Source organism: Mesorhizobium sp. WSM4307 (assembly GCF_007003945.1).
GTDB lineage: Bacteria > Pseudomonadota > Alphaproteobacteria > Rhizobiales > Rhizobiaceae > Mesorhizobium.
The window spans coordinates 1-48,604 of record NZ_VFTB01000025.1 but is presented as its reverse complement, the minus strand read 5'-3'; the positions used below and the strand labels follow the sequence as shown (position 1 = coordinate 48,604).

Annotated in this window: 37 protein-coding genes and 3 pseudogenes; 25 read left to right on the top strand and 15 right to left on the bottom strand. The window is 58.2% G+C overall.

From position 1 onward, the window contains the following. Positions 1 to 188: 188 nt before the first annotated feature. From FJV83_RS35775 to FJV83_RS35720, 12 genes and pseudogenes are all read right to left on the bottom strand, one after another. Complete coding sequence (locus FJV83_RS35775) at positions 189 to 2,060, bottom strand: acyltransferase family protein (protein WP_063169260.1); 1,872 nt, start codon at positions 2,058 to 2,060, stop codon at positions 189 to 191. Between the two features lie 83 nt (positions 2,061 to 2,143). Continuing rightward, positions 2,144 to 2,704: a CpaD family pilus assembly lipoprotein gene (locus FJV83_RS35770; protein WP_063169261.1), complete on the bottom strand. Its 561-nt coding sequence runs from the start codon at positions 2,702 to 2,704 to the stop codon at positions 2,144 to 2,146. A 12-nt stretch (positions 2,705 to 2,716) separates the two neighbouring features. Then, complete coding sequence (locus FJV83_RS35765) at positions 2,717 to 4,138, bottom strand: type II and III secretion system protein family protein (protein ID WP_063170365.1); 1,422 nt, start codon at positions 4,136 to 4,138, stop codon at positions 2,717 to 2,719. A gap of 71 nt (positions 4,139 to 4,209) precedes the next feature. After that, entirely contained in the window at positions 4,210 to 4,896 is a 687-nt protein-coding gene (locus tag FJV83_RS35760; protein ID WP_063169262.1) for a response regulator transcription factor, read from the bottom strand. 805 nt (positions 4,897 to 5,701) lie between these two features. Next, positions 5,702 to 5,870 (bottom strand): annotated as a pseudogene (locus FJV83_RS37445) (transposase); the annotation flags it as partial. A 714-nt stretch (positions 5,871 to 6,584) separates the two neighbouring features. Continuing rightward, positions 6,585 to 7,619, bottom strand: a complete 1,035-nt coding sequence (tdh, locus tag FJV83_RS35750) for an L-threonine 3-dehydrogenase (RefSeq protein ID WP_063169264.1) — start codon at positions 7,617 to 7,619, stop codon at positions 6,585 to 6,587. 65 nt (positions 7,620 to 7,684) lie between these two features. After that, on the bottom strand, positions 7,685 to 8,698 hold the full coding sequence (locus FJV83_RS35745) for an adenosine kinase (protein WP_063170366.1): 1,014 nt from the start codon (positions 8,696 to 8,698) through the stop codon (positions 7,685 to 7,687). Between the two features lie 100 nt (positions 8,699 to 8,798). Continuing rightward, complete coding sequence (gene metK, locus FJV83_RS35740) at positions 8,799 to 9,974, bottom strand: methionine adenosyltransferase (protein WP_063169265.1); 1,176 nt, start codon at positions 9,972 to 9,974, stop codon at positions 8,799 to 8,801. A gap of 57 nt (positions 9,975 to 10,031) precedes the next feature. Next, the gene (gene glyA / locus FJV83_RS35735; RefSeq protein WP_063169266.1) at positions 10,032 to 11,369 is read right to left on the bottom strand and encodes a serine hydroxymethyltransferase; all 1,338 of its coding nucleotides are present in this window, start codon (positions 11,367 to 11,369) and stop codon (positions 10,032 to 10,034) included. A 37-nt stretch (positions 11,370 to 11,406) separates the two neighbouring features. Further along, positions 11,407 to 11,751, bottom strand: a complete 345-nt coding sequence (locus tag FJV83_RS35730; protein ID WP_082826567.1) for a helix-turn-helix domain-containing protein — start codon at positions 11,749 to 11,751, stop codon at positions 11,407 to 11,409. A 1,056-nt stretch (positions 11,752 to 12,807) separates the two neighbouring features. Then, positions 12,808 to 14,742 carry an HrpF/NolX family T3SS translocon protein gene (locus FJV83_RS35725; RefSeq protein ID WP_024505366.1) on the bottom strand — a complete coding sequence of 645 codons (1,935 nt, stop codon included), beginning with the start codon at positions 14,740 to 14,742 and terminating at the stop codon, positions 12,808 to 12,810. Positions 14,743 to 15,043: 301 nt separating this feature from the next. After that, a complete protein-coding gene (locus FJV83_RS35720; protein WP_024505367.1) occupies positions 15,044 to 15,742 on the bottom strand; it encodes a secretin N-terminal domain-containing protein in 699 nt (232 codons plus the stop codon). A 187-nt stretch (positions 15,743 to 15,929) separates the two neighbouring features. Here FJV83_RS35720 and FJV83_RS35715 point away from each other — a divergent pair, with 187 nt between their 5' ends. The 12 genes from FJV83_RS35715 to FJV83_RS35660 all read left to right on the top strand — a co-directional run bounded on the left by FJV83_RS35715 (position 15,930) and on the right by FJV83_RS35660 (position 25,480). After that, on the top strand, positions 15,930 to 16,439 hold the full coding sequence (locus FJV83_RS35715) for a nodulation protein NolB (RefSeq protein WP_024505368.1): 510 nt from the start codon (positions 15,930 to 15,932) through the stop codon (positions 16,437 to 16,439). 9 nt (positions 16,440 to 16,448) lie between these two features. Next, positions 16,449 to 17,312 (top strand): type III secretion inner membrane ring lipoprotein SctJ, encoded by an 864-nt coding sequence (gene sctJ / locus FJV83_RS35710; RefSeq protein ID WP_024505369.1) that lies wholly within the window; start codon positions 16,449 to 16,451, stop codon positions 17,310 to 17,312. Then, positions 17,305 to 17,943, top strand: a complete 639-nt coding sequence (locus tag FJV83_RS35705) for a nodulation protein NolU (protein ID WP_306462320.1) — start codon at positions 17,305 to 17,307, stop codon at positions 17,941 to 17,943. The genes sctJ and FJV83_RS35705 overlap by 8 nt, the downstream gene beginning before the upstream one ends. Next, positions 17,940 to 18,563 (top strand): type III secretion system stator protein SctL, encoded by a 624-nt coding sequence (gene sctL, locus FJV83_RS35700; protein ID WP_024505371.1) that lies wholly within the window; start codon positions 17,940 to 17,942, stop codon positions 18,561 to 18,563. Before FJV83_RS35705 ends, sctL begins: the two co-directional genes overlap by 4 nt. Further along, on the top strand, positions 18,560 to 19,918 hold the full coding sequence (gene sctN / locus FJV83_RS35695; protein ID WP_063169268.1) for a type III secretion system ATPase SctN: 1,359 nt from the start codon (positions 18,560 to 18,562) through the stop codon (positions 19,916 to 19,918). Before sctL ends, sctN begins: the two co-directional genes overlap by 4 nt. After that, positions 19,894 to 20,406, top strand: a complete 513-nt coding sequence (locus tag FJV83_RS35690; protein ID WP_063169269.1) for a hypothetical protein — start codon at positions 19,894 to 19,896, stop codon at positions 20,404 to 20,406. Before sctN ends, FJV83_RS35690 begins: the two co-directional genes overlap by 25 nt. 89 nt (positions 20,407 to 20,495) lie before the next feature. Next, positions 20,496 to 21,524, top strand: a complete 1,029-nt coding sequence (gene sctQ / locus FJV83_RS35685) for a type III secretion system cytoplasmic ring protein SctQ (protein ID WP_095769044.1) — start codon at positions 20,496 to 20,498, stop codon at positions 21,522 to 21,524. After that, positions 21,517 to 22,182, top strand: coding sequence for a type III secretion system export apparatus subunit SctR (sctR, locus tag FJV83_RS35680; protein WP_029354851.1), 666 nt, complete (start codon positions 21,517 to 21,519; stop codon positions 22,180 to 22,182). Before sctQ ends, sctR begins: the two co-directional genes overlap by 8 nt. Positions 22,183 to 22,184: 2 nt before the next feature. Next, positions 22,185 to 22,460, top strand: coding sequence for an EscS/YscS/HrcS family type III secretion system export apparatus protein (locus FJV83_RS35675; RefSeq protein WP_024505375.1), 276 nt, complete (start codon positions 22,185 to 22,187; stop codon positions 22,458 to 22,460). Positions 22,461 to 22,468: 8 nt separating this feature from the next. Continuing rightward, positions 22,469 to 23,287 carry a type III secretion system export apparatus subunit SctT gene (gene sctT, locus FJV83_RS35670; RefSeq protein ID WP_063169270.1) on the top strand — a complete coding sequence of 273 codons (819 nt, stop codon included), beginning with the start codon at positions 22,469 to 22,471 and terminating at the stop codon, positions 23,285 to 23,287. Beyond that, a complete protein-coding gene (locus FJV83_RS35665) occupies positions 23,284 to 24,321 on the top strand; it encodes an EscU/YscU/HrcU family type III secretion system export apparatus switch protein (RefSeq protein ID WP_024505377.1) in 1,038 nt (345 codons plus the stop codon). Before sctT ends, FJV83_RS35665 begins: the two co-directional genes overlap by 4 nt. Before the next feature lie 355 nt (positions 24,322 to 24,676). After that, positions 24,677 to 25,480 carry a hypothetical protein gene (locus FJV83_RS35660; RefSeq protein WP_024505378.1) on the top strand — a complete coding sequence of 268 codons (804 nt, stop codon included), beginning with the start codon at positions 24,677 to 24,679 and terminating at the stop codon, positions 25,478 to 25,480. A 525-nt stretch (positions 25,481 to 26,005) separates the two neighbouring features. Here the strand turns inward: FJV83_RS35660 and FJV83_RS35655 are convergent. Beyond that, the gene (locus FJV83_RS35655) at positions 26,006 to 28,120 is read right to left on the bottom strand and encodes a hypothetical protein (RefSeq protein ID WP_224570035.1); all 2,115 of its coding nucleotides are present in this window, start codon (positions 28,118 to 28,120) and stop codon (positions 26,006 to 26,008) included. 1,348 nt (positions 28,121 to 29,468) lie between these two features. Between FJV83_RS35655 and FJV83_RS35650 the strand changes: the two genes are divergently transcribed. From FJV83_RS35650 to FJV83_RS35625, 6 genes are all read left to right on the top strand, one after another. Next, positions 29,469 to 29,798 (top strand): hypothetical protein, encoded by a 330-nt coding sequence (locus tag FJV83_RS35650; protein WP_081714433.1) that lies wholly within the window; start codon positions 29,469 to 29,471, stop codon positions 29,796 to 29,798. A gap of 71 nt (positions 29,799 to 29,869) precedes the next feature. Beyond that, positions 29,870 to 30,112 carry a nodulation protein NopA gene (locus FJV83_RS37440; RefSeq protein ID WP_224570034.1) on the top strand — a complete coding sequence of 81 codons (243 nt, stop codon included), beginning with the start codon at positions 29,870 to 29,872 and terminating at the stop codon, positions 30,110 to 30,112. 117 nt (positions 30,113 to 30,229) lie between these two features. Further along, positions 30,230 to 31,120: a hypothetical protein gene (locus FJV83_RS35640; RefSeq protein WP_024505382.1), complete on the top strand. Its 891-nt coding sequence runs from the start codon at positions 30,230 to 30,232 to the stop codon at positions 31,118 to 31,120. 232 nt (positions 31,121 to 31,352) lie between these two features. Next, a complete protein-coding gene (sctV, locus tag FJV83_RS35635; protein WP_063169272.1) occupies positions 31,353 to 33,416 on the top strand; it encodes a type III secretion system export apparatus subunit SctV in 2,064 nt (687 codons plus the stop codon). Between the two features lie 53 nt (positions 33,417 to 33,469). Next, positions 33,470 to 34,012: a tetratricopeptide repeat protein gene (locus FJV83_RS35630; protein ID WP_082826568.1), complete on the top strand. Its 543-nt coding sequence runs from the start codon at positions 33,470 to 33,472 to the stop codon at positions 34,010 to 34,012. An 894-nt stretch (positions 34,013 to 34,906) separates the two neighbouring features. Next, positions 34,907 to 35,377, top strand: a complete 471-nt coding sequence (locus FJV83_RS35625) for a MucR family transcriptional regulator (protein ID WP_024505385.1) — start codon at positions 34,907 to 34,909, stop codon at positions 35,375 to 35,377. 228 nt (positions 35,378 to 35,605) lie between these two features. Here the strand turns inward: FJV83_RS35625 and FJV83_RS35620 are convergent, their stop codons facing one another. Continuing rightward, a complete protein-coding gene (locus tag FJV83_RS35620; protein WP_008874821.1) occupies positions 35,606 to 35,818 on the bottom strand; it encodes a cold-shock protein in 213 nt (70 codons plus the stop codon). A gap of 1,543 nt (positions 35,819 to 37,361) precedes the next feature. Next, on the bottom strand, positions 37,362 to 38,483 hold the full coding sequence (locus FJV83_RS35615; protein WP_063169274.1) for a DUF418 domain-containing protein: 1,122 nt from the start codon (positions 38,481 to 38,483) through the stop codon (positions 37,362 to 37,364). A 751-nt stretch (positions 38,484 to 39,234) separates the two neighbouring features. Here FJV83_RS35615 and FJV83_RS35610 point away from each other — a divergent pair. The 7 genes and pseudogenes from FJV83_RS35610 to FJV83_RS35580 form a co-directional block, all read left to right on the top strand. Beyond that, the gene (locus tag FJV83_RS35610) at positions 39,235 to 39,693 is read left to right on the top strand and encodes a response regulator transcription factor (RefSeq protein WP_224570033.1); all 459 of its coding nucleotides are present in this window, start codon (positions 39,235 to 39,237) and stop codon (positions 39,691 to 39,693) included. Between the two features lie 244 nt (positions 39,694 to 39,937). Further along, positions 39,938 to 40,370 (top strand): annotated as a pseudogene (locus FJV83_RS35605) (helix-turn-helix domain-containing protein); the annotation flags it as partial. Between the two features lie 619 nt (positions 40,371 to 40,989). Beyond that, entirely contained in the window at positions 40,990 to 41,649 is a 660-nt protein-coding gene (locus FJV83_RS35600; RefSeq protein WP_024505389.1) for a response regulator transcription factor, read from the top strand. Continuing rightward, positions 41,646 to 42,974, top strand: coding sequence for a HAMP domain-containing sensor histidine kinase (locus tag FJV83_RS35595; protein WP_063169275.1), 1,329 nt, complete (start codon positions 41,646 to 41,648; stop codon positions 42,972 to 42,974). The genes FJV83_RS35600 and FJV83_RS35595 overlap by 4 nt, the downstream gene beginning before the upstream one ends. A gap of 1,950 nt (positions 42,975 to 44,924) precedes the next feature. After that, positions 44,925 to 46,229: pseudogene (locus FJV83_RS35590) on the top strand (pitrilysin family protein); the annotation flags it as partial. Positions 46,230 to 46,238: 9 nt separating this feature from the next. Beyond that, entirely contained in the window at positions 46,239 to 47,504 is a 1,266-nt protein-coding gene (locus FJV83_RS35585; RefSeq protein WP_128311092.1) for a pitrilysin family protein, read from the top strand. Positions 47,505 to 47,937: 433 nt separating this feature from the next. After that, a partial coding sequence (locus FJV83_RS35580) for an aldehyde dehydrogenase family protein (RefSeq protein ID WP_246691959.1) occupies positions 47,938 to 48,604 on the top strand: 667 nt, incomplete at its 3' end.

Here is a 48,604-nt window from a genome sequence, read left to right as displayed (position 1 = left end):
TCCACATGGCAGCCTAAAGTCAAAAACGCCTATCAGTCGCCTCGCCCTGATCGAGGACAACCTGTTGAAGCTCCACACCTAGGTCACTATCGGGGGGCCTTAAACCTGAACAGCTCCATCGTCGCGGCTGCTGCGGAAGCAGGAGCTATCACTGGGACCCGTACTGGTGCTTGTCAGCCGCTGAGCCGCTACTTCGTCTTAGGAAGAGCATTGTCCTTGCCAAAAGCCGGCCAGTATTTCGAGATTGCCAGTGTGGCGCCGGCTGAAGAGAAATGACCATAGTCGAAATATAAAAACTCTCCTCTATCGAAATAGGCGCAGCGTCCTGCGCTGCACAGGAATTTCAGCGGATCGATGAATGTGGCGCCTTTGGTAAATGAGCGCACACGTTCGTTGACGTCGGGGTCCATCGCGATCGGCCAGGACGTATCGTCCAGATTTTGGCGCTTGGCGAAGAACGCAATTTTCCGGACGTCAGTTGGGAACTGCGGAGACTGGCCGATGACAAACACGCGCACGCCCAGGGCACGAAGCGTAGCGATTGTTTGCTGAAGACCGTCGAAACCTCTGACCTCATAGTCACTCCATCTACCGCTGAGGATAACCGTCTTGATGTCCGCTTCCAAGATGACGTCCAAGGCCTTGCGATTGAACCGGACACAATCAAGACGATCGTACGGGTAGTAATAGAGTATCGGCGCGCAGCTGGCGTACGTATATTCAACGATGTTCGCCTGCAATCGATTTATGTTAGCACCCAAGCCGGAAACATAGTGCGCGGCGAAGGAGTCGCCCCACAAAAAAACCGTTGTTGGAAAACCGCTGGTGCGCGTGCAATCCTCCATATTCCAGCTTTCGATCCGGCTGGTGCCCTCGTTGAAACAGATGCCATTCCTCCAGTCCCCGACGGAAATGCGCCGCTGGACATAGTCCGGAAACCGTTGCGGAAAGCCGTTGCCGAGCGCCCCCGCCGCTCCGCCGGCACAAAGGACAACGATCGCGAGCGCTGAAAAGGCGAAGATAGGCCCCGGGGAGGTGAAGGCCCTCTTCTGTCGAAACGGCTGCTCTACAAACTTCCAGGAGAATGCAGCCAATGCGAGGCTTGCCACCAACATCGCACCGGTCATCAACGGATCGAGTTTTTGGAACGAAAGATAGTGCGCGAACGCATTGAGAGGCCAGTGAACAAGATACAACGAATACGAGATGAGCCCAATCCAGACCAGCGGCCTGACTTCGAGCATGCGGGTGGCGACCGTCGAGGGGGTATTTTGGCCAACATAGATCAGAAGGGCCGTTCCGATGCATGGATACAAGGCGTTGTAGCCTGGGAACGGATCACTCGCCGAAATCGCGAAGAACCCGATGGCGAGAAGGCCAAATCCGGCCACCCCCACCGACTCCATCAGGAGTCGGTTGCCCAGCGGCGAGGGGCATTTGAGCATGAGCAGGGCGCCCAACATGAGTTCCCAGATTCGGGTCGGCAGCAGATAGAATCCGGCGGTGGGTGCCAGCGATGTCGCCATCACCGCCACTACGAAGCTGCAGAGAATTATCGGAAGAAGTGTCGTCAGCCAGCGCTTCCCGATGTAGCGATAGATTAGGAACATCAGGATTGGTGCGAAGATGTAGTACTGCTCCGCTACGGAAAGCGGCCAAGTGTGCAACAGTGGTAGAAGCGCGGCATCGATAGAGAAGTAACTTGACGTTTTCCAGAAGAAAACGTTCGACCAGAAGGTCGAGGTAGCTATGATGCTAAGACTGAATCCGCGCAGATCCGGTGGCAGAAGAATGAACAATGCCGCAATGCAGGTGAGAAGCATCACAAAGACGAGCGCCGGCAGAATGCGCCGGGCACGGCGCCAGTAGAAGTTGACGATGGAAAATTGGCCGCGTTCAAGGTCATCCAGGAGGCTTCCGCTGGTTAGGTAGCCGGAGATGACGAAGAAGATATCGACCCCGCTAAAGCCACCCGGGATCGCCGAAATTCCGAAATGAAAGAGTACGACCGGAAGTACAGCAACGGCCCTAAGGCCCTCGATATAGCGCCTATATTGCATCCAGCGGTTCCTTTTATTTTAGATCAGGACGCGATTGGAAGCTTTCAATCTCCGGTAGGAGTGCTGCCGAGATAAGGGCGGTATCAGCCACCTTTATCCGTCCCGAATGTTCTGTAAGTTGCAACTGGTACAGAAGCACGATCGCCATCGCCGGCCTTGACGGCCTGATTGTCGAGCAGATCGCGCGGATCGTTGACCATCACGGCCAGGTTATGTCCTGTCGAACAACCAAGCGGCTGTTTGAAGGATTCTTCATTGGGTAAGGCACCATATGAGGGACAGACCGGCGGACGGGCGTGATAGACAATCGCCTCAATTCGCACTGAGCCGGCGTCGTGTTGATCGCGCAATTGAATGTTGTCTTCTTCGATTGCCAACTGCCTGGCCTGATGGGCTACCCCTGCGCTGAGCTGGGGCGAACCGCTGATGAGGAGGTGGATGGCATCGAACCGGCCGCGACTGGCCTTGTCTAGGAAAACACGCAAACGCTGCCGTTCGGAAGCGCGCAGGCTTTGCAACGTCAGGACGGTGGTCTCCTCTCGGACAAGCATTGGTGCCGATGGTTCGACATCAACTGGCGTAGTGCTTGTGCAGCCACTTACGCTTGGTGCCAGAGCGACAAAGAGGATTATAAAACGCAACATCTTTGGATGACACTATTCGATGATGAAGCCGAGACCGCCCTGGGCGCTTGGCGCGCCCGCACGGATAGCAGCGCGGTCTCGCGGGGGACTTGTCACGGAATTCGTCGGAGCGCCCCCTCCGTTCAAAGCCGGTGCCGCCCGCTCGGTCGGTGCGCTCATCTGGTTTGGGTTGGAGCCTGGTCTTACAATGTAAGGCGTAACTAGAATGACCAGTTCTGACTCCTCTTTTTGAAACGAGGTCGAGCGAAAAAGCGGTCCCAGGATCGCCAGTTCTCCGAGCCAGGGAAAGGCCCTGACATCATTGTTGACGTTCCGCCTGATTAGACCGCCGATTGCGAAGCTCTGGCCGCTGGCGAGTTCGACGACCGTATCGGCTCGGCGCGTGGAAACTGCCGGCACGGAAATTCCGTTGATTTGCACGGCACCTTGCGTCGACAGTTCACTGACTTCGGGCGTTACGTGAATGTTGATTTGATTGTTGCTGAGAACTGTCGGCACAAATTCCAGACTGACGCCGAAGTGACGGAATTCAACCGATACCTGCCTGTTTTCCTGCAGGACAGGAATGGGAAATTCGCCGCCCGCGAGAAAGCTGGCCTTTTCACCCGACATAGCGGTGAGGTTCGGCTCAGCCAGGACGGAAGCTATATGCTCCTTGGCGAGCGCGTCGAGAACCGCGCTGACGTTGACGGCACCGTTGTCGAATCCGATTTCTGCTGTACCGCCACCCTGGGTTGAACCAGACCCAGCGCTTGCAGCGCTTCCGCTTAGAACGCCCACTTTGAAATTGCCGATTTGACCGAAGGCGGACAAGTTGACGCCGAGTGACTTCATGGCGCTGCGTGAGACTTCGGCTACGCGCACGCTGAGGTTAACTTGCAGGGATCCAGCGACCTTGATGTTGTTGACGACTTGCGCTCCGTCGCCCAGATATTGCTCAGTGACTCTTTTTGCGGTGTCGGCGACCTCTGCGTCGGGCGCCGTCCCGCTAAGGATTGCGCCGCGCGGCGTATAGTTGACGCGGATGGGATAGTCGCCGACCTGCTCCCGCAACATGGCGCGTAAATCCCCGATCGGTTGCGTGACAACGATACGCAATTCGGCGAGAGGCTCGCCATTGCCATCCAAGGCGAATAGGCTGGTCCGCCCCGATTTCTTGCCAAAGACGAAGATTGTTTTGCTCGATGGCGCCTGAAAATCCGCGATCGTGGGGTCAGCAACAAAGATGGTCGTGGCTGGCCCGGGCAGATGAACGGTCTCCCCGAGCGAAGAGGAAAGGGTCAGCGTGGCGTTGATGCTATTCGAAGCCGCATGCGGCGGGCCTTTGTCCTGCTTGTTTTGCGCCGCGACACCAAGTGGGAAAGTCACAATAAGCGCGCAGAGGAGATGGCCCAGGTAACGGGGCACTGCAGGTCTTGTAACCTTGTTGGCGATCGCCCGCCAATTGAGCGCAGCGCAAGGATGTTGAAGGATCAGCAAAATAGATCTTCTTTCGATTCGACAAACTATGCGGACGAGGCGTCAGTCAATTCTAGGATGTAACCAATGCCTCGGATGGTCTTGATCCGTGGCGTTGCACCTGATCTGGTCAGATGTCCCCGTAAACGATAAATTCCGACTTCAAGCGCGTTGGCAGACACGTCGTCGTTGAATGAATAGAGGTGATCTTCCAATTGCGCACGGGGCACGATGCGGCCTGCCCGGTTAAGCAGGTGCTCTAGAACACAGAGTTCGCGACGTGCGATCATCATTGGGTGCCCATCAACGAAAACCTGGCGGGCGACCGGATCAAAGTCGAGATTGCCAAATACGAGCCTCAGGTCGGTCATCTGTGTCGCCCGGCGCAGAATGGCTCTCATTCTGGCAATAAGCTCATCGGTAGAGATGGGTTTGAGCAGAAAGTCGTCCGCACCACCGTTGAAGATCGCAATTCGCTTATCGAGATCGTTAAGGCTGCTCATAATGACGGCAGGAACTGAATGCCCGTGGGTCCTCAACTGCCTCAGCCAACCCAAGCCATCGCCATCTGGCAGAGCCAATTCCAGCAGGAGAATTTCATAGCTGGCGCAAGAAAATGCACTCGAAGCCAGTTCCAGAGTACCAACGACATCAACGACGAAGCCGCCATCCCCGAGCGCAAGTCGCATGGCGCGCGCAAGATCCGCATGATGATCCACGAGCAGCGTTCGCATTTCATCTCCTCTCGAAGAGGGACGGCCCATCGAACGCGTCACCGGCGGCCATCTGATCGGAGCACACGGCGCGCAACTCGTCGCAGCTCTCGGAACTGGTCCGAGTCGGAGGGACATGCAAGTCGCTCGGTGGCAATAGGCGCGGGTGAGGACCAACTGACGGGCTCAAATACGCCGGTCGGCGAACCCACGAGGCCAGCAACCCGCGTGCGATTTCTCGTTGCATCATCTCTCCTACGTGCAGCCCCTGCGCTCGCAAGGCAGCGTCGCGGCTCAGAGCCCGATTCCCACAGAGGGTAGGGTTAGCTTTCGAGAAACTGATTGAACAAATCGATTATTTGGATCGAATGCATCCACGGTATGGATGCAGCGCACCATCTTCAACGACTGCGGCGTCCTGATGCACTGTTGTGTCTGTCGTGCTCTGCTTTTTTCGCTGTCCTTCAAGGCTGGCGAGCCTGGTGGAACCTGCGCGTCATTGGCTTGGTAGCTTGAATGCTCAACAACGGAGCGCCCTGCGCAAAGCCGCTCTCATTTCCAAAAAGCCTTGCAATCTGGTTGGAGCACTTCGCGCTCGACACCAAAATAGGCGAGGAAAACTGACGTCTGACAGGGATGTACATGCAACAGCCGATTTGCGGCACCAGCAAACGACCGCGTTCAGGCTGAAGATCGACGACCAACGGCTCCTCGATTTCCGCACTTTTACAAGCTCTTCCTGTGCGGGCGGATGCCGGCAAACAGCAGCACAGGGTCAGCGAAACCGGGAGCGGGCCTGCTTGATCGCCATGATCACATTGCCGCTGTCGCGCGTGCGGAGCGGAATGCAATCGGTCCAGCCGGCGGCAATCCGGTCAGCACCATCGTCTGCACGAAGCTCCCTGACGAAGACGTGCCCGAATGCGCTCAACAAAGCCGGGCGGCGGATCTTTCCAATCGCCGAAGGTGCGGGCTGGCACCGAGCGGCGAACTGCGAACTCATTCCTGCCCGGCGGCGCTGGCCGCCGCGAGCGTCGATGCGGACCCAGCCGCTCCGAATCCTCCCACAACACGATGAGCGCGTCGCGGACATCGCTGCCGTAACAGCGGCTGCGGCTCTTGCCCGCAGACGGCCTCTGCTCACGACGGTTCATAAGACGGATCGCGCGCTTGCGAATAATAGCCGGTTACCGCCTCGAACTCATCCAGAATGCGCCGCTTGTCAACGCCGCAATAAAGCTCCACGATCGCCGCTTCACCGTGTCGCCATGCTGAGCCGCGCCATCCTTCCCCCGAACCGGAATGGCACGACCTGTCCATCCCCTTTGGAACAGGACACTATTGGTAACATTTTGCTTGAGGCAATGCGGCTCGTTGCCTTCCTTTTCGCTGACCGGAAGGGTACCGGAAGTCGTCTATCGCATCTTACCCGCTGAAAGCGGCAACACCTCGACCTCAATCGCAGATCATAGGAAATAGACGATCGCGTCGGGGCCTCAGCATCGGTTCACCGGGTTTCCGTCATCGACTGAAGCGAATTGCCCCATCGACCGTCACCGGGTGGGCCGCGATACGTCGCCGTATATGATTAGCGAGCGCACGTAGCGGAGCCATAGCTCTCCACCCAGCCATGTTCCCCTAGTTGGAAAATGTCCGGCGGACCAGAGGTGCTGTCGTCAGCTTTTCCTGAATAGCGGCCAAGGCAATCCCTACCAGTCCATCACCACCTTGCCGGAACTGCCGCTCTTCATCGCATCGAAACCGATCTGAAAATCGTCGATGCCGATGCGGTGGGTGATCAGGCCGGAGACATCCAGCGGACCCTGCACAAGCGCGATCATCTTGTACCAGGTTTCGAACATCTCGCGGCCGTAGATGCCTTTGAGATGCAGCATCTTGAAGATGACCTTGTTCCAGTCGATCTCGAAGCCGGTCGGCGCGATGCCCAGAATGGCGATCTTGCCGCCATTGTTCATGGTGTCGATCATGTCGCGGAAAGCGGGGGCGGCGCCTGACATTTCGAGGCCGACGTCGAACCCCTCGGTCATGCCGAGCACCGGCATGACGTCGCGCAGCTTCTCCTTCGAGGCGTCGACGACATGCTGGACGCCGAGTTTCTTGGCTAGCGCCAGCCGCACCGGGTTGATGTCAGTGATGACCACTTTGCGCGCGCCGACGCATTGGGCGACGAGCGCGCCCATGATGCCGATCGGCCCGGCGCCAGTCACCAGCACGTCCTCGCCGACCAGATCGAAGGACAATGCGGTGTGGACGGCATTGCCCAAGGGATCGAAGATCGCGGCAATCTCATCGGGCACATCGTCGGGGATCGGCACGACATTGTGCTGCGGGATCGCCAGATACTCGCCGAAGGCGCCTGGACGGTTGACGCCGACGCCGAGCGTGTTGCGGCACAGATGCCCTCGCCCGGCGCGACAGTTGCGGCAATGGCCGCAGACGATGTGGCCTTCGCCCGATACACGCTGGCCGACCTTGTATTCGGTGACCGCTGCGCCGAAATCGGCAACGGTGCCGACGAATTCATGGCCCGTCACCATCGGCACCGGCACCGTCTTCTGCGCCCACTGGTCCCAATTGTAGATGTGCACGTCGGTGCCGCAGATCGCCGTCTTCTTGATCTTGATCAGCACGTCGTTGGGGCCGATTTCCGGCACCGGCACCTCTTCCATCCAGATGCCCGGTTCGGCCTTGGCCTTCACAAGCGCCTTCATCATGTTCGACATCAGGATTTCCCTATTCCGTGATTGCGCTTCTGGCGAGATAGCCTGCACAACGGGAAGGTAGGCCACTAACTCGTTTGAACGTCCGGAATGGTCAGCCCCGCCTGCTCAGCCTCGCGGCGCAAATTCTGACGGGGCCTGGGGCCGATCTGCTGGATCACCAATCCGGCTGCCAGTGAGCCAAGGTCGCCGCAAGTCTGCAGGTCGCGGCCTTGCGTGTAGCCATGCAGGAAGCCGGCGGCATAGAGATCGCCGGCGCCCGTCGTGTCGACCAGTTCCTTGATGGCGGTCGCCTTGATCACCACGGTCTCGTCGCCGCGCACGATCACCGAGCCTTTTTCCGAGCGGGTGACGGCGGCGATCCGGCAATCCTTGCGGATCTGGGCCAGCGCCTCGTCGAACGACGATGTCTGGTAGAGCGACTTGATCTCGTGGCTGTTGGCAAAGACGATGTCGACCGTGCCCGAGCGCACCAGGTCGAGGAATTCGTCGCGGTAGCGGTCGACGCAGAACGAATCCGACAGCGTCATCGACACTTCTCGGCCTGCCGCGTGCGCCAGCTTCGCCGTCTGGCGGATTGCCTCCTTGGCGCGCGGCGGGTCCCACAGATAGCCTTCGAAATAGGTGACCTTGGCGCCGGACGCCTTGTCGGCTTCGACATCCTCAGGGCCAAGCTCGACGCAGGCGCCGAGATAGGTGTTCATCGAGCGCTCGCCGTCGGGCGTGACGAAGATCATCGAGCGCGCCGTCGGCGGCTCACCCTTGAGCGGCGTGGTGCCGAAGGCGACGCCCTGCGCATGGATGTCGTGGGCGTAGATTTCGCCCAGCGCATCGTTGGAGACCTTGCCGAAGAAGGCCGCGCGGCCGCCAAAGCTGGCGACGCCGGCCGCCGTGTTGCCGGCGCTGCCGCCGGACGCTTCGATCGCCGGGCCCATGCGGCTGTAGAGCAGTTCGGCGCGTTGTGTGTCGATGAGGTTCATCGCGCCCTTGATGATGCCGTTGGTCTCGAGGAATTCCTCGTCGCACTGGGCGATGATGTCGACAATGGCATTGCCGATGCAAAGCACGTCATAATCCGGCATCAAAATCTCCGCCAAAACCCGAGCCGGCTTCTTGCCACGCCGGCCGGGCGTGGTCTCGCGAGTTGAAATGGGTTGCCGCATGCGCTTGATCCAGCCGCCCTCACGCAGCTGCCGGTCCGGCTTCACGCAGCAAATCGTCAGCTTTGTCCGTCTTCTCCCAAGTGAACTCAGGCTCTTCACGCCCGAAGTGTCCGTATGTCGCCGTCTTGCGGTATATCGGCCGTAAGAGATCAAGCATCTTGATGATGCCTTTCGGTCGGAGATTGAAAACCTCGAGAACAAGGCGCTCGATCCTTTTTTCCTCGATCCTTGCGGTTCCGAAGGTATTGACCATGACAGAAACCGGACTGGCCACGCCGATCGCGTAGGCAAGCTGAACCTCGCAGACCTCCGCAAGGCCGCTGGCAACGATGTTCTTCGCGACATACCGGGCGGCATAGGCCGCCGAGCGGTCAACCTTGGATGGGTCCTTGCCCGAAAAGGCACCGCCGCCGTGACGCCCGGTCCCACCGTAGGAATCGACGATGATCTTCCGTCCTGTGAGGCCGCAGTCGCCGGCAGGCCCACCGACCACGAACCGCCCTGTTGGGTTGACCAGAAATCTGATCCCCGAAGTATCCAGGTGGGCCGGCAGGACCGGTTTTATGATCTCCTCAATGACGCCTTCGCGGACCGTGGCTTGTGAGACCGCTTCGTCATGCTGCGTTGACAGGACTATGGTATCCAGCGCCACCGGGCGGAGCCCTTCGTAGCGTACCGACACTTGAGATTTCACGTCCGGACGCAGCCAGCCAAGCTGTCCCGCTTTCCGGACCTCGGCCTGTCTTTTCGTCAAATGGTGAGCGAGTTGGATCGGCAGGGGCATCAATGTATCCGTCTCGTTGCATGCGAATCCAAACATGATGCCCTGATCCCCTGCCCCTTGCCCGAGATCCTGCCCTCGTCCTTCATCAACGCCCTGGCTTATGTCGGGCGACTGCTCGGTGAGGGCCAGAACGACGGCGCAACGTCGACCATCAAAGCCAATCGCATCATCGTCGTAGCCAATATCGAGTATCGTATCGCGGGCGACTTGGCTGTAATCGATGTGGGCATGGCTGGTGATCTCGCCAGCCACAACGACCATCCCCGTCTTCACCAACACTTCACAGGCGACGCGCGCCTTCGGATCGGTGCGCAGGACCGCATCGAGAATGGCATCGGAGATGTTGTCTGCCATCTTATCGGGGTGTCCCGCGCCGACGGATTCGGAAGAGAACACGAACTGCCTGGTCATAAAAATGCCCTCGCTTCAAGTGCTGGAGTTAGTGAGGAGTTTCTGGATTGGGGTGGCTTATCGGTCGGGGATGCCGGGAACATCGAACGCAGTGCAGAAGTCGGCAACGTCTCTTCGTACGCTCGCATGAACTTCCTGGTCATCGGGCTGGCGGCAGACCGAGTCGATGAAAGCGGCGATCTGCACCATCTCCGTTTCGCGCATGCCCATGGACGTCACCGCTGGTGTCCCTAAGCGGATGCCGCTTGTCAGCGCCGGATGCCGCCGGTCGCCCGGGACCATATTGAAATTCGCAATGATGCCTGCACGCGATAAGCGCTCCGCATAGGCTTTGCCTGACAGCGACCGGTCCCGAAGATCAAGGATCAGCATGTGATTGTCAGTGCCCCCGGTGACGAGTTCATAACCTCGCTCCAGAAGTGCCTGGGCCAGAGCCTTGGCGTTGTGGACGATCTGCTGACCGTAGACACGAAAGGACGAGTTCGCTGCTTCCTGCAAAGCGACGGCAAGCGCGGCGATAGTATTCATATGCGGTCCGCCTTGCAGAAGAGGGAACACGGCGCGGTCTATACGTTTGGCCAGATTGTGTTTGCTCTTCGGATGATGGAGGGGCTGATAACGGTCTTCATTCCTTGATAAAATGAAGCCACCCCGGGGACCGCGGATCGACTTGTGAGAGGTGCTGGTGACCACATCGCAATGGGACACGGGGTTCGGATGCACTCCTGCGACAACCAGGCCGCAGATGTGGGCGATGTCAGCCACCAGATACGAGTTCACCTCCGAAGCAATTTCGGCCATTGCCGCGTAGTCAAAAATACGCGGATAAGCAGTTCCGCCGACCCAAATTAGCTTCGGGCGTTCCCGCTTGGCGGTCTCGCGCAAGTGGTCATAGTCAATTTGCTGTGTCTTTTCGTGCAGCCTGTACGGGACGCGCTGATAATCGCTGCCGGAAAAATTGACGGACCAACCGTGAGTCAGATGGCCGCCTTCGGGTAAAGGCAAGCCCATGACTTTGTCACGGGGGCTCAAAAGCGCGCGATAGACAGCCTGGTTGGCTGGCGAGCCTGAATAAGGCTGGACGTTGGCATGTTCACTGCCAAATAGCGCTTTCAGGCGCTCGATCGCGAGGGTCTCAAGCTCATCGACGATCTCGTTTCCGGCGTAGTAGCGCGCACCGGGGTATCCCTCGGCATACTTGTTGGTGAAAATCGACCCGGTCGCTTCCAACACCGCCGAGGAGGCAAAGTTCTCGGAGGCGATCAGTTTGAGAGTTGTCCGCTCCTGACGCTCCTGTCTTAGAAGCAGTTCGTGAACGCGGGAGTCGACGGCGGCTAAGTGAGGCCGCCCGTAAGTGTCGGGCTGCGCGATGGCGCCGCCGGCGGAGTTATCCATGGTAGTCGCGCTCCATTTGGACTGATCTATTTCACGATCAAGCAGGCGGTCCCTTCAACCGCGCGTCTTGTATTGCTTCCAGGCGTTGTAGGTCTCTTTTATGATGGCCATCATCGTGGGGCAGGAGATCGACCACCAATTGAGCCAGCTCGCCATCCTTGCCTCCTGCTTGCATATGGTACGAAGACTGCGGACGTTGTTCGTTGCAGCAAAGAAAGTTGGCTCTGACCAGCCGCCGAACGTGGCGTCGAACCTGCTCGCGAGGCAGACCGGTAATATCGGCCAGCTCGCCGACGGTTAGATCCGCATGCGCGCAAAGGCCCAGGATTCGAAGGCGATCAAGATGCGCTGCCGTCCTTAGGCGATTTACCAGTGTCAACATTGGTTAGCATCAACCCGGACGGGATGCAGCAAGCCGCTAGCCCTTCTATCCCCATCAATCCGCATGAGACCTCTCTCGTCATTTGCTGTAAATCCGCTGGTATGGATGCTAATGGAAGATAGATCACAGTCCTTTCTACGACTAAGACGCCAGATATTGGGGCTAATGTACCACCTGACAGGAGACTACACTCACGAACATTATGTGAATTTTTTTTAACGTTGCTGAGAATCAAGGGGGAGGTTTGGCGAATGTCTCGCCGTCGACTGTCGAATCCTGCCCGACGGGATTATAGGGTGCGTAGCCTGCTTGTCCTTTCCACATGACCAGCGACGATGGGGCGAAGGCGGCAGACATAGCTCTGGAGCATGCTGCGGTATCTTTGGCCTGAAGCCGAGGAAGGCGGACCGTGGCTTCCGCGCCGCTGCCGGGAGCCCGCGAACAGGCCAAGTGGATCAGCCGGGTGTTGCCGTCATAGAGCGTGAGACCCAAAGCTGGCCAGCCGCGCCCTGAGGCTGACGCACCGCTCAGCGTCCACCTTGCTCTCGAAGCCCATCGGCATAGCGCCGATAACGACTTGACCGCGTGCGTGTCGACGAGCGATCGGTGAGCGCAAGGATCGAGGGTGCAGTGCAGGATAATGCTGTTTTAAATCAGCGCTGTTTTCAGCCGACTGCCTTGAGCGTGGCACGAGGATATAGGCCCAAGGCAGGAGATCATCGTCTGCTGTTCGGGAGGCCGCCCTGGGCGCGCGACAGCCGTTCCTTCGGCTGCGCCGCTCCGCCACCATCCGCGCCGTGCCTTCCGGAGACCATTCCCGCTACCGGCCGGCGCCCGTGAAAACCTCGACCCGGCGCACCGGCTCGAGATGGCTGGGCTCAGCGTAACTCTGAAGTCGTCATATACCGAAGTCTTCACAGACTTCGGACATCCCCCTCACAGTCCGATCCAGATGGCGTCAGGAACACCGCTTGCGTTGATGCGGATGAACCCCTGCTTGTGCCACAATGACCCTTATGTCAGCGCGCGAGCCAAAGCTTCCGCGCAAGGCGACGGCTAGGATAAGGCAATGCCGACGAAGGGCACATTGCTTGCCACACTCTGGAATGATGGCATGCTCGGAAGGCCTAGGCTTTGCTCAGGGCCGCCTGCAAGGCGCGCTTTGAGGTTATTCACATAGCCTTCTGCGTAGTCCTGCGCCGTCGAGACCGAAAGATCAATGCCTGCCGCCAAGGCCTCTTCCATCAGGTGCTTTACGAGCCCATTTCGAATGGCCAGCTTGACCTCGGGGCCTGCGATAAGGCCGATCGCCTGCGCGGCCATATTGAGGCCAGCTTCCTCCAGCGCTCGCTTCATATCGCCTCCGTTAATGGCCGTACGCAGGAGATTGGCTGCTTGCGACTCAGCCTCGAGAACCATCGAGGCAAGATCGGCTACTTGTCCGAGGCCCGGAATGAAGCTGAGCAGTCCCACCGCCGTTGCCGCCAAGTCGAGCACTTTCGTCTCGATTTTGAGCACGGAGTCGACGACGTGCATGACGGCCCCGCCGTTCTTTTTGGCTGACTTAATGTCAGGCTGGTCCATCAGGCCCATCTTCATGTCCGCGACGGCATTCTGCTCTTCTGCGGTTTGGGCGCCGTGGGTGATTGGCTGCTGAACGTTGCGGTTCGCAGACGACATGTTTGTGCAAAAATGGGCAAAGTCTTTTTTGCTGATATTGCCGGAATCAACCGTATGCCCGCCGCCAAAGTCGAAGAATTTATGATGGGTCTTATAGCCCGTGATCGAATTGTTCAGGAGGCCAAACAAAAGAGGATCTGAAAGGAGCTGAGAGGCTGCTTCCCGCACTTTCGGATCAAGGCTCTTGTCGTCTTTCATTTTCGCCAGTTTGTCGCGAGTCAGAACACCGCTTCCAAAGAACGTGTCCTGATGGTCCTTGATCATCTCGACCGTATTCAGCTCAGTTTGCGTGAGGCTCATCGACGATGAGGCGACTTGCAGGAAATCCTCTTTGTGCATCTTCCCTTTCGAGCCACCGCACAACTGGTTCCAAGCATCGGGGTGATCGAGGAAATATTGCGCCGCCGCAATGACCTGGGGCGGAAATTTGCCGTTTTTCGATTCGCCGCCGACCATTTTCTTGAACTCATCCAGACTCAGGTCCTTGGACAGATTTTCGGAGTACCGGTAAAACTCCCGCAAGGCATCGCTCAAGGTCATGACCGAAGGCTGCAAACCTCCGCTGCCGTCGGATGGTATGTAGTTCTGCTCGTAGCTTCGCGCTTGGGCTTCCTGAAATGCAGCAACTTGTGGGTGGTGGTTTGAAAATCCGGCCAAGTCCTTGGCGTTGATCTTGCCTCCACAGCGGCCGTCGCCCTGCGAGCCAATCGCATAAAAAAGTCCCGAATCCTGCTGCAGTCCCTGGATCGCCGCTTTCAGATCCGGTGGCGTAGAGGGATCATTGGCTTTGTCGGTCAACGACTTCCAAGTAAGCGGGCATTGGTCCTTGTGACGGTTGAGTACCGCAACAATCTGCAACTCAGCCGTGGTCAGCGACCCACCGTTCCACGTGATTCCGGGGCTCGGCCTGGGAGCCGGCTCGATCTTCGGAGTGACGCCGAGCAGATGTTGGGCTTCAGTCGCCTTGGAGCGTTGCGATTGGTCCTCCTTGAGAGCCGCCCTCATATTTGGCGGCAGCAGATCCAGTGGGTGTTGCTCCAAGCCATTCAATGTCAAGACATCCGGTGCCAGATGGCCCAAAGGGTCCTGCCGCAATTTATCCATTGTCGAATCAAGATTCGACGCTGGCAGATCCCCTTGCGCGAAAGAGCCGGGCTTGTCTGCCAGCACACAAGTGGACAGCATCGCTTCGAAGCACGATGCACTTTGCTGATGCTGGGTCGCAAAATGGGAAACTTTCAGGCCCGGCCAACCCCTTGCGGACTGTAGCGAATTTGAGCGGTAGAAAGTTGAAAGATTACTGGCCGACATTATGCATCCTCAGACGTGACGTTGAAATCCCCACAAGAGACCCCGACAGAAGATCCCTTGCGTTTCACAAAATTCGACAATTCCAAGCGTCGGCAGGTCACGAATGCGCCTGCCCTGCCTTCAATTGCTGTGTTCCGGGCCGGCTCCAAGGTTCGGTCCAACACAATGGCCGGAGTCACCGCGAGAGCTGCCGGGACTCATCATGAGCGGATTAGCTTTCGAGAAACTGACGAGTTTGCGAAGAGTTCACAAAGGGGTAGCCGCAGTCATGTTCTTCAGAGCTGCGGGAAATCCTCAATGTTCATTTCTTGCCCAGCTCAGGCTTCCCGCCAACGCTATCCTGTTGTGGGATGTCAGAAGAATAAGAAGCATCCGGTCGTCCGTCGCGAACGACCGTAGTGGAGGAGCCGCGAAACAAGATCAGCACTGATTCCTTTGGCGTTGCCGCTATGTGAGTCTGCGCCTGCGCCTGCGCCACCAAGCCGTTAAAGGTCTGCTCCACGAGTGCGACGAAGCGCGGTGGACCGGAAACGAAGACGAGGCCATTGCCTGGCACGGGTTTGACCACATAGCGCTCGTCGGAGATATCAAGCTTGTCGAGAGCCCCCTTGAACGCATCGAAGCGAATCGACGTCATCAAAAGCATTCGAGTTTGCGATTCTTGTGCAGCAGACACATAGAGCACAAGGCCGTCATAGTACCATTGTAGACCGTAAAGGTTCGTCAAGCGGTCGAGGAACGCGCGCGGTGGCAAATCAGGCATACGTCCGCGAATTCGCCCCTTCACCGCAGGACTGATGTTGACCCTGATATTCAGGTTGTTGCCGAATTCCTGCAACGCTGCAGCGAGCTCCTGATCCAGAACCGTGTATCTATAGGGTGTCGCCGGAAGGGACAGCGGGACTGCATGCGCCGGGTGAATCCCGGTGGACAGAAAAAACCCGGCACAAAGAAGTCTCAAAACATGCAGGGTGACGGGTTGGATAAGCGTTCTCGGCATGTCGCACTGATAAACCAAACGCTGAAATCATCACAAGTGACTAAATTGCCGAAGAGATTTTAGATTGTCGAAATGACGCCGCCGTTAGTCAGCTTGTTGTCAGCTTGCCCCCCTAGGAGTGTTGCGCCGACACCGGGTGATGAATGGGCGGGGCTCGCCCGGTCAGAGAGAGCAACCGAGTCCTTACATGATGATGCCTGTCACGTCGATCTCTGCCACTCTAACGGCTGGCCTCCCCAGGGTCGGATCACCGTCGATTGTCGAGCAGGCCCAGTTTGAGCGCGCCTTAGGGCATGCAGCCGACTCGCTGAAAAACGATGCCGCCGCGGGGCCAGCGAGTGCGGCGCCAGTTGCTGCGGCGATGGATGTTCAGCGCGCGGCTGCGCCGACGAGCGGCATGGGCGATCGCGTGTTGCAGACGATTTCCTCCCTATATCCACACAACACTGTTTCCTTCCCCGCGCTCGACCATGACATAGCCCTTTCGAAGGGCGCTCTACCGGGACCGGCGCAGAAGCTTCCCGTTCCAGGTGAGGCGGGAACCGGAATCTCGGGCATTCCCCAACAAGGGCAAGACTTCGAAACGATGATGGCTGGTCTTCGGGATGTTTACAACGGCGTCACCCAGGTGGCGCTTATCTCCAAAGGCGTCAGCGGCGTCACATCATCCGTGAATAAACTTTTGAAGGAAGGCTGAACCGCGCGCATGATTGGCTTGGCCGAGGGCGAAATCATGCGTGGCCTGTCAGGGTGGCGGTCGGTTAGACTTGTCATGCTGCCAGTTCTCGTCGCCCTCACTGCTTGCAAAGCCGACCTCTACACGCAATTGCAAGAGCGTGAGGCAAATGAAATGCTCGCACTTCTTGAAGACAACGGGGTCGCCGCGATCCGGGTGGTCGCCAAGGATGGAACCAGCACGATCCAGGTTGACGAAAAGCTGCTCGCCTTCTCAATCAACCTTCTGAACGCCAAGGGGCTGCCGCGCCAATCCTTCAAGAACCTCGGTGAGATATTCCAAGGATCAGGCCTGATTGCCTCGCCGACCGAAGAGCGTGCCCGTTACGTGTATGCCCTGAGCGAAGAGTTGTCGCGGACGATCAGCGATATCGATGGCGTTTTTTCTGTACGTGTTCACGTCGTGCTGCCGCATAACGACCTTGTGCGAGCCGGTGCCACGCCATCCTCGGCCTCGGTGTTTATCAGGCACGACGCAAAAACAAATGTCGCGGCTCTGCTGCCAAAGATAAAGATGCTTGTAGCCGACAGCATCGAAGGCCTGTCCTACGATAAGGTGGAAGTGGTTTTGGTGCCGGTAGAACGTTCCGCACACGAGCAACGGCCCGATCCGACTGCTGTTTTGCCACAAGCATCACTACCTCTTCCTGCGCCACTTCTGGCGACCGTAACAGGTTTTGCCGCAGCCGTATTCGCCGTGGCCTGTTATCTCTTGATCGGCGTTGTTACGCGTCGGCGCAAGCAATCAACCGGCGTTTCCAAGGTCGAGGGGCGCCGGGATGCTTCTGCTGTCGAGGCCATTCGCAAAAGAATGCCTGCAATTGGACGTGGGTGACATCTCATTGCCAATGCCTATACAGACCGCCCGACCTGATGGTCCGCACTTTCCGGGCGCGAGCGAGCTTGCGGCTTCGGCCCATCCAACCCGTCTTGCGGCGCGTCTTGATCCAGCGTTATCGGCCGAAACGTTAGTGAAGTTGCAGAAGTGTTCCAGACTGCATCCAAGGCTGGCAGAATTGCTGGGCAACGATGACGTGGATCTGAACCACATCGGCTGCAGGCCGGACCTTCTACGCGGGCATGATCCATATCGAGCGACCCTTCTTGCTGGTAGTATCTGGCATGCCCGTTCGCTGGTCGCGTTTGTCTCTCAGCCTGAGCTTGCCATCCTTGTTAAACGCATCGGCGTGGATGCACACGCATTCGGAATCCGACACCTGCTGCATGCTGTTGACAAAAGACTGATCTCGGACCCAGAAAAACTCGCTCAGCAAATCGAATACGATGGACACGCATGTCTTGGAGCTTGGCTCCAGGACAGTTCAGCGACCGAGCGTAACCGCGTGCTTCTTCGATTGCCCGAGGGGACTGCCGCGGAGACTCCAGCACATGAGCATTGGACCGCCGCCGGCCAATTGCTTTCACTTGTAGTAGCTCATTTTGAGACAGAGACCCCGGTGAAATGACAGTCGAACTTTCCGAGGGGCCAATAGCGCCGCAGATGCGTCCAGTCGGACCACTGATACCCGCGAGCGAGCTCGAAACCTGGCACAGCGCCGCGCAAGCCCTTGCCGCGGCAGAACGGCATCGGCAGCGCGTTCGAAACTGGGCACGCGCGGTTTACCAGCGGGCGTGGGCGCGCGGCCACATGGAGGGCTCGAATGCAGGCACCGAGGAGATGGCAGGGTTGATTGCGGAGACAATCTCCGAAATCGCGCGACGAAAGGCGGCTCTGGAGCAGGAATTGCCGCAGCTCGTGATGGAAATATTGAGCGATCTTATCGGCGCTTTCGATCCGGGCGAGCTATTGGTGAGGGCTGTTCGTCACGCCATAGAGTGTCAATACAGCGGCGCCGACGTTTGCCTTCATGTTTCTCCCATGCAAGTCGACATGCTTGCACGAGAGTTTGCTCGATGCGACGGCCAGGATGGTCGACCAAGGGTGCGGATCGAGCCCGACCCGACATTGTCGCCGCAACGCTGCGTGCTGTGGAGCGAGTACGGCAATGTTGACCTTGGACTTGACGCCCAGATGCGCGCGCTGCGCCTTGGTTTCGGGACGCTCTGTGAGAAAGGCGAGCTATGAGAAAGCCCGTCCCAGAACATAACGCTGACGCCCACACTCGAGCTCTCGTTCCAGCAATCTCGTCTTTGAGGGCTGCGGCCAAGCGAATTGACACGCGTGCGGTGCGCGGTCGGATCACGCGGGCTATCGGCACACTGGTTCATGCCGTCTTGCCAGACACTCGTATTGGGGAACTTTGCCTCCTAGAGGACCCGCGAACCGGGCTGTCGCTCGAGGCCGAGGTGATCGGCCTGTCGGGTGATGGTGTATTGCTGACACCGATCGGGGACTTGGTGGGCCTATCCAGCCGCGCAGAGGTCGTGGCCACTGGCCGAATGCGTGAGGTGCCCGTCGGCGGCGATTTGCTCGGTCGCGTGATCGACAGTCGTTGCCGCCCATTGGACGGCAAAGGCGAAATCAAGACCGTCGAAACTCGGCCCCTGCATGGCAGAGCCCCCAATCCGATGACGAGGCGCATGATTGAGCGGCCATTCCCGCTTGGGGTCCGTGTCCTCGATGGTCTGCTGACGTGCGGCGAGGGCCAGCGGATCGGGATTTATGGCGAGCCAGGTGGTGGCAAGTCGACGCTGTTGTCACAGATCGTAAAGGGTGCCGCCGCTGACGTCGTCATAGTGGCGCTCATAGGCGAACGTGGACGGGAAGTTCGTGAATTCATCGAAAGGAATCTTGGTGAAGAGGGCCTTCTCCGTACGGTCGTCGTGGTTGAAACATCCGACCGCTCGGCGGTAGAGCGTGCGCAATGCGCTCCAATGGCGACTGCGCTCGCGGAATATTTCCGCGATCAAGGCCTACGCGTTGCTCTCATGCTGGATTCGCTGACGCGCTTCTGCCGCGCTATGCGCGAAATAGGCCTTGCTGCGGGTGAGCCGCCGACGCGACGGGGCTTTCCTCCTTCCGTTTTTGGCATGCTGCCAGGCCTGCTCGAGCGCGCCGGCATGGGTGAGCGGGGCTCAATCACGGCCTTCTATACGGTGCTTGTAGAGGGTGATGGCACGGGTGATCCAATCGCCGAGGAATCGCGTGGTATTCTCGATGGCCATGTCATCCTCTCACGCGCTATTGCGGCGCGATCGCATTTCCCCGCTATTGATGTGCTGCAGAGTCGCAGCCGCGTCATGGATGCAGTCGTTTCGGGGACACATCGCAAGGCAGCATCCATTTTCCGCGAGCTCCTGTCGCGCTATGCCGAGACCGAGTTCTTGATCAATGTTGGCGAATACAAGCCAGGTGGAGATCCCCTGACTGACCGGGCTGTCGCGTCAATCGACGAACTGAGGGAGTTTCTGCGCCAGAGCGAAGATGACGCGTCAGATTTCGAGGAGACGGTCGCATGGATGTCGCGTCTGACCGCGTAAACTGGATTCAGTCTTCGAGTATACGGCTTCTGAAGGAAATGCAAGAGCGTCGTGCCCTTGGCGAGCTGTCCAAGAAGGAAGCCCAGCGCGATGTGGCCGCCTCAGCCGTACAAAATGCCTCTAGGGAGCTTGCAATGATACAGCAACATTGTTCAAGAAAAGAAGCAGCGCTCTATCAGCATCTGATGTCACTCGACAACTTGTCTAGCGCAGCGCTCGACCGTCACCGCCTTCACACTGAACAACTTGCCGCTGAGATCAATTCCAGACGGCAGATGCTTGATGATACCCAAATCGCTCAAGAGGAGGCTGAGATGGCGGCGTCCAGGACGAGGGAGCTATGGGTCATATGTTCGGCGGCAAGGGACAAATGGCAACAAATCGAGGACGACGTGCGGCGCGCCGTCGAGACTCATTCGGAGGCCGCAGCCGAGATCGAGGCCGACGATGAGATACTGCTGAAATATGCGAGGGGGTCGCTTGCCTAAATGCCGCGCAACCGGATCCGACGGTCGCAAGAGGTCGTCCGAATGACACGACCGTGCAGTCTTTGATAGGCGCTGCGGTCACACCCGCCATGTTCGAACCAGTTCTGAAACTGTCCCACACGGTTGTCTCGTGGCTCAATGATACAGCAGCGCCGCGCACGCCGTTTCAAAGCCGGATCAACGAGGTGCCGCTATCGGTGCGAACGGCAGGGCTTGTCTGGCAGCAGGAACCTGCTGCCATTCCGATGCTTGACTGCGTCTGGAGAGTGGGAGCCGAAACGGTCATCTTGTCACTGTCGCGCCCGCTCGTAGAGGAGTTCATCACGACAGTGCAGAACGGCTTGGCCTTCCCTTCCGAGCCAACTGCTTCGCTAATTCTCGAACTCGCTCTGGAGCCGCTTGTCACTCGACTGGAGGAGACGACGCGTCTGAACGTGCAACTCGTGCGGGTATGCGAAGCCACGATGCTGGCTCCTCATCTTGAACTCGACATCATTTTCGGCGCGGTCAAGGGCAAGGGCCGTCTATTCCTGTTCACGCCACTTGACGGCTTAGTACCGCCTGCGTTTCGCGCGCTAGGCGAACTGCTTGCCCAGTTGCCGCGGCAGCTGGGCGGGCTGCCTCCAGAGCTCCCGCTCATTGTTGCAGGAGAGGTCGGCACGCTTCGCCTTCCTGCGGCGCTTCTTCGAAGCGCATGTGTCGGTGATGCATTGTTGCCCGATATTGCGCCGTTCGGCCGCGGCCAGATCACCCTAGCTGTCGGCCAGTTGTGCGCCGAGGCGGATCTTGACGGCGATGAATTAATCTTGCGGGGGCCTTTCCGCCCGCGACCGTGTCCTTTGGAGAGTGCGCATATGACACAACCCGGATCGCAACTGGAGCTTACTAAGGATCTCGACGATGTCGAGATCGTGCTTGTCTTTGAATGCGGCCGCTGGCCTATTTCTCTTGGGGAATTAAGAAGTGCCGGCGAAGGGCATATTTTTGAACTTGGATGGCCGATCGACGGCCCGGTCGACATAGTGGCCAATGGTCAGCGTATCGGGCGTGGCGACATTGTCCGCATCGGAGAAGAGCTGGGCATCAGGCTCCGTGGCGGGTTTGCATGCAATGAGTGAAGCTCAGCCGACAATCCTGGCGCTTCTTGCGGTTACCGCCGGACTCGGTCTGCTGGTTTTAGCAGTTGCCACGACAACGGCCTTTGTAAAGGTATCAATTGTTCTTTTCCTCGTCCGCAATGCGCTCGGGACCCAGACCATACCACCCAATGTGGTGCTGTACGCCGCGGCGATGATCCTCACTATGTTCGTTAGTGCGCCCGTTGCTGAGCAGACCTATGACCGCATGTCGGATCCCAAGCTCCACTATCAGACATTCGACGACTGGGTAAGCGCCGCTAAAGCCGGAAGTGAGCCCTTGCGCGAGCATCTCAAGAAATTCACAAATGAAGAGCAGCGGCGATTTTTCCTATCTTCGACAGAAAAGGTCTGGCCAGAGGAAATGCACGCTGCAGCCACGCCTGATGACTTTGCAATACTTGTACCATCTTTCTTGCTATCAGAATTGAAGCGCGGATTTGAGATAGGATTTCTACTTTATCTGCCTTTTATTGTTATAGATCTGATAGTGACAACTATCTTGATGGCAATGGGTATGTCGATGGTCTCACCAACTGTTATATCTGTTCCGTTCAAGATCTTCTTGTTTGTTGCCATTGATGGTTGGTCAAAATTGATGCATGGGCTTGTGCTGAGTTATACGTTACCGGGAGGCTGATCATCACTGAATCCAGCATCATTACTCTTATGAGCCAATCACTGGTGGTTTTCATGATCTGGATTCTACCGCCGCTCATTGCATCAGTGGTTGTCGGCCTCGTCATCGGCATCCTCCAGGCGGCGACGCAGATCCAGGATGAAAGCTTGCCGCTCACCGTGAAGCTTCTGGTCGTTGTCGCGGTGATTGGGCTGTTTGCTCCTGTGCTAAGCGCCCCGCTCATAGAGCTAGCCGATCAGATCTTCACCGAGTTTCCCGCAATGACACTTAGCTACTAGTCCGCCCCATGGACGCGCCATCGGCCGATATTCAAATTCTGATCCAGACGGCTTTCGAACTCGTCGTTGCGGCAGGTCTTGGGGCAGCCCGCGCGATGGGCATCATGCTGATCTTTCCCGTATTCACACGCTCGCAGATCAGTGGGCTGATCCGGGGCTGTTTGGCTGTTGGCTTCGCACTACCATGCCTGGCACACGTCAGCGGCGGATTGCCGGCGCTGGATCCTGATACGCGCCTGATCCAGCTAACCCTGCTCGGATTCAAGGAAGTTTTTGTCGGTGTACTCCTTGGCACTTTTCTTGGCATTCCGCTTTGGGGCCTTCAGGCTGCCGGGGAGCTTATCGACAACCAACGCGGCATCAGCAGCCCGACCGCTTCGGCCGATCCCGCGACGAACAGTCAGGCTTCCGCGATGGGCGTTTTTCTGGGGATCACTGCGATTGCCATATTCGTCGGATCAGGAGGCCTGGAAACTTTGATCAGTGTCCTGTACCGCAGCTACTTGATCTGGCCGGTGTATCAGTTTCACCCGACACTGAGCGGGCCAGGAGCAATGGAGTTGTTGGGGCTTCTCGACAGCATAATGCGCACGGCATTATTGGTTTCGGGGCCTGTCGTGTTCTTCCTGATACTGATTGATATATCGATGATGCTGCTGCGTCGCTTTGCCCCGCAATTTAAGGCGAGCCAACTGTCTCCGGCAATCAAGAACATTGTCTTTCCAGTTCTCATGGTCACCTACGCTGCCTATCTGGTGGAGAGCATGAAACTGGAGGTCACACGTGCCAACGGCGTGCTGGAGTGGTTCGACAAATTGCTGCCATGAGCGACACAAGTGAAGAGAAGACACACGCCGCCAGCCCGAAGAAGTTAAGTGAAGCGCGCAAAAAAGGACAGCTGCCACGTAGCTCCGATTTCGTCCGCGCGGTCGGGACTTGCGCTGGGCTCGGCTACCTTTGGCTAAGAGGCAGCGTGATCGAGGACAAATGCCGGGAAGCGCTCCTATTAGCCACCAAGTTGCAGAGCCTACCTTTCGATACCGCGGTGCCGCAGGCATTGGTTGTGCTCGTCCAACTCACAGTCGCGGCTGTTGGCCCGCTGCTTGGAACCCTTGTCGCCGCGGTGATTTTGGCCAGCCTGCTAGCCAATGGTGGATTTGTCTTCTCTCTGGAGCCGATGAAGCTCAGCTTTAAGAAAATTGACCCCTTTGAAGGGCTGAAGCGCTTGGGGTCTGCTCGTTCCATGGTCGAAGTCTGCAAGACCATGTTCAAGGTATTGGTTCTCAGCGCAACCTTTTCCATTGTCCTTCTCGGGATGTGGAAGACAATGGTCCCTCTGCCGATCTGCGGCATGGGCTGTGTTGGCCTCATCTTTATGGAGACAAAATTGCTGATGGGAATTGGCGCCGGCGCACTGCTGGTCGGCGGACTGATCGATCTTCTGCTCCAGCGCGCGTTGTATCTGCGCGAAATGCGCATGACCAATACCGAAGTGACGCGCGAGTCGAAGGATCAGCAAGGAGCGCCAGAGTTGAAAGGTGAACAGCGTCGCATCCGCGAGGAGGCGGCCGACGAGCCTGCGCTTGGCGTGCATCGCGCCACGCTGGTCTTAACAGGAAGGGCGGTCCTGATCGGTCTGCGTTACGTTCGCGGTGAAACCGGGGTGCCGTTCTTAGTTTGCCGTGCCGAAGGTGAGCGCGTTTCACATGTGTTGAGCGAGGCGCGGGCACTACGCCTGACGATCGTCCATGACCATGTCTTAGCGCGTCAGCTGATAGGCACTACAAAACTCGGCCACGCGGTTCCTATGCAATATTTCCAGCCTGTCGCGAAAGCATTCTTTGCCGCAGGCTTGGCCTAGTCATGGAAGTCCACGACTGCCCAGTTCAAAACTGACCTGGCTCCATGCTAGTGGCAAATGTCGGCTGGCCATCCGTGCCCCAGTGTCTCTGTCAGGCCAACCGCGCAACCGCGGGCCTGGGGCAATCACTCCCCTCGGATCTGCCACCCAGCAACTACGGCAAGTCCTCCGGGCATGACCTTGCAGCCTCTGCTGGCCGGTGCGTGGCGCAGTCCGAGGTTTTGAGGCCGGCAGTGCGGATTTGATTGGTGCAGCCGTTGGAATGCCCTCGTCAGCTAGTCGTCAACTAAGCGCCCTATGTTGAACAGCCGTGCTAACTTGAGCTCGGTTGCGAAACATAGGAGTACGAATCGTCATGTATGGTCGAATTGGTGGCTCATCCGATAGTTACCGCGCGCATAATGCCGGCGAGCAATCGGATGCAGGAAGCGAAGGGTTCGCGGACACATTTGCCCGAATGCACTTATCCGGATCGGAAGGTAGCGGCGCCTCATCATCGGCGGCTCCCCAAGCATACTCCCTCAATTCCCGACCTCCTGTGGTGGAGATCAACAGGACTTCCTTCAGGAGACAGGTGAGGCAATTTCATGGTGATGAAATCACGCACATCGCCGACAATCCTCAAGAGTATTCGGAGTTCGTATCGTCACGAGCCAGGCGCACCGCGGACGTTGCTCAGCAATATGGCATCCGTCGAGATACGGAGCACGCGCGATATTTCAGTTACCAATTGGGAGACCGGAGTGCCGGACTGCTGAGAATGGAAGGCGGATTCAGCATGAACGAGTTCGAATCGGAAAGTTGGCGGGAACAATTTCCTGGTCGAACTGAGGTCACTTCCATAGTGGATCTTCAAGTCGCCCATCCGCTCGTCGAAAATGCGGGCGATATTCTGCTGGAGCATCAACTTCGGATAGACGGCGACCGACCGTTGCTGAATTGGCGTGCGGCTAATCCGGAAGCACAAGCGCGCGCGCAGACGATGGGGTTTGTTGAAGTGGATCATGGCGACCTGGTGCTTGACCCTACGCAGCATCCCGACAAATGGACGAAGAACAGTGCCGGTGAGTGGCAGCGTGCAGGCAAACCTCCACTCTATCTCCACAAAACCGAGGATAGCGACAGCAGCGATAGCGGGTCCGACGACGATTTCATGTGATTTGTCGACCCGCCGCCGAGCCTTGCAACTGGTGACGGTTGCAAGGCTGTTGGCAGTGAATGCTAATTGTCCGGCGACAGCCCCGCCTTAGCGCCAGCGCCGCCGAGCAATCCAGCCCATCTCCCAGACAATAAACTGCGGATGCGCATCGTGGGTGCTTGCGAGCGGATTGTATTCGGGCCGGAACTCCGCCTCTTGGAACCGAGCTCTCCCGAATCCAATTTTCTCCACCACACCGTTGGGTCGTTGCGATGCGCCGATCCCGATCGGATCGGCTATGCCTGCTCCGCGCTCGCAGGAAGACCTTCCGCCTCGATCTTGGCGGCGCGATCTCGGCGATAAGTTGGATGGGAGGCAAGATACGCCGCCACGTCAACAGCCGGTAACGCGACATCGCAAATCGGCCCTGACGGTAGCCGATCGACTCCAATCGCCGGACCGCAACTCGCGCAGCGGCATTCGCGGTTTGGCCAGGAGAAATGCTCGCTGACTCACAGCGTGGCCGGCCGCATTCTGAGTGCCCTGTCATGCAGCCTGCGCCGACGGGAGCTCGGCACGCGAATGGCGTGGTTGGCGGCCAAGCCCTGAGGTCAACAAGGACTTACAGAAAGCGGGGGTGAGTTTGCCGCGATGAATTATGACCTTCTCGCGACCGGACCTAGCATCGGCTTCCTCTCGCTCTCGATTGTAGCCGCGCTGTTCGTTGGATTTAACGTGGCAAGCGGTGAATTCGGAATCAGCCAGCCCTTCCAAGTTTCTGGCCATGACGGGGCGACTCGTGTGGATGTGCACCCACATCGGGCTCGGCATCGCACCATTGACCAGCATCTTGGGCTGCAGCTTCATCTCAAACAGCTTTCCTGGCTCGCCACGCAGCGCGACCGGTGCCTCCGGCGGCATCAATTCGTCGGCATTGCACAAATGTTCCAGGTATTTTTGCGCCGGAAATGCGTAGGTCTTCATGCAATCAGTCGTAATGCCGGCTTTTCCTTCATTCAATGCGTTGGCCTGTCCCAGCACCATGTTCAGCAACCCTTTGAGCTGGTCTGTGCGTTCGTGCACTTTGGGTAGCTGGGTGGAGGTGAGTAGCAGGCGTACATTACGCCCCTGCAACCCGGCGAGACAGGTTTGCATCTCAATGGCCTGGGCTCGCAGGTACTGGGCCACATCGTCCACGACCTTACCGGCCTCCTCAGGCTTCATCTGGCGCACTTGGGAGACGACGCTTTGCTGACCGGCCAGATCGAACTGCAAAAGTTCGTCCAATCGTTTGAGCCGCTCCGTCAATACCTCCATTGACAACGCGGCGCCCCCGATTGTCGAGCCTGCCCCCGACGAACTCGCAGCCACCTCTTGCGCTCTCACCTGTGTACTCGCAACTTGATCCGAGCGCGCGAGAACCTTGGCTGCTGGCACTGTGCCGGCGTTCGCAGCGACTGGTGTTGATGGCTGCCCGGCGGCAGAAGTCCCGGCGCGAGCTGCCGACTTATGCTTTGACTTCCCTTTCCTTCGCGCTGTAGTGCCTTCTGACACTGCAGCCGTACCAGCAGTGTCAGCCGGTATCGCAGCGCCTGCCCTGGCCGGCATCGCAGCGCCCGCCTGGGCCTGTGGCGCCATGATGGCTGACGGCGGAGACTGCAGGTTCAACAAGTGCATGGCATCGTGCGCAGTGATCCATGCATCGTCCACGATCCGTTCGAACAGTTTCAATGGGAGGCCGGCATCTGGGTAGGTATGGCTTAGCTTGGTATGCACCTCGTGCAACGCCAATCCAAAATCCGAAAGCCGCTCCATGATTTTTTCTACAACCGCGCAATCATGAGCGTTGAGTGTTTTGCCATCATCCATTATGCCCTTCGCCAAAGAGAGGGCGCGAAGAGCTTCTTGAGCGGCGCTTGCCATCAGCTGCACCACTCCATTTCGACCGACGAGGAGTTCCTTCAAATCTGGCTCGAACCTGCTCGCCCGCAGTTCAATCTTGGCCCGCGCAAGACCGATCCGCTCACGGACCAGCCAGATCCTGACACTCAGTACCGAGCCGGCACGCAGCCGCAGTGCGCACCGCTCGGCTTCCCGCATCACGGGCGTTCCACTGGATAGGCTAGCGGTGGCAGCGCAGGCGGATCGCTGCCGTTCGGAGCGCCATGCCTTTTTTTCCCACCACTTAATTGCCGCCGTATGGTGGTTCTCCACATTTAAAATCAACAGCTCCTGCCGGTCCGCCTGGGAGTAGGAGTAGAGTTTATCGACCATACCTGCCGCTTTCTTGGTCTTTTTGTCCAATTTCGTGATCGTCGACAGGCCAAGTTTGTCTACTTCATTCGCGGCGTCGCACACGATCTGGCAACATCTACGCACCTTGTCGTCTGGCATAATTGTCTGCGCCTCAGCCGCAGGCAGGCTAGCGCGGTACTCCAGAATTGCTGAGGCTGCATCGACGACCCCACTGATCAGCTCCACCGCCTCCTCGGGGACGTCGGTTTTCCTGGCCGCAGCCTCGCAATCAGTCAGTTGTTGAACAAGACTGTTCATTCTGAGCTGTGTCGGACTGATATCTTTATTTGACGATGAGCTGGTGCCTTCCACCTGCGCGGTTGATAGTTGGCTACCGACCGGCGCCATGGCTTCGCCCTCAGACATGGAGGGAGAACCGCGCCGCCTTGCGGCTGCGCCACGTGGCGCTACGGTTCCGCGTGGTGGCGCAGCGGCTCCACGTGGCGGTGTGTTCAGGATTTGATCTTCGCCAATCGAGGCGCCTGGCAGACTTTCGCGGGCATCGCCTGGACCGCGCGCAACTGGAAGGGAGGAGGGCCTCCTATCGGCGTCCCCAGAGCGCATCTGCTCCACAACGGAATCGAATGACTGTCCACCTTCTCCCGCAGCAAGACTTGATTGCGAAAGGGAACTGCTCGCCCGCCCCGCGCGGCTGGCTCCAGTTTCAGCCTGCGATTTCCGTGGTCGGCCAATGCCCTTCATATTGCGTCTCCGTAGTAGGCGAGAATGTGCTGCTATTGTGCTGGCGGCTGACGAGACCAGCGGCATCTTTCGGTTAACGTCACGGTCAGCCAGACCCGCGACGGCGTAATGTTCCCGCCAAAGTGCTTCTCAGTAGCAGGCCAAGATTGGCCCGAGCTCACAGGACTTTCGCAACGTTGCCATCGATGTCCTGAGATTATCAGCGCTTCAGTCCGCCGATTTCCAGGAACAGCGAATGAAATCAGACCAACTCGGCTAGCTCCCCTTCCTAGACACGTGCCTGACGATTTTATTGATGCGTCACTCCTCTCGTTCGCCACCGACAAAGTCACACATTTGCTTCAGAGAAGCGTGTGCGTTGCGTATCACGCGGACCATTTCGATCTATAGTTACAAAAAGTGTCGAGACGGGACCTTTGGATCCGAAGGTCAGGCACGGCCGGCCTAGATAGACCGCTTGGCTGACGATTAGCTGACGATGGGAGTTCTCACGAACAGGGCAAGAAAATCCGACCGCTTCAAGCTTTCGATATGGTGAGAAGAGGATCCGCACCGGCCTCCCAAAGCCGGCAGACCATCCCATGTTCGTACGGTCGCCGACCTTCTCGAAGCCAATGAGCTCACCGCGCCGGGCCGTGATGTGCAGGCGAGAGAATGGTGATGCAAAGACCGAGTTCCTGCTCGTTGCGTGCGCCCGTGGAGCCAGCAAGAATACGGTCATTGCGGTCATGCAGCACGTGGACCGTGTCTCCTGTTCGACACCACAGCATCGAGGATGCAAACGAGCTGCTGCGGCTGCCATTCGGTCGCGGCATGCGTGGACGGCGGGATTGGCCGAACAGCCGAGATCGTGGTCGACTGTTCGATGCGAGAGCAACATCCTGCAGAGCATACGTTTTTGCGCTGGCCGGTTTTTGTCAAAAGCCGTCAGGTTCTCGAAAGCTCCCGCCCTTAGCTTGATCGAGGCTAACCTTTAACACGTCGCCGCCAATGGCAAATGCCGGAGTACCTGATGATAGCAGCAATTGGGAGTGGAGTTGGCAACCTCGGGACTTCCTTGATCCGAAAGGGCCATGGGGATTCGAAATCCGAGCATTCTGGTGATGGCAAGCCGGCTGATGGCAATGATGGCAAGCCAGCTGGTGGGAATGATGGCAAGGCAGCTGGCGGGAACGATCGGGCGGATAACCGGACCGTTTCAAATGATCAACTTCAAGACAACTCACAGTCTGCAGCACAAAGTGAAGCCTTCCAAAGTATCCTGCGATCGTTCGCGTTCCAATTCGCGAACGATGCGATGGCTGAGGCCGATGAAGCTTTGGATGACACAGAAGATGCCTGACGCGGGAAATCCGGCGTGAGGTCATACAGGCCGTTATTGACGGCACAACTCCAACAGAAAAAGGAATGATCATGGCTGCAGTTGATAATAATAAAAAATCAGGCAATACCAATACCAGTAGCGCCGGCAATACCGATAAAACTAACAGTGGCACTCCCGGCAATACAAGCGGAGCTGATGCTACTGCTTTTCAGGCGCAAGTGCAGGAACTAACCAATGTTAGCTTGGAGGCGACGAAAAGGAGTGTCCAGTTGCGCACTCTAACGACCAATCTCCAGACCATCAAGAAGGCCGCCGACGAACGCGTTTCGTAATGTCGGAAGCGGGTTTTAGACTGCCCCCTAGCGCGTCTCCTTATTGACGCGACGTAGTCCCGAAATGAGCCGCATGGCAATTGCCATGCGGCTTCTATCCTGTTTGAGAGATGCTCTGTGGATGACGCCGTTTCCCTCCGTTTCGAAGTGCGTTCGGGGCACTATTGCGGTCTGACCGGCAAGACGGATCTTCAAAAGTGTTTAATCGGCAGCGGCTTCGATGCCGATTTGGTCTTTGTCGAGCAGGGACTGGCACCGCATCACCTTCGTGTAACTCTTCTTGGCAAGTCGATCGAACTGGAGGCGCTTGCACCCGGACTCAGTATCGAGGGCAACCGGAATATCGCCGCAGGCCAGTCCGTTGTTGTGCCCCTTCCTGTCGTCCTGCTCGTAGGCGAGATGTCCATTGCTTTGTCCGTGCAGGATGCAGAGCCGCCTGGTTCGACCGGCATACCGCGCCTACCGATCGGTGTGCTCGCCATGGTCATAATCAGCTCACTCGGGATCGGCGCGCTTTCAGGCACGATCTCCTATCTTGGCAATGCAAGTGGATCGAGCCCCAATTCACTTCGGGCTGAAGTCGCGTCCAGAACGATCAGTCACCGCGCTGACAATGAACTTACGGAGGCAGCGGCCCAAGAGCTGCAGGAGGAAGTCGATCGAGCGGGTCTTCTCGACGTCAAGATTGGGTCGGCAAAGGGTGTTGTGACCGCCGAAGGCACCGTCACGTCTGAATCGGTCATCAGTTGGCAGAAGCTTCAGCAATCGTTCGATCGTCGCACCAAGGGTACTCTAACACTGGTGAACGGAGTGCTCATCAAAGAGGAGAAGGCGCCATCCGCAATCGCGGTCGAAGCTGTGTGGCATGGGGTCCAACCATATATTGTCATCGACAGCGAGAAGTATTTTGTCGGCGCCATTTTGGCTGATGGATGGGTGGTCGAACGTATTGAGGACAGCCGTGTGCTGCTGAGCAGGAATGGCCGCATTGCTGCTCTCCAATATTGAAAGCTCGCAGGCCCCATCAAGCAGCACTCTATGGCCAGCCAAACATCCTGTCGCGCTCGGTGCTGACAAGCTGGCTGCGTTGGAAACATTTGCTGCCCAGCCATTTCGCGCCTGCTTGTGGCTCTCATGCAGGGTCACGCGCTGGCCAAGGCTGAGGCGCCTTCGGAGTTCGAAAGCCACGTTTCATGGCGTAACAGCAGAGTAAGTCTCAACCGATTGCAAAGGTGTCTCGATGGCCAACGTCCTGCGTGACTTCATCAAGCGTGCGCCGGCCAGCCCGGATTTAATGGTTGCGTTGATGCTGCTTCTGGCTGTCGCGATGATGGTCATGCCTATCCCGGTCGTGGTGGTCGACGCCCTGATAGGATTCAATATGGGGTTGGCCATACTGCTGATGATGGTTGCCCTGTATGTCAGTACTCCACTTGATTTTTCCTCTTTGCCCGGCGTTATTTTGATTTCCACTGTATTCCGTCTCGCGCTCACGGTCGCAACGACGCGACTGATCCTGGCCGAGGGGGAGGCCGGCAGCATTATTCATACTTTTGGCGATTTCGTCATTTCAGGCAATATCGTGGTGGGTTTCGTCATATTTCTGGTCGTCACCATGGTGCAATTCATGGTCCTCGCGAAGGGTGCCGAACGGGTGGCAGAAGTGGCGGCGCGTTTCACGCTGGATGCTCTGCCGGGCAAGCAAATGGCGGTCGACGCAGAGCTACGCAACGGCCACATCGATGCCAACGAATCCCGCCGGCGGCGCGCCGAATTGGAGAAGGAAAGCCAACTCTATGGCGCGATGGACGGCGCGATGAAATTTGTGAAGGGCGATTCCATCGCCGGGCTGGTGGTTATCTGCATCAACATGCTGGGTGGAATTTCGATCGGCCTGCTCTCCAAGGGCATGTCCTTCGGCGAGGTACTGCATCACTACACTCTGCTGACGATAGGCGATGCATTGATATCGCAGATTCCGGCCCTTCTGCTCTCCATTACTGCGGCGACCATCGTCACCCGTGTGACTGGGACGGCGAGGATCAACCTCGGTACAGAAATGGTCAGTCAGCTCACGGCCAGCACTCGAGCCTTGCGACTGGCGGCCGGCGTCCTGGTTGTAATGGGGTTCGTTCCTGGGTTTCCCCTCCCCGTCTTTCTGATGCTGGCCGCAGTGTTCGCTGCGGTAAGCATTGTCAAGGCTGATGTGCTGGGCGCCGGCACTGCCGATGCGAAAGGTGGAACTGCAGCGGAGCCTAAGCAAGCCGCGCCTGCGAAGGAATTCCCGATCGCATTTTTTCTAGCGCCAGATCTTATGCAGGCGGTCGATCAAGCCGAATTGCAAAAACATATTGGGCGCGTTTCGCTCCTGGTCACAGCCGATCTGGGCATTATCGTTCCTCGCATCCCTGTCTTGGTTGACGAGCAGCTGCCTGAATCGCAATTCCGAATTGATGTCGAGGGCGTGCCAGTCGAACAGGACGCCTTAGATCCAAACCAGATGGCGCTCCGAGCCGATGTAGCGCACGTCGACTCGAGCGGTGTCCCCCTTAGACGTGAGCCGAAAACGGACAGACTCCCGGTTGAACATACCCCTGCAAAGGCCCTTACGGGCGCCGGCACGGAGCATAGGGCTCCCGGCGAACTCCTCGCCTTGCGCGTCCATGCAGCGTTGACCCGCTACGCACCGCGATTGGTGGGCATCCAAGAGACCCGACATTTCCTGGGCCGAATGGAGCAGGAATATTCTGAGCTTGTGAAAGAGGTGCTACGCACGACGCCGATTCCTCGGATTGCCGATGTTCTGCGCCGCCTCCTGGAGGAAGGTATCCCAATCCGCCACACCCGTCTCGTGTTGGAGGCATTGGCCGAATGGAGCGAGCGTGAGCAGAACGTTGCCCTGCTGACGGAATATGTCCGTTCTGGTTTGAAGCGACAGATCTGCCACCGCCATGCCAACACGGAGGGCATCGTGTCCGCCCTGGTCGTCGAGCGCGAGAGCGAGGATGTGATGCGTGGCGCGGTTCGAGATTCGGATGCAGGCCCCTATCTCGCACTGGAGGATCGGCAAAGCGAAGCGATGCTATCACAGATACGTCAGGTCCTTTCGAACGCAGAACCGGGTCAAACCCGCCCTATTCTGTTGACGTCGATGGATGTCCGACGTTTCGTCCGCGGCTTTCTGACGCGAAACGGGGTTGATCTCGCCGTGCTGTCTTATCAAGACCTCGCCTCCGACTTTACAATTCGCCCCGCAGGATCCGTCACACTCCCGCACGGATCGAACAGCGGATTGTTAGAGTAGTCCCACCTTTCCTAACTGAACGCCACGCGCCTCCCCGATAACTGAGAGATAACATGAATAGTAATACAGTTTCTCCATCGCCTATGTTTCTGCGCCGGAACTCACTTCTTTTTGCCGTACTCGCCATTCTGCCTTTGGGCGGTTGCGCCAGCTGGCAAAAGCCGGCTCTTTCCGTGCAGGAGACATCTTCCCCCGAGTTGCTCAGCGCCGATCAAATCGATCCGGCTATGCGCGAACGCATTTTGCGCGAAGTTGGTCAGGATGTTCAAGAGCGGGCTTTGCGGGATGAGGTGAAGCAGCACCCGGACAATGTTGATGCGGCGATACGACTTACAAATGCCTTGGTGGGCCAGAAGCGCCCGCACGAAGCGGTTGAGGTGCTCGACAGCGTCTTGGTTGCAGCCCCAGGAAACGTACGTGCATTGAATGCGAAGGGCGTGATTTTGGACATTGAGGGGCGGCATGACGCGGCACAGGCCCTGTATCGGCGAGCTCTCGAAAACGAGCCAGGCAATCAGATGGTGCAGCATAACTTCAATCTGTCGCTTGCCTTTAACGGCAAGTCCGAACAACCAAGGTTAGCACGATCGCAATAGGTGGGCACAGTGCATGCGCAGCCTGTTCCCCGGCTCGAACACGCGCTCGGCTCCCATCATAGATGGCCCCCTGAAGAGAGCCATATCTATGCAAAACAGTTGCTCCAGATCTGGCCGGCAGAGATCGGCAGGAGAGCCGGATGACATCACGCGGCCACCCGCAAGGCCACCCGCCTCGCTTCGTTGCCAGAGCGCCCTCTCCCTCGCCGGTCACCGTCTCGCAATGCGGCGACCTGGCTTAAGGCGGTCGACCGAGCGCCCGATGCAGTAGCCATGAATACGTAACGCAGCGATGGACCCGCCGGATCGTGTCGCGCTTGTGCTGGCCGTCCCTGCCATTACAGCACGGTGATTGTAGCTGGATCATATTCTAGAGGCATCGATGGTGTGGATGCCTTCGATCCAAACAATCGATTTGTTGAATTCGTCCGCCTGAGGAAATTAGCTGCGGCGATCCGACTTCCGACGCCTGCAGGCGCAAAACCAACAGCGTGAGCGCTGCGGGTCCGGAGGCAGGCTGCAAAGTGCAATCACCAGCGCTGATAAGCGGCAAGTGAAGAATGTATCGCTCGGGCAACTCCTGTGTTGTGCACGGTTGCCCCGCGAGGTGAACTGTAGCAGCTTGGCAGCTCAGCGTTCACGAAAGGAGAAAAGATTTGGGGCCAAGCAAAGACCGGCTTTTTTGATTGTCTTGCTGTATCGCTATGGTGGGGCGGGCGCGACCGCTCCCATAATTCAATACGCTGCCTTTAGCGATGGACGATGACGGGATGCGTCGCCGAGACTTCAATGGTGGAGGAGCAGCGCACCCGTCGATCCATTTGCTTTCAGCGGCAACCGCCACTATGAAGCGACACTTCGCCCAACTGTGTTTCAAGCTGCCCGGAGAAGTTTATGACAGAAGAACCCCACAAGACCGACATCCTCATCGAGCTCACTGCCGATGTTGTATCAGCCTACGTCTCCAACAACCCCGTCCCGGCGGGGGAGCTTCCTGCCCTGATCGCCCAAGTGCACGGGGCTCTAAACGGCACGGCTGGACTCATACCGGCAGAAGAGCCTGTGCCTGTAAAAAAACCTGCTGTCCCGATCAAAAAGTCGATCGAACCGGACTACATCATTAGCCTTGAAGACGGCAAGAAATTCAAATCGCTAAAGCGCCATCTGGCGACGCACTATGGTCTGACCCCAGACGAATATCGCGCCAAATGGGGTCTGCCGTCGGATTATCCCATGGTGGCGCCGAATTACGCCGCTGCGCGCTCCGCCTTGGCCAAGACCATGGGACTCGGCCGCAAACCGAAAGAGCCGGAAGCCCCAGCCACGGCGCCGGCGAAACGGACCCGCAAGAAGGTCGCAGCCTAAATCCGTATCAACAGTCGTTCGGACGCGCAGCAGCCGTTGGCCCAATCTGCGCGGAATCAAAGGGCGGGGATGAGCCCCGCCTTTCCCGTCCAAGAGCCTCATTTCCAGAGTAATTCATGATGGCTCCAGCAATCCCTGCCGCGGCATTAACTTGCATGCTCCGGCCCGGGTTTCGAGCCGTCAATGCGTTCCGGCGATGACGAACCTTGCCAAGGCTTTCCCGGACCGTTAGCCAGCCTTGCTGAGGCTGCCTGCAGAGGACTTTCCCGTGCGGCGATCCTGTTCCACCTCGTAGTTGATCTTCTGGCCCTCATTAAGGGTCGACAGGCCCGCTCGTTCAACAGCGGAAATGTGGACAAAGACATCCTGACCGCCGTTGTCAGGCTGAATAAAACCAAAACCCTTCGTGCTGTTGAACCACTTCACCGTTCCAGTCGCCATATCCATTCCTTTGTAATAAGTCGCAACTTAGGCAGGCCATTCACGCCAGCCTGATTTGTACACGAGACTTTAGGCGCATCAAAATCGGAAAATTGCAAGGCCCACTCGATCGCCTGATCTCCAGCAGCAACTGCAACATATGCGAGGCGCGTGCCAGACGAGGCGTATGCCAGACGTTTCGTCGTGCGCTGTCGCTCGAACGTTGACAGAAACAATGACACACCTTGCAAACTCGGCACATCTTGTGGACGTGCTCGGGTCGCTTCTCGACTGCGATACCCGCTCCTGACCGGGTATCGTCGGCCAAAATGAGAGTTTTTGTCATGTGCCGCCAGACCGAAAGATCAGGCGCGCAGCGACCTGCACATTCAAACCGGAACCCGCGAACCTCGATTAGCTTCTGCCTGCTCCGAAGGGCGGTAGCCTGCTCTGAGGCGGGCCACTGTCGGGTTGAAAACCAACTGTCGGGTTCGGAACCCCAGATTGTCGGCAAGGTACGCGCCGCCCACTGGTTGGCCAAAGGGGCACTGGCTCCTGATCCTGCCGCCATGCTCGCCCGATCTCAACCCGATCAAGACAGGTCTGCTCAAAACTCAAGGCGCGGCTGCGGAAGAAGGCGGCCAAAACTTTCGACGCTCTCTGCGGAACTCTCGGCGATATCTGCCAGCTGTAGGAGCCAAATCAAAAACCATTAATTGCGACAGGTGATTTTATGACATTCATTGCGAAGAGGCCAGAATGAACAGCGGAAGAGAGTAGCAGCTCTCTGGTCGCGGCGAGGTGGATCGTCGACACGATCGGCACCTGGCCCGTGCGGGGATCGCACCGCAGCCAGCACCAGAGCCAGACCTTGACCGCTTGCCTTGCTCAGGCGCCACAACAACGAGTGGCTGGAAGCAGATCCACGTGAACTCAGCGATATCGATCAGACGATGCTTACCCTCATGAAAGCCGATCCCGACGCTGTCCAGCGCCGCGAAATCCTGACCAGCATATGGCGCATCGGATGCCACCGCCTGCACACTCACCATCGACATGCCGGAACTCGGAACCAAAGGCCGCAAGCCTCGCCGGCCTCGGCAAAATGGAGCGGCCGCGCCTTCATCCGGGGCGGCCGGGCCAATGTTCGCCAGGCCCTCTACATGCCCGGCCCTTCGCCCTGCGCTTCAACCCCGACCTCAAGGCAAAATACCAGGCGCTAAAGGCGGCAGGCAAACCCGCAAAGGTCATCATCTTGTTGCGAAAGCTCCTCATCCTAGCAAACGCTCTCCTCAAGGCGCAGCGAAAATGGCCCCTAAAACCCTTGACCGAAACGGATACCTTAGCCTTTCAGGTGAGGCGGGCCGAGATAGACCAACCGCGGGTTTAACTTCGCGAGTTTAAGCTGATTATGCCGATGCAACTCTAGCGCCTGCGCGACCGTTTTAGCTTCCATCAACAAGGCGGCAGGCTGGGAGGAAGTACCCTCCCCTGCCGCGAACAAGCTTTGGACAAAGCCCCACCTTGTCCGTAATGTGATCGGGAGGCCGGGGCGCGGCGGTGCTCAGCGGATGTGACGCGCGAGATCTGCGACCCTACCCATCAGCACTTCCATCGGTCCTCGCTGGAAGATGCGCAGCCAAAGCACCGCAAAAGTGCTGATAACCACAACGAAGCCAAAGAGCGTGGACAGGCTCTCGTCTTTGAAAATGTTTATCTTCATAAGATAGGCTATTCCCGCAATGTGCAGCACATAGGCCGTCAAAGACATCGAGCCGACTGCGATTATTGGCCAGACCAGCTTTCGCAGACGCGGGAGCGCATCCACAGCGAGCATGCAAGCCGCCAAGATGATCATTGCGCAACCGGTGCTGCCCACGATCGAAAGCGTCGTTTCGCTATGAGGTGCGGCTATCCATGACGACTTGACTATAAATGACGACTTGGAAGGCTCAAAAGCGCCGTCAACGTCAGACCACCACAAGGAGGTTTCAGTCAAAGCGCGGGAACTCAGCGCGAGCAAGGATCCCCCATGGCCCAACACGGCCAGCGCGACCCCCGCCAGACCAAGGCGCCAATGCGCTGCTAGCGTATTAAGATTAAGGCGCGCGATGGCCATGCCAGCGATGAGGAAAGGAACCCAGGTCACCGCGGGATAGTAGCCGTTGACCATGAGGTTGAAGACCGGGTCGAGGAGGTTGGGGGCAACCGACAGAAGGGAGGAACGGACTTGCGGGAGAACTAATGCCGTAGCGGCAGCGATCAAGCCCAGCTGATATGCGCTGAGCCGATGGAGCGGCAATACCAACAAGAAGCAAATTCCGTAGTATTCTAGGATGACTTCGACCTGGGTACCGAGGCAGCCCAGGATTGAGCCAAGCGCGAGCAAAACAAGGGCACGAATTGCGACTCTGGCGATGGCCTGTCTACCGGCTATCCCCGACTTCGGCGCCTTGCGACCTGTAATCAGGAGGATTGAAAAACCGGCCAATACGGCAAACAGGGCCGACGGCCGCCCATGGGTTAGTTCCATCAGAAACCCGACTAGTCCTCCTTCGCCGGGGTCGGGACCGAGATGGGCGGCATACATCCCGAAGACAGCCAGGCCCCGAGCGAGGTCGATGCCGACCAGCCGATCTACTACCGACCCATTCCTAGCGTCGGCAACCGGTGCCTTCATTACCATGGTAGATTCCCTTGTTGGGTGTGTGGATCGCGGGAGCCGCGATAGGAGAGCCGGTCGGCTGCTGCCGTCGCCTCGTGAAAGGGTTCAAAACATCGCGCCATCTGGCGCATCGAGCCGGCGACAGAGCTGTTCAGCCATTAGCCTGGGGTAAGAACAACAGATCGGCTCACAAAGCCTGTGTCACGGACCTGAAAAGTGGTGTCGCGGAACCGTCGTTTTTTGCATGATGGCTAAGCCGAGAGATCCACTGCACCGACGAGAGACTCAGCGACGTTAGATATCCGATCAGTACGCCGCGGCTCCGCCGGTGACGATCACCCCGGGTGTCAAGGCCAGGGCGTAAACCTGCCATAATCTGTGGTAGTGCGCCCGCGACCAATCCGTTCGACAAAGCTCGGCGCATGGTCGAGCCAATCATATTCTTCCATGTGGCTGTTGCCTGAAAAACCGAAGACGCCGTTCGCTGGTCCAGCTCCAGACCTCGGCCTGCGTCGGTCATTAGAACCGGCGCGCCTGTTTCCCAAATCAATTTGCTGATGCAGCCGCCGGGGGTCACATTGAGCAAAAGTGCCGAGTTCAGGACGGGTTTCATAGGGGCTCTTCGTTTGGCTTTGTTAACGACCCCTTTCTTGCAAGTTGTAGCTGACAGCAGCCTGAAAGCTCCCCAAATAATTCGCTGCCGCCGGTTCAGCCTATTGTCAGCTTCGACCAATAAGATGGGAGCCTTGCCCTCATACCGGAGCTCGGCAGCATGATGCGAATACTGCTCACTGAAGACGATAAGGACCTTGGAAGTGCTATGCACGATCATTTGGTGGCTGGTGGCCACGCGGTCGACTGGGCCAAGAACCTGTCCGAAGCGCGCGATTATGCAGCTGTGGTCGGCTACGACCTTATTTTGCTCGACGTTCACCTGCCGGACGGCAATGGGATCGACTATCTGCGGGAGCTGATCAAGGAACTTGAATCGGCACCGGTCATCATTCTGACAGCCTGCGATCGGATTTCGCATCGCATCGAGGGCTTCAACGCTGGAGCCGACGACTATTTGGTCAAGCCGTTCGATCTGGGGGAACTCTCAGCGCGTATCCATGCAGTGGCACGTCGCCATGGGCATTTTCCGGAGCCGCAATTTTCGGTTGGGACGCTTTCCATACAGGCAGCCGAGCGACGCCTCTTCCGCGACGGGCAGGAGGTCTACCTGACTTGACGCGGATGGGCGGTGCTCGACTACCGTCTGCCCCAGCCCTGCACGGTCGTTTCAAAAGGGAAGATCGTGGACGCGCTTTTCGGCAGACGGCGCTGATTCATACTCTAAAAGAAAATTCGGCTTCCAGTTGCCTTGGCCATGACTTTCCTTCCCGAGAGATGGGTGACAGTTCATTCCGGATAGATGGGTTACACTTTCGGCCCTTTGCAAGGAGAGCAAGGTGCCTTGGAAGGAGTGTAACGTCATGGAAGAGCGGCTGAAGTTCGTCGCCCGGCTGCTGGACGCGAGAAGATGGCGGTGCTTTGCCGGGAGTTCGATATCTCGCGCAAGACCGGCTACAAGATCCTCACGCGCTACAACGACAGCGGCCTGGAGGGCTGACGGACCGATCGCGGCGGCCCTATCGCCACGCCAATCAGCTTCCGTTTCAAATCGAGAAGCTGATTGTGCGCCTCAAGCAAGACAAGCCGACATGGGGTGCGCCGAAGATACGCGAGCGGCTGGCCCGGCTGTATCCGGATGTGCACCGGCCCGCGATCTCGGCCGTGCATGCCGTGCTCGACCGCCACGGCATGGTCGAGCGCCGCAAGCGCAGGCGCAACAGGGCGACGGGGACACCACTTTCAAACGGCTGTCGCCCTAACGATCTTTGGTGTGCCGACTACAAGGGCGAGTTCGGCAGAGAACACGGCCGGGACAGGGGATCACAAACACTTGACCGTTCCAGACCCTGGCAGTGGCGCATCGATTGACCGTTGGCTCTGTTCGTGGGCACCGAAAATAGGGCCTTCTTGGTCCTCGGCAGAGAATATGGCCCGGACGGGGGATAACAAACACTTGACCGTTCCAGACTCTGGCAGTGGCGCATCGATTGACCGTCGACTCTGTTCGCGAGCGCCGAAAATACGGACGACCCCTATGGTCAAAGTGCACTTCTGACCTGCTAGGCACTGTTCGATAACTGGAGGCACCCGCTACGGTGCCCTCGTATTTAAGACACCTGTCAGTTTCAAGCCTGGACATTGACGCGTGGCGCGGCTGCCATTCGTTGACCGCCACGTCGAATTGCCCGCCAACCAGTGTACAGCCGCCGGTGGTCACATTGAGCAAAAGTGCCGAGATCAGGAGGGGTTTCATAAGGCCTCTTCGTTTGGCTTTGTTAACGACCCCTTTCTTGCAATTGTAGCTGACAGCAGCCTGAAAGCCCCCAGATATTCGCTGGCGCCGGTTCAGCCTACTGTCAGCTTCGATCAATAAGGCAGGAGCCTTGCCCTCATACCGGAGCTCGGCAGCCTGATGCGAATACTGCTCATTGAAGACGACGACGACCTTAGAAGTGCTGTGCACGATCATTTGGTGGCTGGTGGCCACGCGGTCGACTGGGCCGAGGGCCTGTCCGGAGCGCGCGGTCATGCAGCTGTGGCCGGCTACGACGTTATTTTGCTCGACGTTCACCTGCCGGACGGCAATGGCATCGACTATCTGCGGGAGCTGATCAAGGGGCTTGATACAACGCCGGTCATCATTCTGACAGCCCGCGATCGGATTTCGCATCGCATCGAGGGGCTCAACGCTGGCGCCGACGACTATTTGGTCAAGCCGTTCGATCTGGGGGAACTCTCGGCACGCATCCGTGCAGTGGCACGTCGCCAAGGGCATTTTCCGGAGCCGCAATTTTCGGTTGGGACGCTTTCCATACAGGCAGCCGAGCGACGCCTCTTCCGCGACGGGCAGGAGGTCCACCTGTCTGGACGCGAATGGGCGGTGCTCGACTGCCTTCTACGCCGGCCCGGTTCGGTCGTTTCAAAGGGGAGGATCGAGCACGCGCTTTATTCATTCAATTCGGAGTTCGAGAGCAACACAGTGGAGGTTTATGTCAGCCGGCTCCGCAAGAAGATCGGCGGGGATAGAATAGCAACCGTGCGTGGCTCCGGATACAGGCTCGTGGTCACATGACGAACTCGAACAGCATGACGAGAAAGCTGATATCGTGGTTAGGCGGGGCAACGCTCCTGGTTTGGATCGCCGCCCCAACCATTGCTGCGTTCATTTTTTGCAATAATGTAAACGAAAGTTCGGATGACTTGCTCCAGGGGAGCGCAGAGTACAGAGAACCAGAGCTGATCAAGGTCTTGAATGGAAAACACGTTGATCAATACAATAACCACTTGCCAACTTATGAAAAGTACTGGACCTATCGTGAGCAGGTTATTAATAAGTACGGGGTAGTGCTTATTTCTGAACCGGAAGAGGGTCAGCAGCCCTTCCCTGATGCTCCCCTGAGTAACGGCTTTTGGCGAAACGCTGATTACCGCGTCTACACAGAGGAGATCCAAGACGGCGTGTATCATCAGTTGGCCGAACCGCTTGATGGCCGCCGTACCACAATCGCGAAGGGCGCACTTTTTGTCTTCCTTCCGACACTCGTGCTCCTGCCCTTTAGCTTAGCTGTTTGGTGGATCGTGATCCGGCGCTCGCTGCGGCCAATCGAGGTACTGCGACAGCAGATCGGATCGCGCGACGGCGGCAATCTGTCACCAATGGACTTGGGCGATTTCCCGGCAGAGTTGGCTCCAATCGCGGCATCCGTCAATCGGCTTCTCGATCGTCTGCGGGCGGCTCTCGAGGCCGAACGCGAGTTCGCCGCAAACAGTGCGCATGAACTGCGCACGCCGATCGCAGGTTCAATCGCTCAGATGCAGAGATTAGTGGCCGAGCTTCCCAATGGGTCGGCCAAAATGCGTGCGCGCGGCATCGAGCAAGCGCTGTCGAGCCTTGGCCGCCTTGTCGAAAAAGTGCTTCAGCTCGCTCAAGCCGAATCGGGGGTTGGCATGGCGGATCACGCGATCGATCTTGTCCGATCGGTTCGGCTGGAAATCGATGACCTGAGGAAAAAGCCGCAATATGCCGGACGCCTGCATCTTAACGTCGACGGCTGCCCCACTTTGATGCGCAAAGTGGATGTCGATGCGTTTGGGATCCTCCTTCGTAACCTGATCGAGAATGCGCTGATACATGGACTGCCCACTGTTCCGACAACAGTTTCCGTCCAAACTGATGGAACCATCGCTATTGCAAACGCCGGACCGGTGGTGCCCCTCCCCGACCTCGAAGGGCTTACAAAGCGATTTAGTCGTGGTGCTACTCCTGCTGCGGGCTCAGGCCTTGGTCTACATATCGCTAACATGGTTATCCAGCGGATCGGTGGCAGTCTAGAGCTTGCGTCGCCCGCCCGCGGTCGCAATGATGGTTTCGAGGCGATCATACGAATTCCTCAATGACACCGGTGAATTCGACGACAGTTGGACACAGGGCGGATTGCTGGCAAGGCTGCTGACAGGGCGAACTGTACGGCAGTATGTATACGGCGTAGAAATCGTACTTCACACAACGCATTTCGGCCGCGGCAATCAATGCCGCTATCATCGTCTGAGCAGTTCGATCGAAGCGACACGACATGATCGGCAAAATCGAAGGCTCCGCCTCACCGCTCGCTCGATTTCGCCCGGGGAGAAAAAAGGCCATCCGAGAAAGTGCAAGCCGCCGCGCAAAGGCGACGTGTCCAATTGTCTGGGTGCCCCTGTGCGCCGGCCCGATCGGGTTGGCGCAGGTCCAGTAAGGACCCGGACCAACCATTCCATTTAGACGACCGGCAGGTTTTAATCGGCGTCCGGATCGCCGTCCCAAAATGCCCCAAGTATACGGCTAGAAAGGCTGCCAACGATCGAGCTTTGGTCGGAGGCGTGCTTGTCAGCGTCTTGGGTGCTTGACCGGCCTTTGCAATGGCCATCGCCATCGCAAGTATCGTGCGTGGCCAGTGAGACCGCAATTTCATCAGCCTGGAGCCGACCGTATCGGTGCTTTTTTATGATTTAGGGATTTTTCGTTTTCCTCTTGGATCATCACGGGTTTGGAGAGGATCTGGTGTTAAGTGCCATTCGGAGCGCCGGCGAACGGCCCGAAATTAATGTGGTCGAGTGATGAAGCCTCCCGAATGCGTTAAACGAGACCCTTTATGGCGGCCCTGGCTGACAACAGTCTGAAAGCTGCAAGCGGCATGCGAAAATGGGGCGATCCTGAATGACGACAGATGCTATCAACATGAAAGAGGCTCGCCCTGAAAGCTGAGCACGCTTTATGCTCAGGCTGCTGACAAGGCCAAAGCAGCGTAAGTGCGTAGTGAAATCCAAGGTCCACATGGGTCGTCGCGCGTCCCATGCGCCTGGGAAGGCGCCGGCCCGGCCAAGCTTTCCCAGCTCGTCCGCATGATGCTTCGCTGAGCGTCAATGGACGTTGGCGCGAGACCAAGGCGTCGTGCGTTGCAATCCGGACGGTCCAGGGTATCAGGAGTTTCACGGCCTCGGCCCGCTTGGCTGGCCACAGTTGAAGCTCCAACGTACCGGCTGGCACCGGGAAATTGGGCTCTGCGCTGCCTCAACGCTGATGGCACGGTCAATGCTTGCCTACCGATGGGGCCGCCCATGCCGTGATGCTGTCGGTCGACGTTCGCAAACCAGACCCTCGCGAGACCCAGCGAAGGGGCTCGCCGGTACGACGAGGGACCTTACCTCTTTATGCGCGGCATCATTATCGAGGATGACATGTTGCCTTACACGTCGTCCCTCGCGCTCGGGTCTTTGTGGGGCGGATGAAGTCCTGATCGCGGTGGCACTGCTGCATGTTTGCGTAAGACCCATCCAGTCACGATCGCGCTGTCCTTCGATGTCGCGGTGCTGATAGGCGGGCAGATCGGTGTGCGCGGCGCCCGCCAAAGGATCGTCGTCACGCCGGAGGAGGCGAGCGTCATAGCCGGCGCGCCGGCGAAAGGCGCTTTCTGTCGGATGCCCGACAATGTCGGATATCGCAAGTATCAAGGTTGGATCAAACCTTGCGAATCGGGGCTTTCTTACTTGGCACGGGGCATGCTCAGGTATCCGCAAACACCCAATGGATAACGAGCAGACTTCCCATGGCCTCACCATGCCGAAAGTTTCCCGGACGCATCCAAAGATGAGGCTCGCGTCAGGCCCAGCAACACGCTGACGGCTCATGTGGCTCGGCGTCGCGTGCCGATCCACTTTCTCCCAATAGGCGTTCGGGAGACATAGATCCTTCAAAATGAGGAACAGATCACTTTGCCAGGAACGCAGCCCATAACCCCACTCTCCCTACCAGAACTACCAAGCAAGCCCCGCACTCATGGGCTTCGCAGGACGTCCGTTGCGTCCGAGTTGGTCGGCGCGGGGCCGGCTCCGATCCCCGTCGCATGGGAGGACGGCAAGGCGAGGGATTTCGTGCTCGACAACGGCATGGAGGTGGTCGTCATTCCCAACCACCGGGCGCCGATCGTCACCCACATGGTGTGGTACAAGATCGGCAGCGCCGACGAGCCGCCGGGCAAATCCGGCATCGCCCATTTCTTCGAGCATCTGATGTTCAAGGCGACGACCAACCATGCGGGCGGCGAATTCGACCGCGCAGTGTTCGAGATCGGCGGCTCCAACAACGCCTTCACCTCCTCCGACTACACCGCCTTCTATCAGACAGTGGCGCCGTCGGCGCTCGAGCTGATGATGAGCTTCGAGGCCGACCGAATGCGAAACCTCATCCTGACCGACGATGTCGTCAAGACCGAGCGCGATGTGGTCATCGAGGAGCGCCGCTCAAGCACCGACACCAACCCGCAGGACGTTCTCCATGAGGAGATCGACGCGACGCTGTGGCAGAACCACCCCTATCGCATCCCGATCATCGGCTGGATGCAGGAGATCGAGCAGCTGAACCGCGTCGACGCCACCGTCTTCTATGAAAAGTACTACTGGCCCAACAACTCCGTGCTGATCGTGGCCGGCGATGTCGAACCGGACACGGTGCGGGCGCTGGCCGAAAAGACCTATGGCAAGGTGGCGCGCGGACCTGACCTGCCGCCGCGCATCCGGCCGGTTGAGCCCGAGCAGAACACCAGGCGCACCGTCACGCTCTCAGACGCCCGCGTCAGCGTGCCCAGTTTTTCGACGCAGTGGGTGGTGCCGTCCTACCACACCGCCAAGCCGGGCGAGGCCGAAGCGCTCGACCTGCTGGCCGAAATTCTCGGCGGCGGTAACCGCGGCCGGCTCTACCAGGCGCTCGCTGTCCAGCAAGGTATCGCTTCCAGCGCCCGCGTCTATTTCCAGGGCACTATGCTCGACGACACCAAGTTCGCCATCTATGGCGCACCGCGCGGCGATGCCAAGCTGGCTGATCTCGAAGCGGCGGCCGCTGCCGAAGTTGCCCGCATTGCCGAGGATGGTGTCAGCAACGAGGAACTAGGCAAGGCCAAGGACCACTATTTGCTCAATATGATCTTTGCGGAAGACAACCTGGACTGGCTCGCCAGCATCTACGGCTCGACGCTGGCCACCGGCGGTACCGTGAAGGATGTCGAGGAACGGCCGAATCGCATCCGCAAGGTTACCCCCGAGCAAATCAAAGCAGTTGCCGCCCGCTATCTCGCGTTCGACCGTTCGACCACGGGCTATCTCTTGCCCAAGACGGAGAATCAAGAGATGACGCTCGGCGCTCGGCCCCATGCTGCGATGAACATCCAGGAGGTGAAGTCCGAAAAGGGCATCATCGCCTGGCTGGTGGAGGACCACACAGTGGAAATCGTCAACATCGGCTTTGCCTTCAAGGGCGGCACCAAGCAGGACCCGGTCGGGAAGGAGGGGATGGCCAAACTGATGGCCGGCCTGTTCATCGAAGGCGCTGGCCATTACGACAGCGGTGCCTTCCAGGTGAAGCTCGACCATGCCGGCGCCGAAATGAGTTTGGACGCGCAAAGCGACGACATCTACGGATCGATGTGCATGCTTTCCAAAAAGCAGGACGCGGCGTTCGGCCTGCTTCGGCTCGCGCTGAACGCGCCGCGCTTCGAGCAGGGGCCGATCGATCGCGTCCGCGCCGAGATTGTCTCCCGCATCGTCGGCAGCGAGCGAGACCCTAACGCCATCGCTCAGCGCAAATGGCTGCGCGCGATCTATGGCGCGCATCCTTGTTCAAGGCTGGGAGAAGGCACAAAAGAGAGCCTGCCCGGCATCACGCCGTCCGACCTCCGCGCCTTCCACCAGGCCATTTTCGCTCGCGACGGGCTCCATATTGCCGTGGTGGGTGACATTGACGCGAACACGTTGAGGGAAAGGCTTGACCAGCTGTTTGGTGATTTGCCTGAGCAACAAACCCTCGTCCCCGTCTACGATGTCGCGCCGAAACTCGGTCAACTGGTGGAGGAGAACTACGACCTGCCGCAGACTTCGCTGACGTTGGCCTGGCCTGGCGTGAAGCCTAGCGCGCCGGATTTCTACGCGGCCGTGCTGCTGAACGACATCCTTGGCGGCTCATACTTGACTTCCCGCCTTTACGAGGAGGTACGTCAAAAACGCGGCCTTGCCTATCACGTCAGCTCTGAACTAACCCTTGACTCGCTTCTGGTTACGACAGAGACACGCTCGGACTGCGCTGCCCAAACACTGAGCATCGTGCGAGATGTGGTAAAGCAGATGGCGCAGCAAGGACCGACCGGGGCCGAGCTCAAGGCGTCGAAGAAGCACCTGATCGGCGCCTATGCCATCGACCAACTGGGCTCGACCCGCTCGATTGCAGACCGGCTCCTGGATTTGCAGATTCACAAGGCCGACGTCGACTACAACCAGCGTCGCGCCCGCAGCATCGGTCGGGTGACGCTCAAACAGGTCAAGGCGGCGGCCAAAAAGCTGCTTTCGGCCGAGCCCGCCATTTTGGTGGTCGGCCCGCCGCTGGGCGGCAAGGATGAGTAAAGAAACTCATCTCACCTTCCTTCTTCATCGGGGCTTCTCGTGGGAAGAGCGAATGTGGAGGCCCGTGGGCCAAGCAGATCATGCAGACGCGCGGAGTCGTTTTCGCCGACCTTGCGCGGCATTGGCGGTCCGGCGGCCTCTCGCCGAAATGGCGCTCCTCAGCATGTATGCCGCCTTTTTGCAGAATTCAGTCGCATGCCACCAGCAGGCATGGTGGATGAAGCAAACATCCGACTGCTTAATCCATCAATTGATGAACCGCGGGCACTCAAACTAACGAAACTGCTGTCTTTTCATCGGGCTAGCGTGGTCTACCAGCTGCTTTGCCGAGGCCCTACGACGAACCCACTGGTGCAGAATACACACTGACGGCCTGTCGACCTGGATGTTCGCTGCGTTGAGGAGGAATCCGGTATTGCCCCTGTGCCTGCCGATGATCCGCCGTCTGAAATCCCCGCACCTGTTTGGAGCCATCGACCGCCTGCCGGCACTCGGCAGACCAGTTGGCAATAAGACGTTCGAGGTCGTCAATCCGTCGACCGGCGAAGTTTTGGCAGAGCTTCCCGATATGGGCGTGGAGGAGACACGTGCTGCGGTAGACAAGGCCTATGTTGCGCAGTCGGGATGGGCCGCGTTGACGGCCCGAGAACGTAGCGACGTTCTTTGGCGATGGCATCAGCTGATCATCGACCATGCAGGCGATCTCGCCGCGATTCTGACTGCGGAAATGGGCAAGCCGCTTGCCGAAGCCATTTCAGAGGTATCGCATGCGGCGGCGTATCTGCAATGGTATGCCGAGGAGGCCAATCGCGTCTATGGCGAGACGATCTCGGCACCCTCGACAGACCGCCGAATGCTAGTGATCAAGCAGCCCATCGGCGTTGTTGGCACGATCACGCCATGGAATTTCCCGGCCTCCATGGTGGCGCGCAAAATCTCGCCGGCCTTGGCTGCGGGCTGCACAATCGTGCTCAAGCCCGCTGAACAGACGCCGCTCGTGGCTGGCGCAATGTTCGCCCTCGCCCATCAGGCCGGCTTTCCCGATGGCGTGGTCAACCTGATCTATGCGTCCGAAGGTGATCGCGTGGGCCGTGAACTCT

Bases quoted from the DNA above. Each gene is read 5' to 3' on its own strand.
- FJV83_RS35775 (WP_063169260.1), bottom strand. From the start codon at position 2,060: ATGCAATATAGGCGCTATATCGAGGGCCTTAGGGCCGTTGCTGTACTT.
- FJV83_RS35770 (WP_063169261.1), bottom strand. From the start codon at position 2,704: ATGTTGCGTTTTATAATCCTCTTTGTCGCTCTGGCACCAAGCGTAAGT.
- FJV83_RS35760 (WP_063169262.1), bottom strand. From the start codon at position 4,896: ATGCGAACGCTGCTCGTGGATCATCATGCGGATCTTGCGCGCGCCATG.
- tdh (WP_063169264.1), bottom strand. From the start codon at position 7,619: ATGTCGAACATGATGAAGGCGCTTGTGAAGGCCAAGGCCGAACCGGGC.
- FJV83_RS35745 (WP_063170366.1), bottom strand. From the start codon at position 8,698: ATGCCGGATTATGACGTGCTTTGCATCGGCAATGCCATTGTCGACATC.
- metK (WP_063169265.1), bottom strand. From the start codon at position 9,974: ATGACCAGGCAGTTCGTGTTCTCTTCCGAATCCGTCGGCGCGGGACAC.
- glyA (WP_063169266.1), bottom strand. From the start codon at position 11,369: ATGGATAACTCCGCCGGCGGCGCCATCGCGCAGCCCGACACTTACGGG.
- FJV83_RS35730 (WP_082826567.1), bottom strand. From the start codon at position 11,751: ATGTTGACACTGGTAAATCGCCTAAGGACGGCAGCGCATCTTGATCGC.
- FJV83_RS35725 (WP_024505366.1), bottom strand. From the start codon at position 14,742: ATGTCGGCCAGTAATCTTTCAACTTTCTACCGCTCAAATTCGCTACAG.
- FJV83_RS35720 (WP_024505367.1), bottom strand. From the start codon at position 15,742: ATGCCGAGAACGCTTATCCAACCCGTCACCCTGCATGTTTTGAGACTT.
- FJV83_RS35715 (WP_024505368.1), top strand. From the start codon at position 15,930: ATGATGATGCCTGTCACGTCGATCTCTGCCACTCTAACGGCTGGCCTC.
- sctJ (WP_024505369.1), top strand. From the start codon at position 16,449: ATGATTGGCTTGGCCGAGGGCGAAATCATGCGTGGCCTGTCAGGGTGG.
- sctL (WP_024505371.1), top strand. From the start codon at position 17,940: ATGACAGTCGAACTTTCCGAGGGGCCAATAGCGCCGCAGATGCGTCCA.
- sctN (WP_063169268.1), top strand. From the start codon at position 18,560: ATGAGAAAGCCCGTCCCAGAACATAACGCTGACGCCCACACTCGAGCT.
- FJV83_RS35690 (WP_063169269.1), top strand. From the start codon at position 19,894: ATGGATGTCGCGTCTGACCGCGTAAACTGGATTCAGTCTTCGAGTATA.
- sctQ (WP_095769044.1), top strand. From the start codon at position 20,496: ATGTTCGAACCAGTTCTGAAACTGTCCCACACGGTTGTCTCGTGGCTC.
- sctR (WP_029354851.1), top strand. From the start codon at position 21,517: ATGAGTGAAGCTCAGCCGACAATCCTGGCGCTTCTTGCGGTTACCGCC.
- sctT (WP_063169270.1), top strand. From the start codon at position 22,469: ATGGACGCGCCATCGGCCGATATTCAAATTCTGATCCAGACGGCTTTC.
- FJV83_RS35665 (WP_024505377.1), top strand. From the start codon at position 23,284: ATGAGCGACACAAGTGAAGAGAAGACACACGCCGCCAGCCCGAAGAAG.
- FJV83_RS35660 (WP_024505378.1), top strand. From the start codon at position 24,677: ATGTATGGTCGAATTGGTGGCTCATCCGATAGTTACCGCGCGCATAAT.
- FJV83_RS35655 (WP_224570035.1), bottom strand. From the start codon at position 28,120: ATGTCTGAGGGCGAAGCCATGGCGCCGGTCGGTAGCCAACTATCAACC.
- FJV83_RS35650 (WP_081714433.1), top strand. From the start codon at position 29,469: ATGATAGCAGCAATTGGGAGTGGAGTTGGCAACCTCGGGACTTCCTTG.
- FJV83_RS37440 (WP_224570034.1), top strand. From the start codon at position 29,870: ATGGCTGCAGTTGATAATAATAAAAAATCAGGCAATACCAATACCAGT.
- sctV (WP_063169272.1), top strand. From the start codon at position 31,353: ATGGCCAACGTCCTGCGTGACTTCATCAAGCGTGCGCCGGCCAGCCCG.
- FJV83_RS35630 (WP_082826568.1), top strand. From the start codon at position 33,470: ATGAATAGTAATACAGTTTCTCCATCGCCTATGTTTCTGCGCCGGAAC.
- FJV83_RS35625 (WP_024505385.1), top strand. From the start codon at position 34,907: ATGACAGAAGAACCCCACAAGACCGACATCCTCATCGAGCTCACTGCC.
- FJV83_RS35620 (WP_008874821.1), bottom strand. From the start codon at position 35,818: ATGGCGACTGGAACGGTGAAGTGGTTCAACAGCACGAAGGGTTTTGGT.
- FJV83_RS35615 (WP_063169274.1), bottom strand. From the start codon at position 38,483: ATGGTAATGAAGGCACCGGTTGCCGACGCTAGGAATGGGTCGGTAGTA.
- FJV83_RS35610 (WP_224570033.1), top strand. From the start codon at position 39,235: ATGATGCGAATACTGCTCACTGAAGACGATAAGGACCTTGGAAGTGCT.
- FJV83_RS35600 (WP_024505389.1), top strand. From the start codon at position 40,990: ATGCGAATACTGCTCATTGAAGACGACGACGACCTTAGAAGTGCTGTG.
- FJV83_RS35595 (WP_063169275.1), top strand. From the start codon at position 41,646: ATGACGAACTCGAACAGCATGACGAGAAAGCTGATATCGTGGTTAGGC.
- FJV83_RS35585 (WP_128311092.1), top strand. From the start codon at position 46,239: ATGACGCTCGGCGCTCGGCCCCATGCTGCGATGAACATCCAGGAGGTG.